The organism is Morganella sp. GD04133 (genome assembly GCF_029835375.1).
Lineage (GTDB): Bacteria > Pseudomonadota > Gammaproteobacteria > Enterobacterales > Enterobacteriaceae > Morganella > Morganella morganii_B.
Map to the genome: position 1 here is coordinate 1 of NZ_JAODZS010000008.1, position 57,671 is coordinate 57,671.

Sequence of the window (57,671 nt, forward strand, 5' to 3'; positions counted from 1 at the left end):
TTCAGCGGTTTTTTTATTTTGGGTGTTTTAATACAGCGGAGAGGGTTCAATTTCCAGTTGCCCGACAACACCTTTGTCGGCCTGTTCAAGGAACTGGCTGTAATAGAAGAACGGGAAATGAGAATACGACGGCTGCATCATCTGCACCAGTAATTCACTGCGTCCGTCAATCCAGACAGTGTCTTTCCAGCCGTAATCCTGCGGCTGCGGTGACTGACCGTTATGGCTGATCACCTTAAAACGCACACCGCTGATATGGAACGGCTGCGGGGTATCGGTTGTGACAGCCCAGCGCTCCCAGTTACCCTGCTGTGTGCGGATATCGGTACGGCTCATGTCCCACATCGCGCCGTTAATTGCCGGCGGTGATAAACTGAGTGACACATCGCGGTTACGGACACCGGTCGTGATTTGTGTCGGATCCTGAATCAGGGTGGCCGGTAAATTATCCGTTACCAGCGAAATCAGGCCGGTTGCGCGGATAGTCAGCACGTTGGTATTCACCAGCGTATTTGAAGTCTCAAACAGACTTTTAAAACGCTCTGTCAGCGTGGCGGATTCCCCCGCGGTGATAGTCAGTGTTTCCGTTTTTGACATATCGATCAGCACTTCGCGCCGTTCGCCCGGCGACAGGGACAGCACCTCAACCGCCACCGGTGATGGCAGCAGGCCCTGATCGGAAGCGATCATATAGAACGGACGACCGTCACTGAGTTTCAGTTCAAAGCGCCGGGCGTTTGCGGCATTGACCATGCGCAGCCGGATCCAGCCTTTTGACACTTCCAGATACGGATCTTCCGCACCGTTGACGATCAGCCGGTCACCGATAAACATACCGTTATCTTCCGTGCGGTACTCCGGCGACCCGAAGGAATCCAGACGCTTATCCTGAATGATCAGCGGGAAATCATTGACGCCGTACTCTTTCGGCAGCGGCAGATTACGGCTTTCCTCATCATCCACAATCCACATGCCGGCAAGCCCGTGATAAACGTGCGGTGCCATCCGGTTCGGAGTATTGGCATGATACCAGCAGGTTGCAGCCGGCTGGCGCACCGGGATCACCGGCGACCAGTCTGTATTTGGTGAAATCAGGCGTGCGGCCCCTCCGGCAACCGTTCCCGGTACCAGCAGCCCGCTGACATTGACGGCAACCGGCTCAGACAGACGGTTGCTGTAAATCATTTTGATATCATCGCCATTACGGACACGCACAGTCGGCCCGAGATAACGGCCGTTAAAACCCCAGACACTGGCCTGATTTTTACCGTTAAATGACCAGTGAGTGCGCTGCATCGTCAGAAATAACGGCTGTCCGTTGCGGCTTTCCAGCAATGGCGGAACCGGTAACGGCTGACTGCCGCCCTCATCTGCCGCGCGGACAGACAGAGGCAGTGAACCTAAACACACCGCTAAGCCGGATGCTTGAATAAACCGGCGCCGACTCAGTGTCATAGCATCTCCGAAAAAAACGTTTCCATGATTTTTATGATTTGTACCGAACACCCGTATGCCGGTGAGCAGACAGAGACATCCGTGTTATCTTTTCATGAAGGGCATACGCTTAACAACGGAGTGTTAAGCGTATGATATAGCGGATGAAGAGCAATTCCTAAACTTATCTATGATAAGTTGCAAAATAATAAGACTGCTATTGTGTAACGGGCGTGACAGTCACGGAAATTAAGCGTCTTTACGGCCCTTTTGTTTTTCCATTTCAATCACTTCCTTATCCAGCTCCGCGATACGTTTGATCATCATCTGACGGCAGTCTTCGGCCAGTTCACGCACCTGCTCACGGCTGTATTTTGAGGTATCAACCGGCGGCAGCATATCCACAATCACCACACCGTTATTCCAGCGGTTCAGTTTGATGCGTCCCTGAGTGGTGGATACACACACCGGCACTACCGGCACACCGGCTGCCATTGCTGCATGGAAAGCACCGGTTTTAAACGGCAGCATACCGCGACCGCGGCTGCGTGTGCCTTCCGGGAACATCCAGACAGAGATATTACGCTTTTTGATCTGCTCCGCCACCTGGGTAATGGTGTTATGGGCTTTGCTGCGGTTGCTCCGGTCGATCAGGATATTCCCCGAAATCCAGTACAGCTGCCCGAAAAACGGGATCCAAATCAGGCTGCGCTTTCCGACAGTCACCGTGCGCGGCTGCACCGCATTCGACATGGTGATCATGTCATAGTTGTTCTGATGGTTACCCACATACACACAGGAACCGTAGTGTTTGGCTTCTTCCGGAATGCGGTACACCATTTTGATGCCGAAAACATAAGAAAGCTTGCCGTACATGCGCCCGAAGGTCATCACATGCTTCGGGTTACGCGGGCTGGTCAGGCAGATCAGGATACCGGCCAGGCTGCCGACAATACAATAAATAATAACGATGATAATACGTAAAATGGCTAACATGCGTCCCCCGCAAAATGGCCTTTTAAGAAAAGCGGGGCAATCATTGCCCCGTGAATAGTATCGCTGTTAATACCGGATATTACGCCTTCGGCTCCGGTTCAGAAATATCAATCCGTTCGATCTTCTTCTGCATGCCGCGCGGCAGCGCCGTACCGCGGCGTCCGCGCTCAGCACGGAATTTTTGCAGCTCTTCCGGACGCAGCGTCAGTTTACGCTTGCCGAAATGCAGTGTCACACTGGCATCCGGGCGGATCACAAACAGATGTGCCAGGCCGTCTTCCCCGGCCGCCGCCGCCGCAGAGGTAATGGAGATAATCTTATTCCCCTTCCCTTTTGACAACTGCGGCAGGTCACCGACAGGGAACAGCAGCATCCGCCCTTCCTGCGATACTGCCAGCAGGAGATCGTTCTCCTCATCATTCACCTCAATCGGTGTCATGACTTTTGCGTTATCCGGCAGCGTGATCAGCACTTTCCCGGCTTTGTTTTTCGCGACCAGGTCACTGAAGGTACAGATAAAGCCGTAACCGGCATCCGAGGCCATCAGGTACTTCTGATTTTCATCATTCATCAGCACCTGTTCAAACACAGCTCCCGGCGGCGGTGTCAGCTTGCCGGTCAGCGGCTCGCCCTGACCACGCGCCCCCGGCAGTTCCAGCGGATCGAGCGAGTAACTGCGCCCGGTGGAATCAAGGAATACCACCGGCTGATTACTTTTACCCCGTGCCGCACCGAGGAACGCATCACCCGCTTTGTAGTTCATACCGGACGGGTCGATATCATGGCCTTTGGCGCTGCGCACCCAGCCCATCTGTGACAGCACAACGGTCAGCGGCTCGGACGGCAGAATGTCATGGTCGCTCATGGCTTTCGCCTCTTCGCGCTCATTGAGCGGGGAGCGGCGATCGTCACCGTACTGTCTGGCGTCTTCCTCAAGCTCTTTTTTCAGCAGCGTGTTCATACGACGCTCAGAGCCGAGGATTGCCTGTAATTTATCACGCTCTTTCGCCAGCTCATCCTGCTCGCCGCGGATTTTCATCTCTTCGAGTTTGGCTAAATGGCGTAATTTCAGTTCGAGGATGGCTTCCGCCTGAGTATCGCTCAGCCCGAAGCGATCCATCAGAACCGGTTTCGGCTCATCTTCCGAACGGATGATGTCAATCACTTCATCAATGTTGAGATACGCGAGCAGCAAACCATCGAGAATATGCAGACGGCGCAGCACTTTTTCCAGCCGGTGATTCAGGCGGCGGCGCACCGTTTCGCGGCGGTAAACCAGCCACTCATTAAGGATCTCAACCAGCCCTTTAACCGCAGGACGTCCGTCCAGGCCGATCATATTCAGGTTGATGCGGTAGCTTCTTTCCAGATCCGTGGTCGCAAACAGGTGAGTCATCACCTGATCAAGATCGATCCGGTTACTGCGCGGTACAACCACCAGACGGGTCGGGTTTTCGTGATCCGACTCATCGCGCAGATCTTCCACCATCGGCAGTTTTTTCGCCCGCATCTGTGCCGCTATCTGCTCCAGCACTTTCGCGCCGGAAACCTGGTGCGGCAATGCGGTGATCACCGCATTACCGTCCTCAATTGTCCACACGGCGCGCATACGCACAGAGCCGCGACCGGATTTGTAGATCTTACGGATATCTTCCGGCCCGGTGATGATTTCCGCTTCTGTCGGATAATCCGGGCCCGGGATAAACGCCATCACCTTTTCGAGGGACAGAGACGGCTTGTCGATCAGCGCCAGCAGGGCACCGGTTACTTCACGGGCGTTGTGCGGCGGAATATCCGTTGCCATACCGACTGCGATCCCGGTGGTACCGTTAAGCAGAATGTTCGGCAGGCGCGCCGGTAACATTTTCGGCTCCTGCATCGTGCCGTCAAAGTTCGGCACCCAGTCTGCGGTGCCGTGTCCCAGTTCACTGAGCAGCACTTCCGCATATTTTGACAGGCGCGATTCGGTATAACGCATGGCGGCGAAGGATTTCGGATCATCCGGTGCCCCCCAGTTCCCCTGTCCGTCCACCAGCGGGTAGCGGTAAGAGAACGGCTGCGCCATCAGTACCATCGCCTCATAACAGGCGCTGTCGCCGTGCGGATGGTATTTACCCAGCACGTCACCGACAGTACGGGCGGATTTTTTGTATTTGGCGGAGTTGCTTAACCCCAGTTCAGACATGGCATACACGATACGCCGCTGAACCGGTTTTAACCCGTCGCCGATAAAAGGGAGTGCCCTGTCCATGATGACGTACATGGAATAGTTGAGGTAGGCATTCTCTGTAAAATTATGCAGCGCCTGGCGCTCCACACCGTCATGAGTTATTTCACTCATTCACTCTGTTCCTCTGACCTTTTGTGCCGTCACGGGGTGACATCACACATCCAATTCCACCCGATCACCCTTTTCCTGCAACCAGTTACGGCGGTCTTCCGCTCGTTTCTTGCCGAGGAGCATATCCATCACCGACATCGTTTCCTGATAGTTTTCCTCACTGATAGTGAGCTGTACCAGACGCCGGGTATTCGGATCCAGGGTCGTTTCACGCAACTGACTGGGATTCATTTCCCCCAGCCCTTTAAAACGCTGCACATTCGGTTTGCCGCGCTTGCGGCTTAATTTATCCAGAATCGCATTTTTCTCGTTTTCATCGAGGGCGTAATGCACCTCTTTGCCGAGGTCGATACGATAGAGCGGCGGCATAGCCATATAGACATGACCGGCTTTCACCAGCGCCGGGAAGTGACGCACAAACAGCGCGCACAGCAGGGTGGCGATATGCAGCCCGTCCGAGTCTGCATCCGCGAGGATACAGATTTTGCCGTAACGGAGGGTGCTTAAATCGTCACTGTCCGGATCGATACCGATAGCCACGGAAATATCATGCACTTCCTGAGACGCCAGCACTTCATCAGACGACACTTCCCAGGTATTCAGTATCTTCCCGCGCAGCGGCATGATGGCCTGGAATTCGCGGTCACGTGCCTGTTTGGCCGAGCCGCCCGCCGAGTCCCCTTCCACCAGAAACAGTTCGGTCTGATTCAGATCCTGGGATGAACAGTCCGCCAGTTTTCCCGGCAGTGCCGGGCCTGACGTCAGTTTTTTGCGCACCACTTTTTTCGCGGCCCGCAGACGGCGCTGGGCGCTGGCAATCGCCATTTCCGCCAGCTGTTCCGCAGCCTGCACATTCTGGTTGAGCCACAGACTGAAGGCATCCTTCACCACGCCGCTGACAAATGCCGCGCACTGACGTGATGACAGACGTTCTTTGGTCTGACCGGCAAACTGCGGATCCTGCATCTTCACGGAAAGCACATACGTACAGCGCTCCCAGATGTCGTCAGCGGATAACTTCACGCCGCGCGGCAGAATATTACGGAATTCGCAGAACTCGCGGATGCCGTCAAGCAGCCCCTGACGCAGGCCATTGGCATGAGTACCGCCCAGCGGGGTCGGGATCAGGTTGACGTAGCTTTCGGTCAGCAGTTCGCCGCCTTCCGGCAGCCACAGCAGCGCCCAGTCCACCTCTTCATTGTCCCCGGCATGTTTGCCGGTAAACGCCGCTTCCGGCAGGGTCACCAGGCCGTTGACGTTTTCCATCAGGTAATCGGTCAGACCATCCTGATAGCACCAGCGCTGTTCAGTCTCGTTCACATTATCTTTGAAAAGGATCTCAACCCCCGGGCACAACACCGCTTTGGCTTTCAGCAGATGCACCAGCCGGGAAACAGAGAAGCGCGGACTGTCAAAAAACTGCTCATCCGGCCAGAAATGCACACTGGTACCGGTGTTGCGTTTGCCGCACTGCCCGATGACAGCCAGTTCACTGACTTTGTCACCATTTTCAAAGGCAATCTGATAAACCTGTCCGTCACGGCGGACAGTCACTTCGGTGCGTTTTGACAACGCATTGACCACGGAAATACCTACCCCGTGAAGGCCACCGGAAAACTGATAGTTTTTATTGGAGAACTTCCCTCCGGCATGCAGGCGGGTCATGATCAGTTCGACCGCAGAGACTTTTTCTTCCGGGTGCATATCCACCGGCATCCCGCGCCCGTTGTCAATCACTTCAACAGACTGATCTTTATGCAAAATGACTTCGACAGATTTAGCGTGACCGGCTAAAGCTTCATCGACGCTGTTGTCGATAACTTCCTGAGCAAGGTGATTCGGCCGCATCGTGTCCGTGTACATACCCGGACGGCGGCGGACAGGCTCCAAACCACTGAGGACTTCAATATCCTCTGCGTTATAAGATGATTGCGTCATGTTGGATTATCGGTTTTTCGCTAAAAAATAAACAAAATACGTGAATGATACTGGCGATAATACCAGTCCCGGATAAATTTAAATACGATTTTTCATTAATGGCCGAGGCCGAGGAACTCAATTATCTGCGGAAAATAGCGCTGAAATCCGGTAAATGCGTGGTTTCCGCCGGATTCAATCGTCTGTTTGCATGCCACCAGATGGGTGACCGCCTGACGGTAATCCAGCACTTCATCACCGGTCTGCTGCAATAACCAGATCAAATCCGGTGATTCAACGGGATCGGTAAAGATCGCCCGTAAATCCTGCATATGGTGCGGTTCGAGGGTATAACGCTCGCCGGTATAGGGGTTTTCATTCTCCCCGAGGTAGTCCTGAAGTAAATCAAACGGATACACCGCCGGATTGACCACCACCGCAGGGACATCAAACGCCTGTGACAGCCAGAGGGCAAAATACCCGCCCAGCGACGACCCGACAATGCCGGTATTCTCACCGGCCAGCGAGTTCATCAGATCTTCCAGAAACAGTGCGGCGTCATCCGGATAGCAGGGGATCTGCGGCTGTAACATCCGGATCGCCGGATGGTGCTCTGCCAGCCACGCTTTCAGCATCGTCCCTTTTTCTGACAGCGGGGAACTGTTGAAGCCGTGCAGATAAAGGAGCGTTGCCATCAGTAACCGTCCGAACCCAGGTCGGGGCTGAATTCATCCGTATCGAGCCGGAACAGCTGTGTCGTCAGCGACGGACTATCACCGGTGGTCAGTTCCAGATAACGCCAGCCCGGCGCGGCGGTATCCAGCGTAAAATTAGTACAGTGCGGTTTAAACTGGACACAGGTTGATGGCGTGGCCAGCATACGGATGCCATTCCACATCACATCCATATCCTGGTGAATATGTCCGCACAAAATGCCTTCAATATTCTGATAACGGGTCAGAACCTCCGCCAGCATATGGGAGTTGCGCAGACTGTGCTGATCAAGCCAGGTACAGCCGGATGCCAGCGGATGGTGATGCAGCATCACAACGGTATGGCGGTCAGGCTGCTGCGCCAGGCAGTTATCCAGCCAGATAAGCTGGTCATCACTCAGTTCGCCGTGCGGCACGCCCTGAACCTGGCTGTCGAGCAGCAGGATCTGCCACTGCTCCCCGATCAGCACCTGCTTGGAGGAGGAGATACCGGCGGCGGCCAGTTCCTGTGCCATCGACGGCTGATAATCGTGATTCCCCGGCAGCCAGACACACGGCGCCGGTAAACGGGCAATACCGTCCGTAAACCGCTGATAGGCCCGGGTGCTCTGGTCCTGAACCAGATCACCGGTGGCCACAATCAGGTCAGCCGGTAACTGCTGTTTTACGATAGCATCCAGCACGGCGTGGTAACTGTGCAGAGTATTAATGCCCAGCAGCGTGTCTGTTTCACCGGCAAAAAGATGCGTATCGGTAATCTGTAAAATTCGGACCGCAGCGCCGTCAGCCACGGGCAAGTGCAACGGGGTTTCCAATCGATGTCCTTGTTATTTTAATAACTAACATATAATGATAACGTGTTTCGGCGAAGAAGATCTGCAATCCCGCACACAATTCCCCGGTTGCGTATAAAAAAATCCGGATTATTTATCCCGCCATGTTGTGCGTATACGTTCATAGTGCAGTGTAAGCCACTGAATTGCAATGACAGTTGCTGCGTTGTCGATCACACCTTTTTCAACCCATTCATACGCCTGCTCACGGCTGACCACATGAACACGGATGTCTTCATTCTCCTGCGCCAGCCCGTGAACCCCGCCTGCCGCCGCGGTATCCGCCTCGCCGATATACACATACATCCGCTCGGATGTCCCGCCCGGGCTTGAAAGATAGCTCAGTGCGAAGGTGCAGCGGCCGATTTTCAGCCCCGCTTCCTCTTCCGCCTCACGCCGCACCACATCTTCAGCGGATTCCCCGCTTTTATCGATCATCCCGGCCACCGCTTCCAGCAGCCAGGGGGTCTGACTGCTTTCAATGGCGGGCAGACGAATCTGTTCAATCAGTACAACTTCATCACGAACCGGGTCATACGGCAAAATAACGCCGGCATTTCCCCGTTCGAATACTTCGCGGCGGATTTCCGGGCTCCAGCCGCCCTCAAATAACCGGTGACGGAAACGGTATTCATTAATCTTAAAAAATCCTGAAAACAGGGTTTTCTGACTGATTATCTCCACGTCATCGCTGCTGAACGCAAAAGGCAATCCGGATGTGCGTTTCATACTATTTTCTCCGCCAATATATCAATTATCAGTGATAATGACCTTTTTCCTCTGCTGAGATAAAGAAATTTTCATCCCGTTGAGGTAAAGTTAAGCTAATTTAACCCGGAAGGCACAAACGGCTACCTTTATTAGCGAGCGGACTCTGCTAGAATTAAAGCCATTTGGTGCTTCCCGTGAGGCAACTGACAGATTAGCGCTGTGCAAAAAGGAATCCTAATGAAGAAACTGCTTTCTCTTCTCATTGCTGTGAGTGTGGCAGGTTTCAGCTCTGTCACCCAGGCTGAAGACCTCCTGCAGGTTTATCAAAAAGCGAAAGAGACCAACCCGACCCTCCGTCAGACTCAGGCTGAACGTAACCAGGCGTTTGAAAAAATTAACGAAGCCCGCAGTCCGTTACTGCCGCAGTTAGGTTTAAGCGGGGGTTATAATTATAACAGTGGTTACCGTGATAACAGTAATCAACGTAATAATGCACTGAATGCACAGCTGGGACTGACTCAGACGATTTTTGATATGAGCAAATGGCGTCAGCTGAACCTGCAGGAACAAACTGCCGGGATCAGTGACATCACATTCCAGAGCGCACAACAGCAGCTGATTGTCGATACCGCCGTTGCTTACTTTAATGTTCTGCGCGCGCTGGATACCCTGTCCTTCGTACAGGCACAGAAAGAAGCCGTCTACCGTCAGCTGGATCAGACCACTCAGCGTTTCAATGTTGGCCTGGTCGCCATTACTGACGTACAGAACGCCCGTGCTAACTACGACAGTGTTCTGGCTCAGGAAGTGGCAGGCCGTAACGATGTCGAAAACGCCATTGAAGTGCTGCGTCAGGTGAGCGGTATTTATTACAGCGAATTAGCCTCTCTGGATGTTAACCGCTTTAAAACCAATGCCCCGGATGCCATCGAAGCCCTGCTGAAAGAAGCACAGGAACGTAACCTGAATCTGCTGAGCGCCACACTGAGCCGTAATCTGGCGAAAGAGCAAATCAGCCTGGCAGAATCCGGTCACTATCCGACGGTAGGTCTGACTGCCAGTACCGGGGTTACCAACACAGACTACAGCGGCAGCGGCTACCCTAATGGCCGTCCGGATAACAGCTACGCCGGCCAGAGCTCCATCGGTGTGAACGTCAGTATCCCGCTGTACACCGGCGGCAACGTCTCATCACAGGTTGATCAGGCTCAGTACGGCTATACCGCCGCCAGTGAAAAGCTGGAAGCGACACTCCGTCAGGTGGTGCAGACCACCCGCTCTTCTTACAACAATATCAACGCCTCAATCAGCAGCGTGAACGCCTACAAACAGGTTGTGACCTCGGCGGAAAGCTCACTCAATGCAACCGAAGCCGGTTATCAGGTGGGTACCCGTACGATTGTGGATGTGCTGAACGCCACCACTACCCTGTATGAAGCGAAGAAAAGCCTGTCCAATGCCCGTTATGACTATCTGATTAACCAGCTTTATATCGGTCAGGCACGCGGTACACTGAATGAAGACGATATCCTGCGTCTCAACCAGGTGCTGGGTAAAACCATTTCCACATCACCGGCTTCCGTGGCACCGACCACCCGCTGATTTTCGTATTGTGATGATAAAAAAACCCGCCTTCGGCGGTTTTTTTTATGTTTTTGCTATTTTTACGGATAATCCTTCTGCCGGGCAGTTAAATATCAGGTTATATACCGGAAACCGCAATATAATTACCCCCGTAATGTGTACTTTATCCGTAAAAATACCGCCATACCGGTATCTTTTTTTTCTGTTAATCTGATTTAATTGACGTCAGACGCAAAAATCCGATTATTACTTTAATTTAACACAATTTTCCCCTATCCTAGACAGATATTACCTCCCCATAAAACCGTTTCCGGATATAACGACGATGACAATGAAACGCACCAAAAATATTAACCGCGATGCTTTCCGCAAAACCTGGCGTCAGTATCGCCTGGCACCTGTTGCGGCTGCTGTCGGCGCTGTTCTGATGTTAACCGCCTGCGATGAAGCCGATGAAACCGTTGCGCTCTACACCACCGCAGAGCAGTGCTCCGCCGCGAACCCGTCACAGGCCGGTGAATGTACCACCGCTTATAACAACGCACTGGAAGAGGCGGCAAAAACCGCACCGAAATATGCCACCCGCGAAGATTGTGTGGCGGAATTCGGTGAAGCCCAGTGTACCCAGGCACCAACAGAACTGGCAAACAACAGCCAGCAGCAGCCTGCCCAGGCCTCCGGCAGCTTCTGGATGCCGCTGATGGCCGGTTATATGATGGGCCGTATGATGGGTGGCGGTGCCGCAAACTCTCAGCCGCTGTTCACGTCCCGTAACCCGGCAAGCCCGGCCAACGGTAAATTTGTTGATGCCACCGGCAAGAACTACGGCTCTGCCACCGGCGGGCGCTCCATGACGGTACCGAAAACCGCCATGGCACCAAAACCGGCCACCACAACCACCACTACACGCGGTGGCTTCGGTGACAGCGTGGCGAAACAGAACACCATGCAGCGCTCATCCGGCAGCAGCTCATCCTCCCGTTCAATGGGCGGCTGATTTACATGAAACGTACAGCGATTAACGAGCGCCCTGACTGGCGCGGGAAAGCCGAGGAATTCGGCTTTCATTTTCATACCATGTACGACGAGCCGTACTGGTCAGAAGATGCCTGTTATCAGTTCACTCTGGCACAAATCGATGAAATCGAGGAAGTGACCAACGAACTGCATCAGATGTGTCTTCAGGTGGTGGATAAGGTCACACAAAGTGACGAGCTGATGACCCGTTTCCAAATCCCGAAACACTGTTGGGATTTCGTGCGTGAGTCATGGGCAACCCGCCAGCCGTCACTTTATTCACGTCTGGATCTGGCCTATGACGGCGTTAACCCGCCGAAATTACTGGAAAACAATGCGGATACGCCGACATCACTGTATGAATCCGCTTTCTTCCAGTGGATCTGGCTGGAAGACCAGATTGCCGCCGGTAACCTGCCGGAAAATGCCGATCAGTTCAATGCCATCCAGGAAAAGCTGATTGAGCGTTTCGGGGTGCTGGCGGAAGAGTACGGGTTCCGTTATCTGCACATGGCCTGCTGTCAGGATTCCGTGGAAGATCGCGGCACTATCCAGTATTTACAGGACTGCGCACAGGAAGCCGGTATCACCACTGATTTTCTGTTTATTGAAGATATCGGGCTGGGCGATCGCGGTGAGTTTACTGATCTTCAGGATCAGGTTATCAGCAATATGTTTAAACTCTATCCGTGGGAATTTATGATGCGGGAGATTTTCTCCACCAAGCTGGCAGATGCCGGTGTACGCTGGCTGGAACCGGCCTGGAAGAGCATCATCTCCAACAAAGCCCTGCTGCCGGTGCTGTGGGAAATGTTCCCGGATCACCCGAACCTGCTGCCGGCCTATTTTGCGGATAAACCGTATCCGGAAATGGAGAGCTACGTCATCAAGCCGCTGTTTTCCCGCGAAGGTGCCAATATCCGTATTATCGAAAACGGCAAAGAAATTGCTGCCGCGGATGGCCCTTACGGTGAAGAAGGTATGATTGTCCAGCAGTTCCATCCCCTGCCGAAATTCGGCGACAGCTATACCCTCGTGGGCAGCTGGCTGGTGAATGATGAATCTGCCGGGATCTGCATCCGTGAAGATAAAGAGCTTATCACCCAGGATCTCTCCCGTTTCTATCCGCATGTCATTATTGACTGACGAATAGTCTCTGGCTGATACAAAAATCCCCGCGATATCCGGTATCGCGGGGATTTTTTATAACGAAAAGACATCGTCAGCCGACTTTCACCGTCAGCATACTCAGTGAACCGGATTCAATGCCATCCACCGGCACGGTGACAGGCTCACTGCCCTGCCGCATACCGAGAATATAGAGCAGCGGCAGATAGTGCTCCGGCGACGGATTCGACCGTTTGCCGTCTTCGCGCTCAAGTGCATTCACCAGCGGATGCGGCCGGGTGTCGCTCTCCAGATTATCACGCACAAAATTATTAAAACTCACAGCCCACGGATACGGCTCCGCCTGTGCATTTTGCCAGTCCATCTCACGCAAATTATGCACCACATTACCGCTGCCGAGCACCAGCACACCTTCATCACGCAGTGACGCCAGCTTACGGCCGGTATCATAATGCCACTGTGCCGGTTTGCTGCCGTCGAGGCTGAGCTGCACCACCGGGATATCCGCATCCGGGTACATTTTCACTAAGATCCCCCAGCTGCCGTGATCTAACCCCCACTCGCCGTGATCTTCACCGATATTATCATCACTGAGCAGATCTTTTACCCGTGCCACCAGCGCTGAGGATCCGGGAGCCGGATATTCAGTTTCATGCAGCGCAGGCGGAAAACCGCGAAAATCGTGGATGGTACGCGGGTGTGCGGCAGATGTCAGCCATGCACCCTGCGTATACCAGTGCGCGGAAATCACCAGAATAGCGGACGGACGCGGCATCTGCTCTCCCAGCTGCCGCCAGGTTTCGGTATAACGGTTGGTTTCCAGGACATTCATCGGGCTGCCGTGACCCGCAAACAGAGCCGGTAATCGTTTCATTGCTGACCTCACACAAAAATTGTTCACTGAGATCAGTGTATGCCATTCCGGGATTTATCACGCAGGGTAATCATGATGGAGTTATTCAAAAAATATGACGGGAGAGCGGAGACAAAAATGCCGCTGTGTCAGCAGCGGCATTCTCAGGATTTCAGTCTTGTTCAGTTACTGACCCTGTCAGTGATTTCAGCCCGCTTTCGCCATTAACTGTTCGCGGTACTGTACCAGATCATCAATCGTCACAACCGGCATATCATGGGCTTTTGCAAACACAATGACTTCCGGTGCGCGGGCCATTGAGCCGTCATCGTTGGTCAGTTCACACAGCACACCGTACGGCTTCAGACCGGCGAGTGTCGCCAGGTCAACAGAGGCTTCGGTATGACCGCGGCGGGTTAACACACCACCGTTCTGCGCACGCAGCGGGAATACATGACCGGGACGGTTCAGATCCGCCGGAACAGCGCCATCGGCCACCGCAGCGCGGATGGTGGTGACGCGGTCAGCCGCAGACACCCCGGTGGTCACACCGTGAGCGGCTTCAATCGTGACGGTAAAGCCGGTTTTGAACTGGCTGGAGTTGTTCTCCACCATCATCGGCAGCTCAAGCTGCTGACGGCGTTCGTCAGTCAGGCACAGGCACACAATACCGCTGCCGTGGCGGATGGTCAGTGCCATCTGCTCAACGGTGATGGTTTCGGCGGCGAACACCATGTCGCCTTCGTTTTCGCGGTTTTCATCATCGAGTACCATCACACCCCGTCCCTGACGGATAGCTTCAATGGCACGTTCTGCACGTTCAATCGGATTGCCGTAATCTGATAACAGCGTCTGATTCATGGTAAATAAACCTCATCGTAATTAAAAATGATTACCAGAACCAGGGCATCTTAGGAGTTGCATACATATCATAACATCATGCCGCAGCAGGCTGTCACCCGCACAGATAATTGATGATATGCGATCGGACGGGCAGATATTGCCCGGCTGATGCTGACTCTCTCCCATCCGGACTATAACCGTCGGCCCCGGAATTACACCGGATCTGCTGACCTTCACCTGGGTGAAGCGCTCGCGGGCTTCATTCGCAATGGAATGTTTACCGCCGGTGGGGACTTTCACCCCGCCCTGAGATAGCGTGATCACTATACCCCCGATAAATCATCTCAGCCAGTGGTTATTTTTACCGGGGGCTCAAAATGAGAACTCAGACTGGTTCAGAATCCCGTAACAGGTTACTATTTGCGGCATAACGATCCTCCGGCTCAGAAAGGAAAACTCATGATTGACCCGAAAAAAATTGAACAGATTGCCACACAGCTGCAAAGCGCGCTGCCGAAAGGTGTGCGGGAGATCGGAGCGGATATCGATAAAAAGATGCGTGCCATTTTACAGTCACAGCTCGGCAAACTGGATTTAGTCAACCGCGAAGAGTTTGATGTGCAGACTCAGGTGCTGCTGCGCACCCGCGAAAAACTGTCGCAGATGGAAAAACGTCTGACAGAGCTGGAAGCGCGCCTGGCGGAAAAAGGCGGCGAGTAATGACAACAGGAGATACGCCGTGCGTATCTCCTGCATAATCAGCCGGTTACTTTGATTTATTGATCGTATTGATGATATTGGTGGTGGAAATGCCATCCTCAAAATTGAGGACTTTCACTTCCCCGCCTGCTGCCCACACTTCCTCACTGCCGGCAATCTCCTCCGGACGATAATCCCCGCCCTTCACCAGCACATCAGGCAGAACAGAAGCAATCAGACGCTGCGGCGTATCTTCCTCAAACGGCACCACCCAGTCCACTGCACCCAGCGCGCCGAGCACAATCATCCGCTGATCCAGCGGGTTAACCGGACGGCTTTCGCCTTTCAGACGTTTGGTGGAAGCATCACTGTTCACTGCCACAATCAGGCGATCCCCCAGTTTGCGCGCATTGGCAAGGTAAGAGACGTGCCCGGCGTGCAGAATGTCGAAACAGCCGTTGGTCATCACCACTTTCTCGCCGCGCTGACGGGCATCCGCCACCGCCTGATGCAGTTCTGCTTCAGTCATCACACCAAAGCCGTTATCACTGCGGCCGCGCACAGCATTTTCCAGCTCAACCGGTGATACGGTGGATGTCCCCAGCTTACCGACCACAACGCCTGCAGCGGCATTGGCCAGCGCGCAGGATTCATCCAGGGTTTTCCCGGCAGCCAGCGAGGTTGCCAGCACACCGATTACCGTGTCCCCGGCACCGGTCACATCAAACACTTCCTGCGCCTGTGTCGGCAGATGCAGGGCAGGCTGTCCCGGACGCAGCAGGCTCATGCCCTGCTCGGAGCGGGTCACCAGCAGTGCCTGCAAATCGAAATCACGGATAACGTTCAGCCCTTTTTCTTCGATATCGGCATTATCAGTGCATTTCCCGGCTACGGCCTCAAACTCAGACATATTCGGCGTCAGCAGGGTGGCACCACGATAACGGGCGAAATCGGTGCCTTTCGGGTCGATCAGGATCGGCACGCCGGATTTACGGGCCAGTGCGATCATCTCTTCCACATGCGCCAGTGCGCCTTTGGCATAATCAGACAGCACCAGCGCACCGATATGCGGCAGTGCCTGTGCGATACGCTCAAGCATCGGCTGCGGATCGACATCCGAAAAACCTTCTTCAAAATCCAGGCGGATCAGCTGCTGACTGCGGGATAATACGCGCAGCTTGGTAATCGTCGGGTGTGTCGGCAGGCCGACAAAATCACAGCGGACTTTCACATCATTCAGGCGCTCGGTCAGTGCGCGGGCGGCGTCATCAATACCGGTCAGACCCACGAGGCGGGAATTTGCGCCCAGAGACGCAATATTCATGGCCACGTTTGCCGCGCCGCCGGGACGCTCTTCAATTTCAGTGACTTTCACCACCGGTACCGGGGCTTCCGGGGAGATCCGGCTGGTCGGCCCGTGCCAGTAACGGTCTAACATCACATCACCGACGACTAAAACTGCGGCATTCTGAAAATCCGGGAGTGTTACTTTCATTCCCTGCTCCACCTTATTGAATAACGAAATTATTGCCGATAATATCACAAACCGGCCGCCGGACAGAAAATCCGCGTGCAGCAGCCGGTGCTTATTCCCCGAGCCAGTGCTGCCAGCGTGCGCGGACAAATTCGCGCTCAGCGGCAAATTCCGTCAGCGGCACCACACCGGATTTATCCTGCAAAGAAAGATGATGCAACCTGTCGCGCATCATAATATAGGCCGCAGTCAGCCGCAGTGACTCCTCTTCCGGCATCACATCATAGTTTGCCATCAGTTCAAAAATCCGGACATTATCAGACCAGCGGATCAGCGCTTTATTTTCCGGCGCAAAACGCAGTACCAGATACTGGGCGATAAATTCAATATCCGTGATCCCGCCCGGATCGGTTTTGATGTTAAACACACTGTCGTCACGGCTGCCGAGATGCTGATACATTTTTTCACGCATCTCACGGACATCCTGTTTCAGCTGTGCGTTATCACGCTGACGACACAGAATATCACGGCGGATACCGTCAAAACGGGCGGCAATCGCCTCATCACCATACACCTGACGGGCGCGGATCAGCGCCTGATGTTCCCATGTCCAGGCACTGTTTTGCTGGTAATCTGCAAACGCCTCCAAAGTGCTGACCAGCATCCCGGCCTCCCCGGACGGACGCAGGCGGGCGTCCACCTCATACAGCACGCCGGATGAGGTACGGGTACTGAACAGATGCATAATGCGCTGCGCCAGCCGCAGATAGAACTGCCGCGCGTCAATTTCACGCGGGCCGGTGGTTTGTGTGCCTTCCGGGCAATCCAGCAGGAACACCAGGTCAAGATCAGAGCTGTAACCCAGTTCCCAGCCGCCCAGCTTGCCGTAACCGATCACCGCAAAACCTTTATCCCCGTCGCGGGTCAGATGCGCAGGTTCGCCGTAACGTCTGACCATCTGCCCCCACGCCTGCTGCACCACAGCGCCGATCATCGCTTCTGCCAGCCAGGTAAGGTGATCACTCACCTTCATCACCGGCAGCACACCGGTGATATCCTCTGCCGCAATCCGCAGCAACTGCGCCTGCTTAAACTGACGCAGTGCCTCAAGCTGTTGCTCCTCATCGTCCTCCGGAACCCGCATCAGATACTGGCGTAACTCATCACGGTACGCATTCAGCGGCAGCGGCTGATAAAGTGAAGCCGGATCCAGCAGTTCATCCAGCAGCAGCGGATGGCGCGCCAGCTGTACCGCAATCATCGGGGATGCCGCACACAGCCGCACCACATGGGTCAGTACCACATCGGATTCCAGCAGCAGCTCCAGATAGGTTGTCCGGCTGACAATACTGAGCAGCAGCGGCGTCAGACGTTGTAACACCCGTTGCACATCCGGCTGCGGCGCCAGTTTCGCCAGCAGTTTGGGCAACAGCTGATCGAGCACATCCCGCCCGCGCGGCCCGATGGTCCGCTTACCGAGATCCTGACGGAATCCCTGTAAACCGGTCAGAAACTGCGCGGCATCGTCCTCATTCAGGGAAAACAGAGAAGTGATATCGGTCAGTTCCGGCTCACTCTCCCACAGCGAGATAAACGGCTGTAACGCGGTTTCATCGTCACTTTCCTCATCATCCTCGCCGATAAGATCGGTAAAAATCTGGTGTACTGCTGCCATTTTACTGTTCAGCACCGTTTCCAGATCCGCCCACGAGGCTGCATCCATCCCCTGAGCCAGCCGTGCCTGATCCAGCGGTGAGTCCGGCAGCGTCTGTGTCTGGCTGTCATTAATCGCCTGCAGCAGATTTTCCAGCCGCCGCAGATACGCGTAAGCATCCAGCAACTGCGCAACCTGCTCCTCACCGAGCAGCCCCAGACGGGCAATTTCCGCCAGCGCCGCATGCAGGGATTGTGTCTGTAATCCCGGTTCACGCCCGCCGCGGATCAGCTGAAAGACCTGGGTGATAAACTCCACTTCCCGGATGCCCCCGGCACCGAGCTTGATATTGTTGGTCAGCCCGCGCCGCCGGACTTCGCGGCCAATCATGCCTTTCATATTGCGCAGGGACTGGATCACACTGAAATCGATATAACGGCGGTAGACAAACGGACGCAGCATCCGGCGCAGTGTTTCACTGTAAGCAGAATCATCACGACCGAGAATGCGCGCTTTGACCATCGCATAGCGCTCCCAGTCACGGCCCTGCTCCTGATAATAATCCTCCAGAGCGGAGAAACTGAACACCAGCGGTCCGCTGTCACCGAACGGCCGCAGGCGCATATCCACGCGGTAGACAAAACCGTCCGCCGTGGCGTGATCCAGCATTCTGATAATTTTTTGTCCCAGGCGGGTAAAGAACTGCGCATTTTCCAGCTCACGGCGTCCTCCCTGTGTGACACCGTTTTCCGGATAAGCAAAAATGAGATCAATATCGGAGGAAAAATTCAGTTCGCCGCCACCCAGTTTTCCCATACCGAGGATCAGCAGCGGCATCGCGCTGCCGTCTGCCGAACAGGGCGTGCCCCAATCTGCACAACAGCGCTGATAAAGCCAGTCACGGGCGGCGATAATCAGCACTTCCGCCAGTTCACTGAGCTGGCGCAGCGTCTCTTCTGTCGTGCTCCGGCGCAGGATTTGCATGACGGCAATGCGCATCAGCATCTGATAACGGAACAGGCGCAGCACCCGCATCACATCCTCTTCCTGTGCGGCATCCGCCATCATCTCTGTCAGCCGGGTGGCATAATCCTGCCATTCATCCGGCTGCGGTGGGGTATTGCGGAGGACGGAGAGCCAGTCCGGATGGCGGATACATTGCTCCGCCACAAAATCACTGCCGGCAAAAATCAGCGCTTCCTGTTCAGAATACGACACCAGTCCGGTATCAAGCCGGGCGGTTACCCGCTCAGCGGCTTGCCGGAGTATCGGGGTCAGCGGCAGCATCAATGTTCCTTTTGTTATCAGATTCACATAACAGCTCAACACCCGGTTACGGCATGGCAGGAGCCGCCATCCACAGTGCGAAAACCCATTGCGTGAAAGCCAGTTTACACTGCAACCATACCGGACTGAAACAGACATCCGCAGATTTTGCATCCGCTTCCGCCAGTGCCGCCGTCACCTCCGGCAGCGGGCAGTCGCGGACAAAATCAGGCACTGCACCGGGATAGTTGTCCGCCAGTGTCAGCAGCAGAGAAAGGGTTTGCCGCAATGCCGGTAATGCACCGTCCGCATCCAGCAACCAGGCTTCTTCCAGGCTCTGCCACTGTTTGATCAGACGGACAACCACATCCGTCAGCGGAGTCTGCGGATCCCACTCTGTGAACAGCTCAGGCAGTGCCGGTACCGGTGCTCCCTGAGCCAGCCAGTAACCGCGCGCCGCTTTGCTGCGCCCGGCCAGGCGCAGCCCCGGTAATTCCGCCAGGGCTTTGGCTGCTGTCAGCAAATCAGCGGCGGTGCCCTCTTTCAGCTCCATCTCAAATTCACAGATAGGGCTTTCTGCCTCTCCGGCAACCACACTGCCCTGATCCAGCACCGCTTCCACCACACTGTGATTGACTGTCAGCAGCCACTTTTCACGGGCGAAATCGGTGGTAAAACGGGCGCGCAGTGATGATTGCAGCGCCGCGACATCCGTTTCCGGCGGCCAGACGTCAGCAGGCAGTGCTGATAAATCCAGTTCCGGACGGGAGAGCGGGATATTATATTCAGGTCGCTGATGCAATCCGCCGATATCGTTTCCGGCAGTTTTCAGGGTCATTTCATATTCGGTATCACACCCCCGGATCCGCAGTCCCATGTCCCACTGCCGCAGTGTGTCGTCAGCTGTTTCAAAATAGCTGTTGGTCAGGCGGACAGCACGGAAATGCTGATGAGGGAAGGTGGTCAGCGCAGTGATCACCGCCGTGATGGCTTCCGGTTTTACCGCAAATTTCAGTTCTGTTTCGTAATCGCTCATAGACATTCCCGTAATCTTATCCCGTTATTTATCGTCAGTCTGACCCTGCATTCGTGATAAAGATGACACTCATTTGTTATAAACAGCCGGATTTTTCGCTGTTTATCCACTTTATCCCGTCATTTATTCCGTTGTTAAGAGTAATCTCATGGCTGTTTACCGTTTGCACCCGCACACTTAACTCATTAGTATGCTATTCATAACCAACGATTGATAAAGCTTATGACGATGAAAAAACTCGCCTTACTCCCTTTGCTGTTTGCAGCAACCGTCAGCATTACCGCCCATGCTGAAGAAATCCGTTATGTCTCTGATGACCTCTCCACCTATGTTCACAGCGGCCCGAGCAACCGTTACCGCATTGCCGGTTCACTCAATTCCGGTGAAAAAGTCACCGTTCTTGATGTGAATAATGAGAGCGGTTTTGTCCGTGTCCGTGACAGTAAAAACCGCGATGTCTGGTTACCGAAAGAGCTGCTGAGCACAACGCCGAGCCTGAAAGAGCGCGTTCCGGCGATGGAAGAAGAAATTAAAACCCTGCGCGGCAAACTCGCCAATATCGACGGCACCTGGAACGAAAAAACGGCTGACATGCAAAACCGTGTGGCTGCCAGTGATGATATCATTAATAACCTGAAAAAAGAGAATGACAGCCTGCGTAATCAGGTTGTGGTCGCAAAGAAAAAACTGGATGCCATCAGTGTTCAGCTGGATGACAAACAGCGCGATATTATCCTGCAATGGTTTATGTACGGCGGCGGTGTAGCCGGTGCCGGTCTGCTGCTGGGTCTGCTGCTGCCGCACATGATCCCGCGCCGCAAGAAAAAAGATCGCTGGATGAACTGAGCCTCACTGTAACCGCAGTACGGAGAAACGTGTGGATATTTATCTGGTCGGCGGCGCAGTCCGCGATGCCCTGCTGGGTCTGCCTGTCTCGGACAGAGACTGGGTGGTCGTCGGTGCCACCCCTGAGATGATGCTGGCGCGCGGCTTTCAGCAGGTCGGGCGCGATTTTCCTGTTTTTCTCCATCCGGATACCCGGGAGGAGTATGCCCTGGCGCGGACAGAGCGGAAAACCGGGGCCGGATACACCGGATTTGCCTGTTACAGTGCGCCGGATGTCACGCTGGAAGATGATCTACAGCGCCGGGATCTGACCATCAATGCCATGGCGCAATCGGCTGACGGCACGCTGTATGACCCGTATCACGGGGCGGATGATCTGAAAAACCGGGTACTCCGTCATGTTTCTGCCGCGTTTACAGAAGATCCGCTGCGTGTGCTGCGGGTGGCACGTTTTGCTGCCCGTTTTTCACCACAAGGATTTGTGATTGCGCCGGAAACCCTCGGGCTGATGTCTGCCATCACACAGCAGGGAGAGCTTACTCATCTGACGGCGGAACGGGTCTGGAAAGAGACAGAAAAAGCCCTGAACAGTCCGCGTCCGGATATCTACTTTACTGTACTGCGGCGTTGCGGCACGCTGGCGGTACTGTTTCCGGAGCTGGAAGCCCTGTTCTGTACCTCTGACGGGCAGACCGGTTATGACATCCTGACAGCCTCGCTCCTGCGCCGGACAGTACTTCTGACAGACAGCACCGACATCCGCTTTGCCGCATTGTGTCTTTATCTGAGCTGTCACAGTACCGCCGAAGGAACAGCCGCAATTCAGAAGATGTCTGAACGCCTGCGGGTGCCAAACCCGGCACGGGATCTGGCTCTGCTTGCCACCCGTCATTACCGGACTGTTCATAACATCAGTCATCTGACCGCTGACGATATCATTACCCTGTTTGATTCACTGGATGCCTGGCGTAAACCGGAACGCATCACACAACTGGCTGTCCTTTGTGAAGCGGATTACCGCAGCCGGATAGCACCGGACACAGCAGATTATCCGCAGGGACAATTACTGACTGAAACTTTCACGCTGGCACAACAGGTTGCCGTCAAACCGGTAATTGAGGCCGGTTTTAAAGGCGCGGATATCAAAGCCGAGCTCTCCCGCCGCCGCGCTGAGGCTATCCGGGAGTGGCAACAAAAAAGCCGTTCATCATGAACGGCTTTTTTTATTTCAGGCTGCGGATGATTATTTCTCCGCAGACTCCATACCCACTAACCCGACTTTCAGATATCCCGCTTTGCGCAGGGCATCCATAATGCCCATCAGCGTTTCATAATCGACTGTTTTATCTGCCTGGAAGAAGATCGTGGTTTCCTTATTGGATTCCGTGGTCTGATCCAGGATCTGAGCCAGTGTTTCTTTCGTGACTTCCTGCTCGCCCACCAGCAGCTGGTTATCCGCTTTCACCGTCAGGAAGACCGGTTTTTCCGGACGCGGCTGTGGTTTTGCCGTTGAGGCAGGCAGATTCACTTTAATATCAACGGTCGCCAGCGGCGCAGCCACCATAAAGATGATCAGCAGAACCAACATCACATCAATAAACGGTGTGACGTTAATTTCATGCAATTCGCCGCTGTCATCCGACTCTTCATTAAGACGCATTGCCATCAGATATTACCCTGCTTTGCTGTCTGCCAGGTCGAGATCACGGCCCAGCCATAAAATAGTGTGTGCTGCGGTATCCCCCAGGTCACCACGGTAAGCGGAGATCATACGGGCAAAGATGTTGTAGATAACGACCGCAGGAATTGCCGCGACCAGACCCAGTGCCGTTGCCAGCAATGCTTCTGCAATCCCGGGCGCGACCACCGCGAGGTTGGTGGTCTGTGAGTGGGCGATACCGATAAAGCTGTTCATGATACCCCATACGGTACCAAACAGACCGACAAACGGTGAGATAGCCCCGATAGTCGCCAGATAGCCGTTACCGCGCCCCATATGACGGGCAACACCGGCAACAATACGCTCCTGGCGGAATGCCACGCGGTCTTTAATACCACTCAGATCACGGCTTTTTTCTGATGCCGTCCGTTCAGTCACGGCGTCAAGTACCAGCATCCGGGTGACGCTCTTTTTCCCGAATGTATCGGCAATCGCGGCCGCTTCATCCAGCGAGCGGGCATCTTTGATAGCAGCCGCTTCACGGCGGATACGGCGGCGGGAAGCGATAAGATCAGCGCCCTTGGCAAAGAAAATGGACCAGGTAATCACTGAGGCGATAATAAGGCCGATCATAACCGTTTTAACGATAACATCCGCGCCCTGATACATGGAAATCACGGACAATTCCGCCGCAAAGCCACGGTTACCGTCTGCCGGTGCAGCACTGATTTCCTGAACAGGAACATCGGTTGCAGATACCGGGGCTGCCGGTTGTTCCGGTGTCTGAGCAGGCTGACCGGCTGTTGCTGCCGGCGCGGTGACAGGTGTTGTTGTCGCTGGTGTGACAGCAGCAGTGTTGTCTGCGAATGCACTGCCGGTTAAACATAATGCCAATAGCACAGAAACGGTCAAATTACGCATCAGTTGGCCTTCAACTCTCTTTTGTTATGAACTCTTTCTCAGCAAAAAATAAATCGTGTTATTCATCGCTACCCAAAAACGAAACCCGCTGATCATACCAAACCCTGAGCAATTTGATAGTAATTATCATTACCGTTTACCAAAAAAATGCGATTCCGGCGGAAAATACCACACAGAATGCTAAGGGTTTTCAGCAGTCCGCCCGGCGTCCCCACAAATAAAACGCACAGGAACTGTACACAGGATATGATTCACCAACCTCCCTTTATACCGTCAGTGAATCGGAAGAAAAACCCGATCAAATCAAACGAGTGAGCAATTTTTGCGATACACTGTCTGTACCGTTGTTCCGGATCTCGTTTTACAGGAAATCTAATGTCTAGTTTATCAGAGATTGTGAGTGCGCTCTGGTCTCACGATTTTGCCACACTCTCTAATCCCGAAGTCCTCTGGCTGGTTTACGCTATCCTCTTCACCGTTATTGTGCTGGAAAACGGCATTCTGCCCACCGCGTTTCTGCCCGGGGATACCCTGCTTATTTTGTCAGGCGCACTGATTGCGAAAGGCGTAATGGATTTCCTGCCGACACTGGCGATTCTGACCGCCGCCGCCGGGTTCGGCAGCTGGCTGGGTTTTGTTCAGGGGCGCTGGCTGAGTGATACCAAAACCGTCAGGCGCTGGATGACGCAGATCCCGAAAAATTATCATCAGAAAGCCGAAGTGCTGTTTAACCGCCACGGTCTGTATGCCCTGCTGATTGGCCGCTTTCTCGGTTTTGTCCGTACTCTGCTGCCGATGCTGGCAGGTCTTTCCTCGCTGCCGGCCCGCCGTTTCCAGTTCTTTAACTGGCTGAGCGGATTCCTCTGGGTGGCGATTATTACCACCTTCGGGTATGTGCTCAATCAGATCCCGTTTGTCAAAGCACATGAAAAAACTGTAATGACCGCACTGCTGCTGATCCCGGTCTTTTTCCTGATTGTCGGTATCGTGGCATCCCTGTATTTGTTAATCCGCCACTACCGCAGACGCCGTGCCCTGCTTAACCGCAGACGTCACCGCGTTCATAAGAAATAAGCTAAGGGCACCTGCGGGTGCCTTTTTGCTGCCTGCCTGCCGGAAAGCACAATCCGATTCGCCACCACACCCGCCCTGATTTACACTACACTTAATGGTTATCCGCTTCATTTTTCCTAATCTTACCCGGAGAAATAATGAACAACTTCACGCTTTTCACCCCGACAAAAATCCGTTTCGGCAAAGGACAAATCGCCAAACTCAGCAGTGAAATCCCGAAAGATGCCAACGTTTTGATGCTGTACGGCGGCGGCAGTATTAAGCGTAACGGTGTTTACGAACAGGTACTGACTGCTCTGGATGGCTATAAGGTTCATGAGTTTTCAGGTATCGAGCCGAACCCGGCCTATGAAACGCTGGTAAAAGCGATCGCGTATATCCGTGAGCACGATATCAGTTATCTGCTGGCAGTCGGCGGCGGCTCCGTGATCGACGGCACCAAGTTTATTGCCGCTGCAGTGGATTATCCGGGCGATCCGTGGGATATCATCACTACCGGAGGCCGCAATATCCGCAGTGCGCTGCCGATTGCCTGTGTGCTGACACTGCCCGCCACCGGCTCTGAAACCAACTGTTTTTCTGTGGTCAGCCGCCGTGAAACCGGGGATAAACAGTCATTCGGTCACCCGCTGGTGCATCCGAAATGCGCGATTCTTGATCCGCAGACCACGTACACTCTGCCACCGCGCCAGACAGCCAACGGTGTGGTCGATGCCTTTATTCACACTCTCGAGCAGTATCTGACGTATCCGGTGAATGCCAAAATTCAGGACCGGTTTGCAGAGGGTATTTTGCTGACGCTGATTGAGGAAGGCCCGAAAGTACTCGCTAATCCGGAAGATTATGACAGCCGTGCCAATGTGATGTGGGCTGCCACCCAGGCACTGAGCGGGCTGATTGGTGCCGGTGTGCCGCAGGATTGGGCAACACACGCACTGGGCCATGAAATTACCGCGCTGTACGGGTTGGATCACGCGCAAACCCTGGCGATTGTCTTACCGGCACTGCTGCGGGAAAAACGCAAAACCAAACGCGAAAAATTATTACAGTACGCTGAGCGTGTCTGGCATCTGACGGATGGTTCGGAAGAGAGCCGGATTGAGTGCGCCATTGAAGCAACCCGCGTTTTCTTTGAAGAGCTGGGTGTGAAAACCCGTTTTTCTGATTATCAGATTGATGACAGCGGCATTCCCAAACTGGTTGCCAAGCTCACTGAACACGGTCAGACTGCTCTCGGTGAACACCAGGACATCACGCCGGAAGTCAGTGAACGGATCTACCGGGCTGCCGTCTGATACACCATAAACACTGATTGGAGGCCACATGAACAAACCTGCATTAGTTACCTTATCTGACGGACACTTCATGCCGCAACTGGGGCTGGGTGTCTGGAAAGCCGGGAATGATGTGGTTGGTGCTGCGGTGCAGACCGCACTGGAAACCGGCTACCGGCTGATTGATACTGCCGCGATTTATCAGAACGAGGAAGGTGTCGGTGACGCACTGAAAGCAACCACCGTTCCCCGCGACGAGTTGTTTATTACCACCAAACTGTGGAACAGCGACCAGCAGCACGCCGGTAAAGCGCTGGAAGAGAGCCTGAAAAAGTTACAGCTCGATTATGTGGATCTGTATCTTATCCACTGGCCTGCACCGGCAGAAGATCATTATGTTTCCGCCTGGGAGCAGCTGATTGAATTACAGAAATCCGGACTGACCCGCAGTATCGGCGTCTGTAATTTTGATATCGGTCATTTGCAGCGCATTATCCACAAAACCGGCGTGGCACCGGTACTCAATCAGATTGAACTTCACCCGCTGCTGCAACAGCGCGAGCTTCAGGCCTGGAATGCGACCCATTCTATTCACACTGAATCCTGGAGCCCGCTGGCACAGGGGGGTGAAGGTGTTTTTGATACTGATGTCATTCAGGCATTAGCGGCAAAATATCAGAAAACCCCGGCACAGATAGTGATTCGCTGGCATCTGGATCGTGGATTGATTGTGATACCAAAATCAGTCACCCCTTCGCGGATTCAGGAAAACTTTGATGTCTTTGATTTCCGTCTGGAGAAAGAAGAACTCTCACAGATTCAGTCTCTCGATTCAGGTACCCGCTTAGGGCCGGATCCAAAAGAATTTAATTAAGTTAGTGACTGTCTGAAAGCCATCTGTATAAATTATACAGGTGGTTTTTATTTATCTGATAATCATTCAGAAAATAACCATGCTATGAATTACCATTCCGAAAACAACTATTCTTTAATAATCACATGGGAAACAAACACACGGAAAAAATAAAAAAGGGGAAATACACGAACGCAATATGTATTTCCCAAAGCATGGCAAATATAGCAGGATTAATTATCTGAATTTCAGTCTTACTGTCATTAATATAATTAATTCACTATTTATTAAAAATAAATTCAAACGTCAATATGAAAGGAGGAGTATATGAAACATGACCTTTCAGTCACAATAACACAGCGTTACCATTCAAGGTTAACCGCCATGTTGTACATCACATCGTTCGAACCGGTGTATGCCATACCGGTCTTCACGGCGATGTTCTCGTTGAACCGGTAACCGGTTCCCACTGCGACTGCCTGAGTGGATTGATATCCGCCCACAGCCGCAGTGATATTCAGTTTGCCGACACCGTACGGCTGGAATAAACCATTCAGTGCCGCGCTGGCCGCCAGGCCGTTATCAAGACGCTCATTGGTCTCACGCAGATCATTTTCTAACGCACGAAGATCCTGGCGGTTTTTCAGGATATCCAGCGTGTTTTTCTCAACTTTCACTTTCTGCTCAGCAATATGCCGTGTGTTTTGATTAGCAATATTTGTGGCCGTACCGGCTTTTTTTGATGCGTTGCTGATACGGGTATCCATCTTCGCCACATCCGCTTCCAGCGCTAACGTGGCATCGGTGATAGCGGAGGTCACCACTTTAGCGGATTCGAGTAATTTTTTGTTTTTTGCGATATCCCGGGACTGTACGCCAAGTTGATTCTTGTTTTCGCGAATATCTTTCTCACTGGTATACGCCGAATGTTTTGCAAAACTGGCCTGCAGTTCCACTGCCCGGACTTTATTTTTCAGCTTATCAACGTCAGTTTCCAGGTCTTCTGTTGCACCGAGTAGTGCCTGAGTGACGACTTTTGTTGACGCTGCATTTCTTTTTTCTTCATGAATATTTATATCATTAAAATGAGATATATTTCTAAGCTGTTCAATCTGCGTATCAACATCACTCTGATGAGTCTCAAATTCCTGTTTTATCAGAACAGGAATTTCGTTGAATAACATAGTCATGCTATTTGTTTTTGTATTTATCTCTTCTGTTTTATTCTCTAAAACTTCAGTCCGTGCTTCCAGCGGTGACAGTTCGCTTTTAATCGCGTCCGGTAAGATACGATTAATCTGCTCAGGAAGGGTACCGATAAGTGTATTGTTATGCTCCGCTTTTCTGGCTGTGATATCCAACTGAGCATCCATCGCCTGCGTTTTATTTTCTAAAAACTCAGTCCGTTCTTCCAGCGGTGACAATTCGCTTTTAATTGCATCCGGTAACATACGGTTAATATGTTCAGGGACTATTTTTTTTCCTGCGTCATCGATAAATGTATCAACCAATTTTTGAGTACTTGTTGCCACCTGATGGGTATGCGTTATTTTTTTCTCTAAAACAATATCTCTCGTTTCACTGTCTTTTATGACATCATCAATATATTCATAGGCTTCAGAGAGGTGCGTTCCGATACCCTTAGTTACCTGCTCTAATTCAGAGATCCCGACCTCACGATCACCCTCCGCTTTATCAGCCGAGAAATGGAACAGCGGTGCACCAATTTCCTTTGCAAGCGGAAGAGGTACAACATCCGTACGCGCTGCATTAGCGGTATGAATAAATAAAGGTGAGATAATTAAAGCTAATATACTTTTTTTCATAAGGTTATCCTGATATCCGTTAAAAATTTAATCTGCCGAAAATATACTGATAACCACCAGAAAAAAGAATAAACAAAAAGTAAACACAAAAAAAAGCAAAAAACATAATTAAGATATCATTCTTATTGAATTTATTATCAATATTCACTTATACGTATAATAAAAAAATCCGCTGCAGCGGATTTTTTATATTAATTAATCACCTTATTTATCAGTAATCAGGCTGTGCATTTCCTGTACTGAAATCACTCTCTCTGTCGGATCCATATTCAGAGACAGTGTAGTGGCAAAGCCGCCGTTCATGGTGGTGTCGTAATGCACTTTATATTGCAGGGCACTGCGGCGGATCACTTTGGAATCCTCAATCGCCTGACGTCCGGCGGTGGTATTCACAATGTAATCGTATTCGCCGTTTTTAATTCTGTCCTGAATATGCGGACGGCCTTCATGTACCTTATTCACCAGACGCGGGTTAATACCGGCCTCACCCAGCACAATCGCAGTACCGTGTGTCGCATCCAGCTCAAAACCCTGTTTCAGCAGTTTTGCCGCCAGATCCACCACCCGCCCTTTATCCCCTTCACGGACAGAGAGCAGCGCACGGCCTTTTTTCTTCAGTGAGGAAGAACTGCCGAGCATCGCTTTGGCAAAGGCTTCCGCAAAGGTGCGTCCCACGCCCATCACTTCCCCGGTTGAACGCATTTCCGGCCCTAAAATCGGGTCAACGCCCGGGAATTTGTTGAACGGCAGCACCACTTCTTTCACCGAGTAGTACGGCGGGATAACTTCTTTTGTCACACCCTGCTGCGCCAGGGTCTGTCCGGCCATCACACGCGCTGCCACTTTCGCCAGCGGCACCCCGGTGGCTTTGGAGACAAACGGCACGGTACGCGCCGCACGCGGGTTGACTTCAATCAGATACACTTCGTTGTCTTTAACCGCAAACTGGGTGTTCATCAGGCCGCGTACGCGCAGTTCCATCGCCAGTTTTCTCACCTGGTCGCGCATCACATCCTGGATTTCCTGACTCAGCGTGTAAGCCGGTAACGAGCAGGCTGAATCGCCGGAGTGAACCCCTGCCTGTTCGATGTGCTCCATAATGCCGCCAATCAGCACCTGTTCGCCGTCGCAGATAGCATCAACATCCACCTCAATCGCATCATCGAGGAAGCGGTCGAGCAGCACCGGTGCGTCATTGGAGACACTGACCGCATTCTGGAAGTAACGGCGCAGGTCGGTTTCGTCGTAGACGATTTCCATCGCGCGCCCGCCCAGTACATAAGAAGGACGCACCACCAGCGGATAACCAATCTCTTTTGCCCGTTCAACCGCCTGCTCAATATTGGATACTGTGGCGTTTGCCGGTTGTTTCAGGCCGAGGCGGACAACTGCCTGCTGGAAACGTTCGCGGTCTTCCGCGCGGTCAATCGCATCGGGGCTGGTTCCGATAACCGGCACACCAGCCGCTTCCAGGCTGCGCGCCAGTTTCAGCGGCGTCTGCCCGCCGTACTGGACAATCACCCCCGCCGGTTTTTCGACACGCACGATTTCCAGCACATCTTCCAGCGTCACCGGTTCGAAATAGAGGCGGTCAGAGGTATCGTAGTCCGTGGAAACGGTTTCCGGGTTGCAGTTAACCATGATGGTTTCGTAGCCGTCTTCACGCAGCGCCATCGCCGCATGCACACAGCAGTAGTCAAATTCAATGCCCTGGCCGATACGGTTCGGCCCGCCGCCGAGCACCATAATTTTCGGTTTATCGTTGTTCGGCTGCGCCTCACACTCTTCTTCATAGGTGGAGTAGAGATAGGCGGTGTCGGTGGCAAATTCTGCCGCACAGGTATCCACGCGCTTGTATACCGGCCACAACTGGTAGCTGTCGCGCAGTTTGCGGATTTCAGCTTCCGCCACGCCGACCAGTTTTGCCAGCCGTGCATCTGCGAAACCTTTGCGTTTCAGGTGACGCAGGAATTCCGGGGTCAGGCCGTTAATCCCGACATCTGCCACCTGCTCTTCCAGACGCACCAGTTCTTCAATCTGCACCAGGAACCAGCGGTCAATGTTGGTCAGGTTAAATACGCCATCGACAGACAGTCCGGCGCGGAACGCATCCGCGATATACCAGATCCGCTCACCGCCCGCTTCTTTCAGTTCACGGCGGATACGGGTCAGTGCATCCGGATCATCTAAATTGACTTTCGGGTCAAAACCGGTTGCGCCCACTTCGAGGCCGCGCAGCGCTTTTTGCAGGGATTCCTGCTGAGTGCGTCCGATAGCCATCACTTCACCGACAGATTTCATCTGTGTGGTCAGACGATCATTGGTACCGGCGAATTTTTCAAAGTTAAAGCGCGGGATTTTTGTCACAACATAGTCGATGGACGGCTCAAAAGAGGCCGGTGTCAGGCCGCCGGTGATGTCGTTTGACAGTTCATCGAGGGTATAACCCACCGCCAGTTTGGCGGCGATTTTGGCAATCGGGAACCCTGTCGCTTTCGAGGCCAGCGCGGAAGAGCGTGATACACGCGGGTTCATCTCGATAACAATCAGGCGGCCGGTTTTCGGGTTGACCGAGAACTGTACGTTGGAGCCGCCGGTTTCCACGCCGATTTCACGCAGTACCGCCATCGAAGCGTTCCGCATGATTTGGTATTCTTTGTCTGTCAGAGTCTGCGCCGGGGCAACGGTGATAGAGTCACCGGTGTGAATACCCATGGCATCGAAGTTTTCGATGGAACAGACAATGATGCAGTTATCCTTTTTGTCGCGCACCACTTCCATTTCGTACTCTTTCCAGCCAATCAGCGATTCATCAATCAGCAGTTCGTTGGTCGGGGAGAGATCCAGGCCGCGGGTACAGATTTCCTCAAATTCTTCACGGTTATACGCGATACCGCCGCCGGTGCCGCCCATGGTGAATGACGGGCGGATAATGCACGGGAAACCGACATCATCAGCGACCGCAAACGCCTCTTCCATGGTATGTGCGATACCGGAACGCGCTGTATCCAGACCGATTTTTTTCATGGCGATATCGAAACGGCGGCGATCTTCGGCTTTATCAATCGCATCCGCTGTCGCACCAATCATTTCGACACCGAACTCTGCCAGCACACCGTGACGTTCCAGATCCAGCGCACAGTTCAGCGCGGTTTGTCCGCCCATGGTCGGCAGAACGGCATCAGGACGCTCTTTTTCGATGATTTTGCGCACCACTTCCCAGTGAATCGGCTCGATGTAAGTCGCATCCGCCATTTCCGGGTCGGTCATAATGGTTGCCGGGTTGGAGTTAACGAGGATAACGCGGTAACCCTCTTCGCGCAGGGCTTTACACGCCTGGGCGCCGGAGTAGTCAAATTCACAGGCCTGGCCGATAACAATCGGACCGGCGCCTAAAATCAGGATGCTGCTGATATCTGTACGTTTTGCCATTTTTCTGCTCCTGATCAGTGACGGACGTTTTTCATCAGTTCAATAAAGTGGTCGAACAGCGGGGCGGCATCGTGCGGACCCGGGCTGGCTTCAGGGTGACCCTGGAAACTGAATGCGGGTTTATCATTGCGGTGAATACCCTGCAATGTGCCGTCAAACAGTGACTTATGCGTGACGCGCAGTGTCGCGGGCAGCGTCGCCTCATCCACCGCAAAACCGTGGTTCTGCGCGGTGATCATCACCACATTATTTTCAATGTCTTTAACCGGATGGTTGCCGCCATGGTGACCGAATTTCATTTTGATGGTCTTTGCACCGCTGGCAAGCGCCAGTAACTGGTGCCCCAGGCAGATACCGAACAGCGGGATATCGGTTTCCAGGAAGCGGGTGATAGCCTCAATCGCATAATCACACGGTGCCGGGTCACCCGGGCCATTAGAGAGGAAAATGCCGTCCGGGGCCATTTTCAGCACCTCTTCCGCCGGGGTCTGTGCCGGTACGACGGTCAGACGGCAGCCGCGATCAACCAGCATGCGCAAAATATTGCGCTTGGCACCGAAGTCATACGCCACTACATGGAATGGCAGTTCTTCCGCGGTTTTATCCGCCGATAAGCCGCCGTCCAGTGTCCATGAGCCCTGCGTCCAGCTGTATGGCTGTGCGGTGGTGACTTCTTTCGCCAGATCCAGTCCGTTCAGCCCGCTGAAGCTCTGCGCATTTTTCAGCGCCAGTGCCGCATCCGGATGTTCACCGGCAATGATACAGCCGTTCTGAGCGCCTTTCTCGCGCAGTAAACGGGTCAGTTTGCGGGTATCAATATCGGCGATAGCCACAACGTTGCGGCGTTTCAGGTATTCGGAGAGGCTTTCTTCACTGCGGAAATTACTGGTGGTCAGCGGCAGGTCGCGGATAACGAGGCCTTGTGCATAGACATCCGGGGATTCTTCATCAGCACTGTTCGTGCCGGTATTACCAATATGGGGATAAGTGAGAGTGACTATCTGGCGGGAATAAGAGGGGTCGGTGAGAATTTCCTGATACCCCGTCATCGAGGTATTAAAAACGACTTCGCCGGTAACGGCACCCTCTGCGCCGATGGCGCGTCCGTGAAATGTGGTTCCGTCTTGCAGAACCAGGATTGCTGACTTAAACACAACACCCTCCGGAGGAATAATAAATCACAATTAGTGCATATTAATTCAGATTTGGGGCTATAAAGCAATGCCAAAATAGAAATTTAACCAAATTTTGACAAATTGCGGCGCATTCTAAAGATCGAACGGGCAGTTGTCCAGAGAAAATCGACTTTTTTATATTTTTTTACCCATCATGATCAAAACAGGCGGACTGAGAGGGATAAAACCGTGTCATTGTCAGCTTTATACTGAATTTTTGATGAGATGACTGAAAAAAAGGCTTACAACCGGAAAAAATGATAAGAAAGGCAAAAACAGCGATAAAAAGGAGATCGATTACGATGATAATGACAACAAACAGAGGTCAGATGCGAAATTTTAAAAAAATAAAGGTTAAGGTAGTAATAATGAGAAATATTACCACCTTATCAACCCGTTGTGATTTACATTTTATTATAAATTTTCCAGATCAAGCACATCCTTCATGGTAAATAAACCGTTATTTTTATCACTCAGCCAGGCTGCAGCCTTGACTGCGCCATTTGCAAATGTCATCCGGCTTGAAGCCTTGTGGCTGATTTCAACACGCTCACCGATATCCGCAAACATCGCGGTGTGCTCGCCCACAATATCCCCGGCACGCACAGTGGCAAAACCGATAGTGTTCCGCTCCCGCTCGCCGGTATAGCCTTCACGGCAGTACACCGCGCAATCCTTCAGGTCACGCCCCAGCGCCCCGGCAATCGATTCTCCCATCGCCAGCGCTGTTCCGGACGGCGCATCCACTTTGTGGCGGTGATGCGCTTCAATAATTTCGATATCGGTATAGTCGCCCATCACTTTGGCGGCCTTTTCCAGCAGTTTCAGCACCAGATTGACACCAACACTGAAATTCGCCGCAAAAACCACAGGAATTTGCTGCGCAGCCTGTGCAATAGCGGCTTTTCCTGCGTCATCAAACCCGGTGGTGCCGATAATCATTCCCTTGCTGTTAGCGGTACAGAACGCCAGGTGTGTCAGGGTGCCTTCCGGACGGGTGAAATCAATCAGGATATCAAAATTGTCTTTCTCACTGTTCAGATCTGCCGTCAGGATCACGCCATTGCGCCCGGTACCCGCCAGTTCACCGGCATCGGTCCCGGTGAGTGAGGAACCTTCGCGCTCAAATGCCGCCCCCAGTACCACATCATCATTCTGTGCAATCGCCTGAATCAGCTGGCGTCCCATGCGGCCACCGGCACCCGCAACCGCGAGCCGTAACTTACCCATATTTGTTATCCTCAGTTTTCTGTCTGTATGCCAGCAGATTAACGGCAGTCCGGCCGGATTACCAGTTACCCGCCGCTATCATCAGAAAATCACAATACAGCCCGCCGATTATCAGTAAAACTGTATTCGCCGGGCAGCGGACAAAAAAAAGCAGAACCGGTGTTCTGCTTTGCTGTATCAGACTTCTTTGATATCCACCCGTAACTCTTTCGGGACTTCAAAGATAATATTTTCCTCACGCCCCTCGAGCTGACTGATTTCGTCGGCCCCCAGTTCCTGAAGGCGGCTGATCACCTGCTGTACCAGCACATCCGGCGCAGATGCCCCGGCCGTCAGGCCGATAGTCTCGACATCATGAAGCCAGACAGGATTAATGTCATCGGCGGAATCAATCAGATAAGACGGTTTTCCGACCCGCTGCGCCAGTTCCGCCAGCCGGTTGGAGTTGGATGAGTTTTTGGAGCCGACCACCAGCACCAGATCTGCCTGACCCGCCAGATCCCGTACCGCTTCCTGACGGTTGGTGGTGGCATAGCAGATATCATCTTTGCGCGGCCCGATAATTTTCGGGAAACGGGCATTCAACGCATCAATAACTTCGGAGGTATCATCAACAGACAGTGTGGTCTGCGTCATAAAGCTGAGGTTTTCCTCATCTTTGACTTTCAGCTTCCACACATCTTCCGGGGATTCCACCAGATACATGCCGCCTTCCGGGTTGTTGTACTGCCCCATCGTCCCTTCCACTTCCGGATGTCCGGCGTGGCCGATCAGAATCGCTTCTTTACCTTTGCGGCTGGCGCGGGCGACTTCCATATGCACTTTGGTGACCAGCGGACAGGTGGCATCAAACAGCATGGTGAGATTGCGGGAACGCGCTTCCTGACGGATCGCCTGTGAGACACCGTGGGCGGAGAAGATCAGAATGGCGTTATCCGGCACTTCAGCGATTTCCTCAATAAAAATCGCGCCGCGCTCACGCAGATCATTGACCACATAGCGGTTGTGCACGACTTCATGACGGACGTAGATAGGCGCGCCGTATAACGCCAGCGCCCGCTCCACAATACTGATTGCCCGGTCAACACCTGCACAGAACCCCCGCGGGTTAGCCAGTAAAATACGCACGTTCAGCCTCCAAACCATCGCCCGGACGGGCAGTAAAACAAACATTCAACATTTGCGCGCTACTATACCAGAGCCGTCCCCCGGACCGTAATGCTAATTATTGCTCTGTTTATTATGCGGTGACGTCACGGACACTGATATCAAACGTCACATCCTGTCCGCACAGCGGATGATTGAAATCCACCTCGACAGAATCTTCGGTAACGGATTTGATAATTCCCGGCATTTCACTGCCGTTCATGGCGGTAAACAGCATGATCGTACCGGTTTCCGGCAGGCCGGCTTCCAGGAAATCAGCGGCGGAGAAAAACTGAATCAGATCCGGGCTCGGCTTGCCGAATACCGCTTCACCGGGCAGTGTGAAGGTTTTTTTATCCCCGGCGGATAAGCCCAGTAATTGCTGCTCCAGTGCGTCAGACAAACTGCCGTCACCGAGACGGAACAGTGCCGGTTTGCCCTGCGCCTCTGTGGAATCTGCTACCGAGCCGTCAGACAGTGTTAAGGTGTAATCCAGTAATACGCTGTGATGTTCTGCAACCTGCATATGATTATTACTCTCTGTATCAGATAAAAAATATCCGCCTCGCGGCGGATATTCGGGTCATCAGTCTGATGATGTCTTATTCTCTGGTTTGTCGCTTTTCTTACCGTCAGGGATAAAGCTTTCTATAATGATAAGCCCCGCCCCGATGATGATCCAGCTGTCCGCCAGGTTGAACGTCGGCCAGTGCCAGTCACCGACATAAAAGTCGATGTAATCCACCACAAAGCCGTGCATCAGGCGATCAAGCAGGTTGCCGAGCGCCCCGCCGATAATCAGTGCATAGGCAATATTACTGAGTTTATTACGCGCACTGGTGCGGTACATCATCACTAATAATGTCACGGAGATACCGATAGCCACCGCTGTGAAGAACCAGCGCTGCCAGCCGCCCTGAGATGCGAGGAAGCTGAATGCGGCACCGTAATTCCGCACATAGGTCAGATTAAAGTACGGTATCAGTGATGTGGATTCATGCAGCCCGTAATTGGCTAAAATCAGCTGCTTTGAAATCGCATCCAGTACCAGTACCAGGACCGCCAGCCACAGCCAGCGCAATCCGGTCGAACACAGTGGTTTTTTCATTTATCAGGCAAACTTACGTTCTTCACCGTTTCCGGCTACGTTTGTCACACAGCGGCCGCACAGTTCAGGATATTCACTGTCCTGACCGATATCGGTCGCATAATGCCAGCAACGCGGACACTTACTGCCTTCCGCTTTGCCGAAGCCGATGCGCAGGCCGTCCAGCTCACTGTTTACCGCACTTTCCGGTGCCGCAGACAGCGGTTTCACATCTGCCTGAGAGGTCAGCAGCACGAAACGCAGTTCATTACCCAGGCTGTTCAGCTGTGCCGCCAGGGCATCATCCGCATACAGGGTCACCGCTGCTTCCAGCGAGCCGCCAATCTGTTTATCAGCACGTGCCTGCTCCAGCACTTTGTTGACTTCACCACGCACCGCCAGCAGCGTTGCCCAGTAATCATCGTTCATGCTGTCCTGTGCATTCAGCCCGAACAGGCCGTCATACCACTCTTCAGTGAAGACGTACTGCGGACGTTTGCCCGGCATCACATTCCAGATTTCATCGGCGGTGAAGGACATGATCGGTGCCATCCAGCGAACCAGTGCTTCCGCGATATGGAACAGTGCGGTCTGACAGCTGCGGCGCGCCAGGCCATCGCTTTTCGCGGTGTACTGACGATCTTTGATGATATCCAGGTAGAAAGAGCCCATTTCCACCGAGCAGAACTGCATCAGACGCTGCACCACTTCATGGAAATCATAGGCTTCATACGATTTCAGAATATCAGTCTGTGCCGCCAGCGCACGACCGACAGCCCAGCGGTCTGCCACAATCATCTCTTCCGGTTTCACCATATCAGTTTCCGGATTGAAACCATTGAGGTTTGCCAGCAGGAAGCGCGCGGTGTTACGGATACGGCGGTAAGAATCCGCAGAGCGTTTCAGGATTTCATCCGAAACGGCGATTTCACCGGAGTAGTCAGTAGAAGCAACCCACAGACGCAGGATATCCGCGCCGAGTTTGTTCATCACATCCTGCGGGCTGATGGTGTTGCCCAGCGATTTGGACATTTTGCGTCCCTGACCATCGACGGTGAAGCCGTGAGTCAGTACTTCGCGGTAAGGCGCTTTGCCTTTCATCGCGGTAGACAGCATCAGTGAGGACATAAACCAGCCGCGGTGCTGGTCAGAACCTTCCAGATACATGTCCGCAGAATTGCCATGGAACTCAGGGCGGGCATCGACAACAGCAAAATGGGTGGATCCGGAGTCAAACCAGACATCCAGGGTATCCGGCACTTTTTCATAGATATCGGCATCATCACCCAGCAGGTCACGCGGGTCGAGATCCCACCATGCCTGAATACCGTGCTCTTCCACACGTTTGGCAACCGCTTCCATCAGTTCCAGCGTGCGCGGGTGCAGTTCCTGGGTCTCTTTATGGACAAACAGAGACATCGGCGTGCCCCAGGTACGCTGACGGGAGATACACCAGTCCGGACGGTTTTCCACCATCGCGGTGATACGCGCTTCGCCCCAGCCAGGGATCCACTTCACGCCTTTGATTTCATTCAGAGACTGCGGACGCAGACCGTTCACGTCCATGCCGATAAACCACTGCGGCGTGGCACGGAAGATGACCGGCGTTTTGTGACGCCAGCAACACGGATAGCTGTGCGAGATATTTTCGCTGTGCAGCAGCGCGCCTTTCTCTTTCAGCAGTTCCAGAATGATGTCATTGGCTTTCAGCACAAACACGCCGTCCAGTGACGGATAGGTGCCGCTGACATAACAGCCGTTCGGGCCGACCGGGTTGGCGGTTTCCAGACCGTATTTCTGACCGATTACATAGTCGTCCGGACCGTGGCCCGGGGCGGTATGCACAGCACCGGTACCTGCATCCAGGGTGACGTGATCGCCGAGGATAGCCGGAACATCAAAGCCCATAAACGGATGATTAAAACGCAGCAATTCCAGGTCGCTGCCTTTGCAGTCTGCTTCAACAGTCCAACTGGTGATACCGGCGCGTTTCATCACGCTTTCCACCAGATCAGCGGCCAGAATCAGGCGCTCGTCGTTTACACGGACTAACTGATAATCAAATTCCGGATTCAGGGAAATTGCGCGGTTTGCCGGTAAGGTCCACGGCGTGGTGGTCCAGATAACCAGAGAAACCGGCAGCCCGTCATTTTCCACGCCGAATTTGCTGTAAACGGTATCCGCATCAACAGCAGTGAAGCGCACGTCAATAGACGGAGAGGTTTTGTCGTAATATTCCACTTCCGCTTCCGCCAGGGAAGAGGCACAGGAGGTACACCAGTGAACCGGTTTCGCCCCTTTGACCAGATGGCCGTTGGCAATCACTTTTGCCAGTGCGCGGATAATGTGCGCTTCGGTTTTGAAGTCCATGGTCAGGTACGGATGATCCCACTCACCCAGCACGCCCAGACGGATAAAGTCTTCCTTCTGGCCTTCAATCTGCTCTTTTGCGTATTCGCGGCAGGCGGCACGGAACTCAGCCGGCGTGACTTTGTCACCCGGCTTGCCAATCACCTGTTCAACTTTGTGTTCAATCGGTAAGCCGTGGCAGTCCCAGCCCGGAATATACGGGGAGTCGAAACCGGCCATGCCTTTGGATTTAATAATAATATCTTTGAGAATTTTATTGACTGAGTGACCAATGTGAATGCTGCCGTTTGCATACGGAGGACCGTCATGCAGGATAAAGGTTTTTTTACCGGTTTTGGCTTTACGGATCGCCTGGTACAGACCTTCTTTGTACCAGCGTTTCAGCATATCAGGTTCGCGCTTTGCTAAGTCCCCGCGCATAGGGAACCCTGTCTCCGGGAGATTCAGGGTATTTTTATAGTCACTCATTCGATTCTCAGTTCCAATATTATTCCGTTAAACACATAACGAGGGGTTGGATTGTAAAAATTCCCTTGCCGCAATCTCATCCCGCGCGATTTGCGCTTTCAGCTCATCGAGCGAGGCAAACCGCTGTTCATTTCGCAATTTCTTGCGCAGTACCACATCCGGATGCTGCCCGTATAAATCCATAGACACATCAATCAGATGAACTTCCAGTTGCTGGCTCTTACCCTGTACCGTCGGGCGGGAGCCGATATTAGCCACACCCGGCAGCGGATGCGGCCCGAGGCCGTAAACGTCCACAGCGTACACACCGTGTACCGGTGCCGCCAGACGTTTCAGGGGGATATTGGCAGTCGGGAAACCGATGGTGCGCCCGAGTTCGTTGCCGTGCACCACGCGCCCGCTGATGCGGTAAGGGTGCCCGAGCAGCGCCTCAGCCTGCGCCAGATCGTCGTTTTCCAGCGCGCGGCGGATGACCGTGCTGCTGATCCGTTTGCCGTTATCACAAAAACTTTCCGTGCTGCGAACCGTGAAACCATACTGTTTCCCCGCTTCACACAGCCCGTGAAAATCGCCCTGACGATTTTTTCCGAAACGAAAATCATCCCCGACCACCAGAAACTTCACCCCCAGCTGTTCAACCAGCAGGTGTGAGATAAAGGCATCCGGTGTCAGCGATGCAAATTGTTTACTGAATTTAACACACAATAAGTAGTCCGCACCGTACTGCGCAAGATATTTTACCTTATCGCGCAGCCGGGTCAGGCGTGCCGGCGCTTTATCCGGGGCAAAAAATTCCAGCGGCTGCGGCTCGAAGATCATGACGACCGACGGCAGCCCCAGACGTTTTCCTTCCTGCGCCAGATGTGACAGTAATGCCTGATGTCCGCGATGAACGCCATCAAAATTACCGATAGTCAGCACGCAACCATGGTGACGCGCACGAATATTGTGAGTACCGCGAATTAGCTCCATAGCCGGCTCAATACAGTCAAAATTAGTCCGATTATACCTTGTCCGCCGCGTCAGGTTAACCCACTAATGCGGCTGAATCGCGAATTCTCTGTACAAAAAACGGAGCATCCCCTTCTGCGGAAAGTGAAAAATCATTTTTTTCGTCAGAATCTTACCATTCCGGTGACTTTTTTCCGTGTAAGGGCTGTATTCCCGCTGCGTAAACTGATAAAATCCCCGCCCATCACAACGTACATTTGCGTCGCTGTACAACGACGCATATTTGCACAAATCCATTGACAAAATAAAGCGGAGCAGGCATATTCCTCCACCTTTGTATTGTCCTCGAAGAATATATTTGGGAGTTGGACCTTGGCTAATATCAAATCAGCTAAGAAACGCGCCATTCAGTCTGAAAAACGTCGCCAGCACAATGCTAGCCGTCGTTCTATGGTGCGCACCTTTATCAAGAAGGTTTACGCTGCTATCGCTGCCGGCGACAAAGAAGCTGCTCAGAACGCATTTAATGACATGCAACCACTTGTGGATCGTCACGCTGCTAAAGGCCTGATCCATAAGAACAAGGCTGCCCGTCATAAGGCGAACCTGGCTGCTCAGATCAAAGCAATGTAATCTGATTGTGCAGACATAAAAAAACCGGCTGATGCCGGTTTTTTTATGTCCTTTTTTCGCCTCAGTCCGGCAAACCGATATCCGCAGACGACTGCGAACCGCTGAACAATGCAGAGAAATCCTTGTTACACACCCGCTGAACCGCCGGATGCTGGATCATACGCTCGGCAAAAATCACATAATACTCTTCTTTGATGGTATCCACTGTTCCCAGTTCGACAACATCACTGTCCGCAAAGATACCTTTGCTGTAGAGTGACGGCGCCACAAAAATCGCATTGTGATACATCCCGAATGCTTTCATCAGTGCCGCATCATCAAACTCACCCAGAATTTCCACTTCCAGGTTTTTATTGCGGATCCAGGTCAGTAACTGACGACCGAGCATTGAACGGCGGCCGGGAACCAGCAGACGGCGCTCTTCCAGACATTCCGGAAACGGCTTCTGCGGCGCGGGCTGACGACAGTAGAAACTCATACTGCACTCCCCGAGTTTCACGGAGAACAGCCCTTCCTGCTGGGTCGAATCCACCGGGCAGTCCGAAAGGATCATATCCAGTTTATGCTGACTGAGCTGCTCCAGCAGCATTTCGTGCGTGGATTCAAAACAGCGCAGGTGAATTTGCTCATGCTCCATCACCGCCGTTTCCAGCACTTTACTGACCAGGCGTTTTGACAGTGCGTCCGCGACCCCGACATCAAACAACAGATTGGATTCGCGGCTGTAAGTGACAATATCCAGCATCTCCTGGCTCAGCATAAACATTTTGTCCGCATAGCGGAACACCAGCTGACCCAGCTCTGATGGCACCAGGCCGCGTCCCTGACGTTTGAACAGCTTACCGTCCAGACGCTCTTCCAGCGCCTTGATTTGACCGGTAATGGTTTGCGGGGTCAGGTAGAGTGCTTCTGCCGCCCCCACCACCGACCCTTCTTTGCAGACGTGCCAGAAATAATAGAGGTGATTGTAGTTTAAATGGGAGACTCGCATAGTTTTTCCCGGTACATGCCTTATCTTTTTTTGATGGTTAACTCGGAAATTCTGTTGTATTCACCGGCCGGGGAGGCCGGTGAACAGCGGATTACTGCCGGACTGTTTTCTTCGGTAACACGGAATGGAGCAGGAACAACCCGGTGACTGCCGCCATGGTGGAACCAATCAGAATTCCCAGCTTAGAGTAGGTGTTAAATGCTTCCGGAAGCCCGGTAAATGCCAGTCCCGCGATAAAGATAGACATTGTAAAACCGATCCCGCATAACACCGATACAGCAAATATCTGATTAAGAGTAATCCTCTCCGGCAATTTTGCAAAGCCCAGTTTTACCGAAATCAGACATGCGGTGAAAATCCCCAGCGGTTTCCCGATAAACAGGCCGAGCAGGATCCCCAGCGGCAGTGTGCCCATCAGTGCATCAAAAGAAATACCCTGAACACTGACACCCGCATTGGCAAAGGCAAACAGCGGCAGGATCAGAAACGCCACCCACGGATGCAATACGTGTTCCAGCTCCTCTGACGGTGAGTGCTCACCATCTTTGCTGCGCAGCGGGATCAGGAACCCGACGATCACCCCGGCCAGGGTTGCGTGTACACCGGATTTCAGAATACACACCCACAATATCAGCCCGGCAATCATATACGCGGCGGTATTGCTGACGTTACGCAGGTTCATCACACACAGTACCACCACCATCAGTGCCGCCAGCAGCAGTGCGGTCAGTGAAACGGTTTTGGTGTAAAACAGCGCGATAATGACGATAACCCCGAGGTCATCAATAATCGCCAGCGCCAGCAGAAAGACTTTCAGCTCTGTCGGCACGCGTTTGCCCAGTAATGCCATCACGCCGAGCGCAAACGCAATATCGGTTGCAGCCGGAATCGCCCAGCCCTGTGCAGCGGCGGCATCCCCGCCGTTAAACAGCAGATAGACCAATGCCGGGGCTATCATACCGCCGAGTGCGGCAATCGCCGGAAACATCGCTTTGTCGCGCCCGGCCAGAGAACCGGTCATCAGCTCTCTTTTTACTTCCAGCCCGACGACCAGGAAAAATATCGCCATCAGGGCGTCATTAATCCATAATAACAAGGGCTTATCAATTTCCAGTGCCGCAAATTTTACAGCAACAGGAATATCAAGAAACGACTGATACAGCGCAGACAGCGGCGTATTTGCCATTACCAGCGCAATCAATGCGGCGATAATGAGCAGTATGCCGCCTGCGGCTTCGAGTTTTAAGAACTGTCGGATAATTGCGGTCATGGGTTAACTCCTTTAAGACTGTCGGCGTTAATAATATGCAAACAATTAACTCGAAAAAAGCAGATTATTCGACAACAATAACTCGGTAATTTCTGATCAATAGGGGTTTACATCACAAAATTTACTGATAAACACCCCTAAACTAACTTTATATTAACATTTTAGTTTTTATGACGTGTATCGTATGATCCCTCATACCGGCGGATATTCTGCTGTCGTTACTACCGCTCACTGAATAAAACAGGTTATCCCATGTCCGCCACGCTGTTTATTGCTGTACTGTTTGCTGCCTTTTTTCATGCATCCTGGAATGCGGTGATTAAATTTGGTCAGGATCGCTTTCTGGGTATCGCGGTGATGACCATCTGGTCCGGCGTGGTCTCTGTTCCCGCCCTGTTCTGGCTGGGCCTGCCGGATGCCGCCGCGGTAAAATGGCTGCTGCTGTCTGCCCTGTTTCACATCGGTTATGTCATCTGCCTGAGCAAAGCGTATTCAAGGGGCGATCTCAGCCAGATTTACCCGGTTTCCCGGGGTTGTGCTCCGCTGCTGACTACCCTTTTTGCGGTACTTCTGTTTGGTGAGCATCTGCCGTGGCTCTCTTTAGCCGGTATTCTGCTGATTATCACCGGGGTTATCCTTCCCGCACTGAAACACCGGACGTCCGGACATGCCCGCAGCGGGCTGATCTATGCGGTGATCACCGCCTTTTTTACCGCCTGTTACACACTCTCCGACGGCTTCGGTGCCCGCAGCAGTACAGACTCACTGACTTATATTTTCTGGTTGTTCGCCCTGAACGGGCTGGTGATGGTCGTGATGGGTTTTGCCCGTTACCGCCACCATTTCACCCATGATTTTCTGCGCTACAGCAAGCCCGGGCTGACCGGCGGCATCCTGCAAATCTTCAGCTACGGCATTGTGATATGGGCGATGGGACAGGCACCGATTATGATTGTCGCAGCGTTACGGGAGACCAGCGTGCTGTTCGCACTGCTGCTCTCCGCGTATTTCCTGAAAGAAAAGCTGACCCCCACCCGGATTCTGGCCGCCTGTATTATTGTGACTGGGGTGATTGTAACGAAACTGGGCGGTTAGTCCGGTTTTTTATTATACAACCGCCTCAGGTGCCGGCAGCTCAACCGGGCCGCTGGTCTTAATATTAACCGGTATTGATAGTTTCAGGTCGGCAATATTTTCCGGCTCACCATACTTTACGGCGCGCAGGCTTTTCTCAAGCACAAAAAGTCCCAGATCCTGATGTTTCCCCATAATCTCTTTGGTCGTATAAACTGCGGAATCCGGCAGTGTTGCGTCACGGAGCGATACAGGGGAACGGCTGCAATCCTTATTGATTTCAATAATTTTGGTGCATTGTTTCTGAATTTTATCCAGAACACGGCCTTTGCAGAAACGTGAGAGAATTGACTGATTCTCCCGGTATCCCTTGATTTCATCTGCGATATTTTTAAACGGGGTCATATCCAGTCCCGCAACAAGATGTCCGAACACATCCTTCAGAGCCGTAAAGTTCCTGGTTCCCAGTAGTTCAGCCTGCTCTTTTGTGCAGCAGAATTGCTGCTCCGATGAATTCTGCACACCCGAGATAAAACGACTGAGCCCGCCGTTTCCGAACTTTTCTGATGTATCTTTAATGAGTTCTGTAACAGATACTGCCTGACCGGTGATTTTCATATTGTTTGCCTTAACGAATAAATGGTTAAAGCAGAATAGAAAAACCGGCGCTAAATGCTTGTATAAAGCGCACAAAAAAACCGGCCGGAAAAATTTTCCGGCCGGTTTTGATATCACTTATCTGACAGTGACTTATTTGGTCAGGTCATCAAAGAATTTTTTCACGCCGTCAAAGAAGCGTTTTGCTTTCGGGGTGTTGTTGTGACCGCTCTGACCATCTACGGATTCACCGAACTCACGTAACAGTGCTTTCTGTTTTTCGCTCAGTTTCACCGGGGTTTCCACCACCACACGGCACATCAGGTCGCCCTGCATTCCGCCGCGCGCCGGTCTGACACCTTTGCCTTTCATGCGGAACAGTTTGCCGGTCTGGGTTTCTGCCGGGATTTTCAGCTTAACGCGCCCATCCAGTGTCGGAACTTCAATCTCACCGCCCAGCGCCGCAACGGTAAAGCCAATCGGCACTTCACAGTAGAGATTGCTGCCGTCACGCTCGAAGATATTGTGCTGGCGGACGTGAACCTCGACATACAGATCGCCTGCCGGAGCCCCCATTTCGCCTGCTTCACCTTCACCGGTCAGACGGATACGGTCACCGCTGTCCATCCCCGCCGGGATTTTGACTGACAGGGTTTTATAGCGTTCAACACGCCCGTGACCATGACATTTGCTGCACGGATCTTTGATGATTTTGCCGCGGCCGTGACAGGTCGGACACGCCTGCTGCACCGCAAAGAAGCCCTGGCGCATCTGCACCTGGCCCATACCGTGACAGGTCGGACATTCCTGCGGCTCAGTACCTTCTTTCGCCCCGCTGCCGTGACATTTATCACAGGTCTCCAGGGTCGGAATACGGATCTCTTTGGTCACACCACGAACCGCTTCTTCAAGGGTCAGTTCGATGTTGTAACGCAGGTCTGCTCCGCGTGCCGCGCGTTGCTGACGGCGACCACCACCAAAAATATCACCGAAGACGTCACCAAAGATATCACCGAAGTCAGCACCGCCGAAACCGCCGCCGCCAAATCCGCCGCCACCGCCCATACCGCCCTGCTCAAATGCTGCGTGGCCGTACTGGTCATAAGCCGCACGTTTCTGTGCGTCGGTGAGGATCTCGTATGCTTCTTTTACTTCTTTGAATTTATCTTCCGCGTCTTTATCGCCCTGATTACGGTCAGGGTGATATTTCATCGCAAGGCGTTTGTAGGCTTTTTTAATCTCTTTGTCATCCGCAGATTTCGAGACGCCCAACACCTCGTAGTAATCTTTTTTTGCCATCCGTTTTGTCCCTTAACACAAGCACACGGGCGCAGAGTTTCCTCAACGCCCGTGCCGGTTTTCAGTGATTAATAACAGTCATCACCGCGCCCGCTAAGGGCCTTATTTTTTGTCTTTGCTGTCGTCAACTTCTTCGAATTCAGCATCAACAACATCATCATTTTTACCTGCATCCTGCGCGGCATCAGCACCTGCTGCACCTGCCTGCGCCTGCTGCTGGGCAATTTCCATCAGTTTGGCAGAGGCATCGATCAGGGCTTTCGTTTTCTCTTCGATAGCCGCTTTATCTTCGCCTTTCACTGCGATTTCCAGCTCACTCACCGCCTGCTCGATTTTCACTTTATCGTCGCCCGGCAGTTTGTCGCCCGCTTCTTCGATCTGTTTACGGGTAGCGTGAACCAGCTGATCGGCCTGGTTACGAACCTGTACCAGCTCTTCGAACTTACGGTCAGCTTCGGCGTTCGCTTCCGCATCACGTACCATTTTCTGGATCTCTTCCTCGTTCAGACCGGAAGAGGCCTTGATGGTGATGTTCTGCTCACGGCCGCTGTTTTTGTCTTTCGCGGACACATGCAGGATACCGTCGGCATCGATGTCAAAAGTAACTTCGATCTGCGGCATACCGCGCGGAGCAGCCTGAATACCATCCAGGTTAAACTGACCCAGCGATTTGTTGTCACCGGAACGTTTACGCTCACCCTGCAGAACATGGATAGTTACCGCAGACTGGTTGTCTTCCGCTGTGGAGAACACCTGGCTGTGTTTGGTCGGGATAGTGGTGTTCTTCGCAATCAGCGGAGTCATCACGCCGCCCATGGTTTCGATACCCAGAGACAGCGGGGTAACGTCCAGCAGCAGCACGTCTTTAACATCACCACCTAACACACCGCCCTGTACCGCAGCACCAACAGCCACAGCTTCGTCCGGGTTCACGTCTTTACGCGGTTCTTTACCGAAGAAATCAGCAACGGTTTTCTGAACCAGCGGCATACGGGTCTGACCACCGACCAGGATAACATCATTGATGTCATTCACTGACAGGCCGGCATCCTGTAATGCAACCTTGACCGGGTCCATAGAGCGTTTAACCAGATCTTCAACCAGTGATTCCAGTTTCGCACGGGTCACTTTAATGTTCATGTGTTTAGGACCGGTCGCGTCCGCCGTGATGTACGGCAGGTTAACGTCAGTCTGCTGTGCGGAAGAAAGCTCGATTTTTGCTTTCTCGGCAGCTTCTTTCAGACGCTGCATTGCCAGCGGGTCGTTACGCAGATCGATACCCTGTTCTTTCTTAAACTCTTCAACCAGATAGTTGATCATGCGGCTGTCGAAGTCTTCACCCCCTAAGTGGGTGTCGCCGTTCGTTGCCAGCACTTCATAGGTTTTTTCGCCGTCAACTTCATCGATTTCGATGATGGAGATATCGAAAGTACCACCACCGAGGTCGAAGACCGCGATAGTACGGTTACCCACTTCACGGTCAAGGCCGTAAGCCAGTGCCGCTGCAGTCGGTTCGTTGATAATACGTTTTACATCCAGACCTGCGATACGGCCGGCATCTTTGGTTGCCTGACGCTGAGCATCGTTAAAGTAAGCAGGTACGGTGATAACCGCTTCGGTTACCGGCTCGCCGAGATAATCTTCAGCGGTTTTCTTCATTTTTTTCAGGACTTCAGCAGAAACCTGTGGTGGTGCCATTTTCTGGCCTTTTGCTTCCACCCATGCGTCGCCGTTATCAGAACCGACAATTTTGTACGGCATGATGTTCATATCGCGGCGCACTTCTTCATCGTCAAAACGACGACCAATCAGACGTTTGATTGCAAACAGTGTGTTCTGCGGGTTGGTAACAGCCTGACGTTTTGCCGGCTGACCGACCAGGATTTCACCATCCTGTGTATACGCAATAATTGACGGCGTTGTGCGGTCGCCTTCTGCGTTCTCCAGGACACGTGCCTGATTACCATCCATTACAGCAACACAAGAGTTGGTTGTACCTAAGTCGATACCAATAATTTTACCCATCTAAAGGCCTCCGAATAATTCTGTTCGTCTTACGCTACCGATGTATATGAGGTTCAATTTTCACTTTTCAAGAAAAAATTTTTCACTCACCCGTTACCCGGAACCTTTCCGGCGGTACCGGACACCCGCAGCGTTAAAGGGGATTCAACTGAGTTTCAGTTTCCGATGACAAGTAGATGGGGCCATAAATACATTCATCAAGGGGAAAATGAAAAAAAAAACAGATTATTTAAAAGAAAATGATGAAACACTGAAAAATGCCGCGCTCACAGTCATATCAGCACGGCATTCACACAGCACAATGCAGGAGATATCAGGAGCTGAACACCATCATCCGCTGACGTACCGCTGCTTTCCCCATATACAACCCCAGCAACAGGCCGATCAGCGAAAGTCCCAGCATATAATATGCCGGTGCCAGCGGTGTCCATTTCAGGAACAGTGTGACCACCACCGGCGTCAGTCCGCCGAAAATGGCATAAGAAAGATTGTAGGAAAACGAAATACCACTGAAGCGGATCTCCGCCGGGTAGCTGTTTACCATCACAAACGGGATCGCCCCCACCACGCCGACACTGAATCCGGCCAGTCCGTAGGTCAGCGATAGCGGCGTCCCCGGCTCACCGGCGGTCAGATAGAAATAGCCGGTGCAGACCGCCAGCAGCAGACTGCCGACGGTAAAGACCACGGAAGCACCCAGTTTGTCACACAGATAACCCGCCACCAGACACCCGGCGCACAGCGCCAGAATCGCGGTCATATTAGCAACAGACACCACCGCTTTTGCCAGGCCGAACTCTGTCTGCAAATACGCCGGTGTCAGCAGGATCACCACCACGACCCCGGCGGAGAGCAACCAGGTCAGCAGCATGGAGATCACAATCGCTTCTTTGTGATTCACCACCACGGTTTTCAGCGGCAACTCTTTAGCCAGTGCTTTTTGCTGTTTCATCTCCTGAAAGATCGGCGTTTCCGCCAGCCAGCGGCGCAGATACAGTGCCACAAAGCCGAAAATCCCCCCGAGGAAGAACGGTACACGCCAGCCCCAGGCCAGCTGCTGCGCTTCAGTAAAGCGTGTCGCCATCATCATGGCCACCAGCGAGCCGAGCAGGATACCGACTGTCAGCCCCGCCGTCAGCGTGCCGCAGGCAATACCGATACGGTGCTTCGGCACATGCTCGGAGACAAATACCCAGGCGCCCGGCACTTCCCCGCCGATCGCAGCCCCCTGCATCACCCGCATTAATAAAAGCAGTAACGGCGCGGCAATGCCGATAGATTCATAGGTCGGCAGCAGGCCGATACAGAGTGTCGGCACCGCCATCAGCAGAATACTGAGGGAGAACATTTTTTTACGCCCGACCAGGTCACCGAAATGTGCCATTACAATACCGCCCAGCGGGCGCACCAGATAACCGGCAGCAAAGATCCCGAAGGTCTGCATCTGCACCAGCCACGCAGGGATGTCCGGCGGAAAGAACAGTTTGCCGATAGTGACGGCAAAAAAGATGAAAATAATAAAATCGTAAAATTCGAGTGCGCCGCCCAGGGCCGCGAGAGAGAGTGTTTTATAATCCTGCCGGTTGAGTGTCCGGGGAAGGGTCTGTGCCATGGGTTCACCTTTCCTGTCTTTACATTGCTGTTATCTTTACTTTACATAAACGGATAACCGCATCATAGGACAAGAAAGGTGTCCGGGGGAATGTTTTTTATTTTATGCTGAAAACGCAGTATTACTGCGGCTTTATTGCTGATTTCGGACGAAACGCCGCGACAATTTCAGGGTCAGTTTCAATGTAAGGCCCGTCGAGCAATTGTATACAATACGGTACACTTGCAAAAATACCGGAAACCATCACGTTGCCGTTTTCATCTTTCAGCCCTTCCAGGGTCTCAGCGATAGCTTTCGGCTGACCCGGCAGATTGAGGATCAGCGACTGATTGCGGATCACCCCCACCTGGCGGGATAAGATTGCCGTCGGCACAAATTTCAGGCTGATCTGACGCATCTGCTCGCCGAAACCCGGCATTTCACGATCCGCCACCGCCAGTGTTGCATCCGGAGTCACATCACGCCGCGCCGGGCCGGTTCCGCCGGTTGTCAGCACCAGATGGCAGCCGAATTCATCCACCAGCTCGCACAGCGTCTGGCTGATCATCGCTTCTTCATCCGGGATCAGGCGGGTTTCTGTCTGAAAAGGCGTGGTGATGGTTTTTTCCAGCCATGCCTGTAAGGCCGGAATGCCTTTATCTTCATAAATACCACCGGATGCGCGGTCAGAAACCGAGACAAGACCGATGCGCAACACATTGTTCATAGTCACCTCAACGTCATTTTGACTCCGGGGCACAGCATAGCATTGCCGCCGGAAACAAAAAAGGCAGCCTCCCGGCTGCCTCCTGAATCTGACTGTATTATAACGATTACAGCAGATCGGCGATCATTTTTTCCAGTTTGCCCTGGTCTACCGCAAACTTACGGATACCGTCAGCCAGTTTCTCGGTCGCCATAGCGTCACTGTGGTGACCCCAGTAGAACTCAGCTTCTGTCAGCGGTGCCGGACGCGCTTTCACTTCGCCTTTGTATTCCAGTTTGCGTTCAACCGCGCCGGTCGCTTCTGACAGCTCTTTCAGCAGTGCAGGGGCGATGGTCAGGCGGTCACAGCCGGCCAGTTCCAGGATTTCACCTGAGTTACGGAAGCTTGCGCCCATAACCACGGTTTTGTAGCCGTGCTCTTTGTAGTAGTTGTAGATTTCAGTCACTGAAATCACGCCCGGATCTTCTGCCGGTGCGAACTCTTTCTTGTCACTGTTTGCTTTGTACCAGTCGAGGATACGGCCGACAAACGGCGAAATCAGGTATACACCTGCTTCCGCGCAGGCACGCGCCTGAGCAAAGGAGAACAGCAGTGTCAGGTTACAGTTGATGCCTTCTTTTTCCAGCTGCTCCGCCGCGCGGATACCCTGCCAGGTGGAAGCCAGTTTGATCAGGATACGATCATTGCTGATACCGGCATCGTTATACAGTTTGATGAGACGTTTTGCTTTGGCGATACTTGCCTGCGTGTCATAAGAGAGACGGGCATCCACTTCTGTGGAGATGCGACCAGGGATCAGTTTCAGGATCTCCAGACCGATATTCACCGCCAGTTTGTCACCGGCATCGATAATCTGCTGTTCACGTGAATCGCTCTGCGCACGCGCCCAGGTCACCGCATCATCAATTAACTTACGGTACTCCGGAATCTGCGCCGCATTGAGGATCAGAGAAGGGTTGGTGGTGGCATCCTGTGGTTTATACAGTTTCATCGCTTCGATGTCACCGGTATCGGCCACGACCGTGGTCAGATTACGCAGGGAAGTTAATTTATCGGTCATTTTCGTCTCTCATCTTATGTCAGAAGATACCCGGAATAATTCGGGATGCCTGCCGGTGAACTTTGCGTAGTCAACACCCGGTAACCCTGAAGTATAACGAGTACAGATGGCAATATGCCGCAACTGCACCTGATAATATCACGGACAGCCCGCCGCGCAAGCAGGGAAAATCCGGTGCCGCACCGGTGGTCCGCCGTTATTCTGCGGTAATCCGGAGTGTCTCCTGTTTTGAGCCTGTCACCGATTACAGTGATTTGCCCGCTCTGTGCTTTTTTTTGGTAGAGTACCGTTAATAATGACAATATCAGACCGGAGCCGACCATGCTGCTGACTATTTCCCCTGCCAAAACCCTCGACTATGACAGCCCGTTAGCCACTGAACGCCATACACAGCCAGCGCTGCTGGCGCAGTCAGAAGCGCTGATGGAAACCTGCCGCAAACTGACCCCGGCGGATATCGGCTCGCTGATGCATATCAGTGACAAACTGGCGGGTCTGAATGCTGCCCGTTTCGGGGAGTGGCAGCCGGATTTCACGCCGGACAATGCCCGCCAGGCCATTCTGGCATTTAAAGGGGATGTGTATACCGGGATGCAGGCGGAAACCTTCAGTGAAGACGATTTTGATTTCGCCCAGCAGCATCTGCGTATGCTCTCCGGCCTGTACGGCGTGCTGCGCCCGCTGGATCTGATGCAACCCTACCGTCTGGAAATGGGGACGAAACTCGCCAATCCGCGCGGCAACGATCTGTATGCGTTCTGGGGGGATATTATTACGGACAATCTGAATCAGGCGCTGGCTGCACAGGGTGATAATGTGCTGGTCAATCTGGCCTCTGATGAATACTTTAAAGCGGTGAAGCCGGCGAAACTGAATGCGGTGATTATCAAACCGGTTTTCCTCGATGAGAAAAACGGCAAGTACAAAGTGATCAGCTTCTATGCGAAGAAAGCGCGCGGCCTGATGAGCCGGTTTATTATTCAGAACCGCCTGACTCAGCCGTCTCAGCTGACAGAATTTAATCTCGACGGTTACCGTTTTGACGAAAGCCAGTCCGGTGAACGGGAACTGGTGTTTACACGACCGGAACACCACGCAGCATAACCGCAGGATAATTCAACTGCGCCATCCGTGGCGCAGTCTTCTCACATAACTGACAGGAAGTTACGGCTCCACCGTCTTCAGCAGATAGTCCCGCAGCGCGGCAAAATCCGCCGGTAATACCGCTGACAGCAGCGGCAAATCAGCGCGTTCCGCCAGTTCTGCCGGTAACGGCAGTTTACTGCCCAGAATCGCTTCCACACTCTCCAGGAATTTGGCCGGATGCGCTGTGCCGAGGAAAATACCGTACTCACCCGGCTGCAAATCACTTCGCAGCAAACGATAGGCAATCGCGGCATGCGGCTCGGAAATATAGCCTTTCGCAGCCAGATCGCGCAGGGTTTCCCGGGTTTCATCATCACTTACCGCACCGGAACGCAGCTCTTTCAGAGACCAGCCTTCACGCGCAAACAGCGCCTCAATACGCGGCCAGTTATTCGGCTGGCTGACGTCCATGGCGTTGGATAACGTTGCCACGGTCGCCGCCGGTTTCCACTGCCCGTCCGCCAGATAGCGCGGCACCGTGTCGTTGGCATTGGTCGCGGCGATAAAGCGTTTCACCGGCAGCCCCATCGCTTTCGCCAGCACCCCGGCGGTCAGGTCACCGAAGTTGCCACTCGGCACCGAAAACACCAGTTCACCGCGTTTTTCCGCCGGAACCTGTGCCACCGCTTCAAAGTAATAACAGATTTGTGCCAGCAGGCGGCTGATATTAATGGAGTTTGCCGAGTTCAGATGCAGCGTCTGTTTCAGTTCATCATCATCAAATGCCTGTTTCACCAGTGCCTGACAGGCATCGAAATCATCCTGCACCGCCACGGTGTGAATATTGCCGCCGAGAGTACAGAACAGTTTTTCCTGTAACGGACTGATTTTCCCCTGCGGATAAAGGATCACCACCTGCACGTTTTTCAGGCCGTAAAAGGCGTGTGCAACTGCCGCACCGGTATCCCCGGAAGTCGCGGTCAGAATAGTGACCGGTTTGTCACCGGCAACCGCTGCCAGCGCCTGGGCCATAAAACGCCCGCCGAAATCTTTGAATGCCAGTGTCGGGCCGTGAAACAGCTCCAGACAGGCCACATCCGGCTCCACCGGATTGAGCGGTGCCGGGAAGGCAAAGGCGGCACGGACACGCGCTGCCAGCTCAGCTTCCGGAATTTCATCACCAATCAGGGCATGCAGAATGGCGGTGCTGCGGCTGACAAAATCCATCGCCAGCAGCTTATCCATTTCCGCCGGTTCAAAAAACGGGATCTCACGCGGGAAGAACAGTCCCTGTCCGCGCCCCAGCCCCTGTTTTACCGCCTGTGCAAAACTGACTTTTTCACTCTCATCTTTTAAATTGTACAGTTCCATTTTTTACCTTTATGCACTTATCTGACGTGCGCCTTTGAGATCGAGACGGCACAGATGGACAAACCCTTCGCTGTTCTGCAAATACTGTGTGTTAAAGACATCCGCCACCTGCTCTGCCGCTGATTTGCTGTCACAGACCGCAAACAGGGTCGGCCCCGAGCCGGAGATGCCGCATGCCTTCGCGCCGCGTGCAAGCACCTGCTCACGGACCGCATCAAAATTCGGTAATAATTCACGGCGGTACGGCTCTGCCACCACATCACGGATCATCTCTGCTGCCAGATCCGCCTGTCCGGTATGACAGGCGTGGATAAACCCGGCCAGGTTGCGCCCGTGGCTGACAATATCCGCCCGTGAATAGGTCGCCGGTAAAATCGCCCGTGCCTGTGCCGTGGAGACTTTGATGCCGGGATACGCCATCACCCAGTACCAGTGTTCAAACCCCGGCACCGTCTGACTGACGCTGTCACCGGTTTCAATATTGAGCTGTAATCCGCCCAGGAAACAAGGTGCGACATTGTCATAATGCACACTGCCGGAGATACGCCCTTCCATCTCGCCCATCAGGCGCAGCAGCGTCATTTCATCCAGCGGTCTGCCGGTATATTCGTTCAGTGCCACCAGCGCGGCTACCACCGAGCAGGCGCTGGAGCCCAGCCCCGAGCCTACCGGCATATTTTTTTCCAGCACCATGGCGACCGGCAGATCATCATGAATGATCTCACTGAACCGTTCACGGCACTGATACACAATATTGTGCTTCGGGTTCACCGGCAGCTTCCCGGCAAAACGCCCGCGGTTTCTGAGTGAAAACGTCTCTGCCTTCGCGATGGACACACAGTCGCCGAGCAGTGCCCCGCTGACCGGAGACACTGCCGCACCCAGCACATCGAACCCCACACTCACATTCCCGATTGACGCCGGTGCATAAATTTTTATCACGTTTTACACTCCCAGTTTCCATGACATTGTCCGCAGCACATCCGCAAACACCCCTGCCGCTGTCACATCATTCCCCGCGCCGTAACCGCGCAGTACCAGCGGGATAGGCTGATAGTAGCGGGTATAAAACGCCAGGGCGTTCTCGCCGTTTTTCACTTTATACAGCGGATCGTTACCGTCTGCCTCAGTGATTTTCACCTGACAGCGGCCGTGATCGATAATGCCAACATAACGCAAAACGCGGCCTGCTTCTGCGGCTTTCGCCACACGCGCGGCAAAGGCCGCATCCAGTGACGGCAGATTCGCCATAAAGGTATTCACATCACCGGAAGCATCGAAGTCCGGCGGCAGCACGGAATCCACCTCAATATCCGCTAATTCAAGGGAGAGCCCGGCTTCACGGGCCAGGATCAGCAGCTTACGCGCCACATCCATCCCGGAGAGATCATCACGCGGATCCGGCTCGGTAAAGCCCTTGGCTTTCGCTGCAGCCGTTGCCTCAGACAACGACATCCCTTCATCCAGCATACCGAAAATAAAGGAGAGCGAACCGGACAGAATACCGCTGAACTGAACCAGCTCATCCCCCGCATTGAGCAGGTTTTGCAGGTTTTCGATCACCGGCAGCCCGGCACCGACGTTGGTGTCATAACGGAACTGACGTTTTGATGCCGCCGCCGCACTGCGCAATTCATGGTAGTAATCCATCGACAGAGTGTTGGCTTTTTTATTCGGCGTTACCACGTTGAAACCGTCTTTCAGAAAATCCGCATATTGCAGGGCGATTTCCTCATTCGATGTACAGTCCACAATCACCGGGTTGAGGAAGTGATATTCTTTTTCCAGGCGGATCAGACGGCTGAGGCTGAACGGCTCTTTGGCCTGCGCCAGCGACTGACGCCAGTCCTGTAAATCAATGCCGCGCATATTGGTCAGCATCGCTTTTGAGTTGGCGATACCGCACACACGCAGGTCGATACTCCGGGCTTTCAGCCACGCCTGCTGGCGGCGGATCTGCTCCAGCAGCGCACTGCCGACCCCGCCGGTACCCACCACAAACACCTCCACAATGCGGTCAGTGTTAAACAGCATCTGGTGACACAGGCGCACACCGGCCGCCGCGAGGTCATTATCCACCACCGCAGAAATGGAACGCTCGGATGAGCCCTGCGCGATCGCAATGATATTGATGTTGGCGCGGGTCAGAGCCGAGAAGAACCGTGCGGAAATCCCTTTGAGTGTCCGCATGCCGTCCCCGACCACGGAGACAATCGCCAGATTATCCAGCACATCCAGCGGGTCGAGCACACCCTCTTTCAGCTCCAGATAGAACTCCTCTTCCAGCGCCTGCTGAGTACGCGCTTTGTCTTTCTGCGCCACACAAAAACTGATGCTGTATTCGGAAGAAGACTGAGTAATCAGCACGATAGAAATATTACGGCGGGACATCACCGTAAACACCCGCGCCGCCATCCCGACCATCCCTTTCATGCCCGGGCCGGAGACGTTGAACATCGCCATGTTATTCAGATTGGTGATCCCTTTCACCGGCAGGCTGTCATCACGCTGGCCATCGCCGATCAGTGTGCCCGGCGCGTCCGGATTGAGAGTATTTTTAATCAGGCACGGGATCTGGAACTGGGCAATCGGCGCAATAGTACGCGGATGCAGGACTTTTGCCCCGAAATAGGAAAGCTCCATCGCCTCCTGATACGACATGCCTTTCAGCAGACGGGCATCCGGGACAAAACGCGGGTCACAGGTATACACGCCGTCCACATCAGTCCAGATTTCACAGCAGGAGGCTCGCAGACACGCCGCCAGTACCGCCGCGGAATAATCAGAGCCGTTACGTCCCAGCACCACCAGCTCGCCGTTTTCATTACCGGCGGTAAATCCCGCCATCAGAATGATGTGGTCAGACGGAATATTCAGCGCCGCAATGCGTTTTGTTGATTCATTAATATCAACAGTGGATTCGAGATAACCACCGACCGCCAGCAGATTGGCCACCGGGTCAATCACCGTCACTTTATGGCCGCGGGCTTTCAGCAGTGATGCCATCACGGCGATAGAAAAACGCTCACCGCAGCTGATCATATTGGCATTGATGCCGTCCGGACACTGTCCCAGCAGTGACACGCCGTGCAGTACCCGACGGATCCGGCTGATTTCCTGCTCTGTTTCATGCTT

46 protein-coding genes and 1 riboswitch (1 of these 47 running past the window's edge) are annotated in these 57,671 nt (G+C 53.2%); of the genes, 12 read left to right on the plus strand and 34 right to left on the minus strand.

Annotated elements, in window-relative coordinates; genetic code table 11:
• Positions 1-27: 27 nt before the first annotated feature.
• The 7 genes from ftsP to nudF all read right to left on the minus strand — a co-directional run bounded on the left by ftsP (position 28) and on the right by nudF (position 8,963).
• Positions 28-1,455, minus strand: a complete 1,428-nt coding sequence (gene ftsP, locus N7387_RS04900; protein WP_262882955.1) for a cell division protein FtsP — start codon at positions 1,453-1,455, stop codon at positions 28-30.
• A 228-nt stretch (positions 1,456-1,683) separates the two neighbouring features.
• Positions 1,684-2,430, minus strand: a complete 747-nt coding sequence (locus N7387_RS04905; RefSeq protein WP_279797351.1) for a 1-acylglycerol-3-phosphate O-acyltransferase — start codon at positions 2,428-2,430, stop codon at positions 1,684-1,686.
• Between the two features lie 79 nt (positions 2,431-2,509).
• On the minus strand, positions 2,510-4,771 hold the full coding sequence (gene parC, locus N7387_RS04910; protein ID WP_279797352.1) for a DNA topoisomerase IV subunit A: 2,262 nt from the start codon (positions 4,769-4,771) through the stop codon (positions 2,510-2,512).
• Positions 4,772-4,813: 42 nt separating this feature from the next.
• Positions 4,814-6,709: a DNA topoisomerase IV subunit B gene (gene parE / locus N7387_RS04915; RefSeq protein ID WP_279797354.1), complete on the minus strand. Its 1,896-nt coding sequence runs from the start codon at positions 6,707-6,709 to the stop codon at positions 4,814-4,816.
• Between the two features lie 95 nt (positions 6,710-6,804).
• Entirely contained in the window at positions 6,805-7,383 is a 579-nt protein-coding gene (yqiA, locus tag N7387_RS04920; protein ID WP_262862664.1) for an esterase YqiA, read from the minus strand.
• On the minus strand, positions 7,383-8,216 hold the full coding sequence (gene cpdA / locus N7387_RS04925) for a 3',5'-cyclic-AMP phosphodiesterase (protein ID WP_279797357.1): 834 nt from the start codon (positions 8,214-8,216) through the stop codon (positions 7,383-7,385). Before cpdA ends, yqiA begins: the two co-directional genes overlap by 1 nt.
• 108 nt (positions 8,217-8,324) lie before the next feature.
• Positions 8,325-8,963 (minus strand): ADP-ribose diphosphatase, encoded by a 639-nt coding sequence (gene nudF, locus N7387_RS04930; RefSeq protein WP_025153801.1) that lies wholly within the window; start codon positions 8,961-8,963, stop codon positions 8,325-8,327.
• A 219-nt stretch (positions 8,964-9,182) separates the two neighbouring features.
• On the opposite strand from nudF, the gene tolC reads away from it, so the two are divergent.
• The 3 genes from tolC to N7387_RS04945 all read left to right on the plus strand — a co-directional run bounded on the left by tolC (position 9,183) and on the right by N7387_RS04945 (position 12,692).
• Positions 9,183-10,547 carry an outer membrane channel protein TolC gene (tolC, locus tag N7387_RS04935; RefSeq protein ID WP_262882960.1) on the plus strand — a complete coding sequence of 455 codons (1,365 nt, stop codon included), beginning with the start codon at positions 9,183-9,185 and terminating at the stop codon, positions 10,545-10,547.
• Positions 10,548-10,860: 313 nt separating this feature from the next.
• Positions 10,861-11,526: a DUF1190 family protein gene (locus tag N7387_RS04940; RefSeq protein WP_262859039.1), complete on the plus strand. Its 666-nt coding sequence runs from the start codon at positions 10,861-10,863 to the stop codon at positions 11,524-11,526.
• A gap of 5 nt (positions 11,527-11,531) precedes the next feature.
• Positions 11,532-12,692, plus strand: a complete 1,161-nt coding sequence (locus tag N7387_RS04945) for a glutathionylspermidine synthase family protein (protein ID WP_279797363.1) — start codon at positions 11,532-11,534, stop codon at positions 12,690-12,692.
• Positions 12,693-12,768: 76 nt separating this feature from the next.
• Here the strand turns inward: N7387_RS04945 and ygiD are convergent, their stop codons facing one another.
• Together ygiD and ribB are read right to left on the minus strand one after the other, a co-directional pair.
• On the minus strand, positions 12,769-13,548 hold the full coding sequence (gene ygiD / locus N7387_RS04950; RefSeq protein ID WP_274370539.1) for a 4,5-DOPA dioxygenase extradiol: 780 nt from the start codon (positions 13,546-13,548) through the stop codon (positions 12,769-12,771).
• 186 nt (positions 13,549-13,734) lie between these two features.
• On the minus strand, positions 13,735-14,388 hold the full coding sequence (gene ribB / locus N7387_RS04955; RefSeq protein WP_004237153.1) for a 3,4-dihydroxy-2-butanone-4-phosphate synthase: 654 nt from the start codon (positions 14,386-14,388) through the stop codon (positions 13,735-13,737).
• Positions 14,389-14,542: 154 nt separating this feature from the next.
• A riboswitch (FMN riboswitch) is annotated at positions 14,543-14,688 on the minus strand.
• Between the two features lie 141 nt (positions 14,689-14,829).
• On the opposite strand from ribB, the gene N7387_RS04960 reads away from it, so the two are divergent.
• On the plus strand, positions 14,830-15,090 hold the full coding sequence (locus N7387_RS04960) for an accessory factor UbiK family protein (RefSeq protein WP_262858986.1): 261 nt from the start codon (positions 14,830-14,832) through the stop codon (positions 15,088-15,090).
• Positions 15,091-15,136: 46 nt separating this feature from the next.
• On the opposite strand, the gene hldE is transcribed toward N7387_RS04960, so the two are convergent.
• The 3 genes from hldE to N7387_RS04975 form a co-directional block, all read right to left on the minus strand.
• The gene (gene hldE / locus N7387_RS04965) at positions 15,137-16,564 is read right to left on the minus strand and encodes a bifunctional D-glycero-beta-D-manno-heptose-7-phosphate kinase/D-glycero-beta-D-manno-heptose 1-phosphate adenylyltransferase HldE (protein ID WP_262862660.1); all 1,428 of its coding nucleotides are present in this window, start codon (positions 16,562-16,564) and stop codon (positions 15,137-15,139) included.
• Between the two features lie 91 nt (positions 16,565-16,655).
• Entirely contained in the window at positions 16,656-19,484 is a 2,829-nt protein-coding gene (gene glnE, locus N7387_RS04970) for a bifunctional [glutamate--ammonia ligase]-adenylyl-L-tyrosine phosphorylase/[glutamate--ammonia-ligase] adenylyltransferase (protein ID WP_279797374.1), read from the minus strand.
• A 46-nt stretch (positions 19,485-19,530) separates the two neighbouring features.
• Positions 19,531-20,499 (minus strand): CYTH domain-containing protein, encoded by a 969-nt coding sequence (locus N7387_RS04975; RefSeq protein WP_279797376.1) that lies wholly within the window; start codon positions 20,497-20,499, stop codon positions 19,531-19,533.
• 228 nt (positions 20,500-20,727) lie between these two features.
• On the opposite strand from N7387_RS04975, the gene N7387_RS04980 reads away from it, so the two are divergent.
• Positions 20,728-21,345, plus strand: a complete 618-nt coding sequence (locus N7387_RS04980; protein ID WP_025153810.1) for a TIGR04211 family SH3 domain-containing protein — start codon at positions 20,728-20,730, stop codon at positions 21,343-21,345.
• 31 nt (positions 21,346-21,376) lie between these two features.
• On the plus strand, positions 21,377-22,558 hold the full coding sequence (locus N7387_RS04985; RefSeq protein ID WP_279797379.1) for a multifunctional CCA addition/repair protein: 1,182 nt from the start codon (positions 21,377-21,379) through the stop codon (positions 22,556-22,558).
• A gap of 30 nt (positions 22,559-22,588) precedes the next feature.
• On the opposite strand, the gene exbD is transcribed toward N7387_RS04985, so the two are convergent.
• Together exbD and exbB are read right to left on the minus strand one after the other, a co-directional pair.
• Positions 22,589-23,011 (minus strand): TonB system transport protein ExbD, encoded by a 423-nt coding sequence (gene exbD, locus N7387_RS04990; protein ID WP_004237145.1) that lies wholly within the window; start codon positions 23,009-23,011, stop codon positions 22,589-22,591.
• Between the two features lie 6 nt (positions 23,012-23,017).
• Positions 23,018-23,926 carry a tonB-system energizer ExbB gene (exbB, locus tag N7387_RS04995; protein ID WP_262858991.1) on the minus strand — a complete coding sequence of 303 codons (909 nt, stop codon included), beginning with the start codon at positions 23,924-23,926 and terminating at the stop codon, positions 23,018-23,020.
• Positions 23,927-24,301: 375 nt separating this feature from the next.
• Between exbB and N7387_RS05000 the strand changes: the two genes are divergently transcribed.
• From N7387_RS05000 to dkgA, 3 genes are all read left to right on the plus strand, one after another.
• The gene (locus tag N7387_RS05000) at positions 24,302-25,000 is read left to right on the plus strand and encodes a DedA family protein (RefSeq protein WP_262867841.1); all 699 of its coding nucleotides are present in this window, start codon (positions 24,302-24,304) and stop codon (positions 24,998-25,000) included.
• Between the two features lie 137 nt (positions 25,001-25,137).
• Positions 25,138-26,295, plus strand: a complete 1,158-nt coding sequence (gene yqhD / locus N7387_RS05005; RefSeq protein ID WP_262858993.1) for an alcohol dehydrogenase — start codon at positions 25,138-25,140, stop codon at positions 26,293-26,295.
• A 28-nt stretch (positions 26,296-26,323) separates the two neighbouring features.
• On the plus strand, positions 26,324-27,148 hold the full coding sequence (dkgA, locus tag N7387_RS05010; RefSeq protein WP_274370533.1) for a 2,5-didehydrogluconate reductase DkgA: 825 nt from the start codon (positions 26,324-26,326) through the stop codon (positions 27,146-27,148).
• 341 nt (positions 27,149-27,489) lie between these two features.
• On the opposite strand, the gene N7387_RS05015 is transcribed toward dkgA, so the two are convergent.
• From N7387_RS05015 to ribF, 9 genes are all read right to left on the minus strand, one after another.
• Entirely contained in the window at positions 27,490-28,953 is a 1,464-nt protein-coding gene (locus tag N7387_RS05015) for a YadA-like family protein (RefSeq protein ID WP_279797386.1), read from the minus strand.
• Between the two features lie 204 nt (positions 28,954-29,157).
• Positions 29,158-32,385 carry a carbamoyl-phosphate synthase large subunit gene (gene carB, locus N7387_RS05020; protein ID WP_262858997.1) on the minus strand — a complete coding sequence of 1,076 codons (3,228 nt, stop codon included), beginning with the start codon at positions 32,383-32,385 and terminating at the stop codon, positions 29,158-29,160.
• Between the two features lie 14 nt (positions 32,386-32,399).
• Positions 32,400-33,539: a glutamine-hydrolyzing carbamoyl-phosphate synthase small subunit gene (carA, locus tag N7387_RS05025; RefSeq protein ID WP_279797389.1), complete on the minus strand. Its 1,140-nt coding sequence runs from the start codon at positions 33,537-33,539 to the stop codon at positions 32,400-32,402.
• A 435-nt stretch (positions 33,540-33,974) separates the two neighbouring features.
• Positions 33,975-34,790 (minus strand): 4-hydroxy-tetrahydrodipicolinate reductase, encoded by an 816-nt coding sequence (dapB, locus tag N7387_RS05030; RefSeq protein WP_279797391.1) that lies wholly within the window; start codon positions 34,788-34,790, stop codon positions 33,975-33,977.
• A 177-nt stretch (positions 34,791-34,967) separates the two neighbouring features.
• Positions 34,968-35,918 carry a 4-hydroxy-3-methylbut-2-enyl diphosphate reductase gene (ispH, locus tag N7387_RS05035; RefSeq protein ID WP_279797393.1) on the minus strand — a complete coding sequence of 317 codons (951 nt, stop codon included), beginning with the start codon at positions 35,916-35,918 and terminating at the stop codon, positions 34,968-34,970.
• A gap of 112 nt (positions 35,919-36,030) precedes the next feature.
• Positions 36,031-36,462: an FKBP-type peptidyl-prolyl cis-trans isomerase gene (gene fkpB / locus N7387_RS05040; RefSeq protein ID WP_262882617.1), complete on the minus strand. Its 432-nt coding sequence runs from the start codon at positions 36,460-36,462 to the stop codon at positions 36,031-36,033.
• Positions 36,463-36,522: 60 nt separating this feature from the next.
• Complete coding sequence (gene lspA / locus N7387_RS05045; protein WP_262859001.1) at positions 36,523-37,044, minus strand: signal peptidase II; 522 nt, start codon at positions 37,042-37,044, stop codon at positions 36,523-36,525.
• A gap of 3 nt (positions 37,045-37,047) precedes the next feature.
• Positions 37,048-39,861: an isoleucine--tRNA ligase gene (ileS, locus tag N7387_RS05050; RefSeq protein ID WP_279797397.1), complete on the minus strand. Its 2,814-nt coding sequence runs from the start codon at positions 39,859-39,861 to the stop codon at positions 37,048-37,050.
• A gap of 27 nt (positions 39,862-39,888) precedes the next feature.
• A complete protein-coding gene (gene ribF / locus N7387_RS05055; RefSeq protein WP_279797398.1) occupies positions 39,889-40,833 on the minus strand; it encodes a bifunctional riboflavin kinase/FAD synthetase in 945 nt (314 codons plus the stop codon).
• A gap of 351 nt (positions 40,834-41,184) precedes the next feature.
• Here ribF and rpsT point away from each other — a divergent pair, with 351 nt between their 5' ends.
• Positions 41,185-41,445: a 30S ribosomal protein S20 gene (gene rpsT, locus N7387_RS05060; protein WP_015422441.1), complete on the plus strand. Its 261-nt coding sequence runs from the start codon at positions 41,185-41,187 to the stop codon at positions 41,443-41,445.
• 61 nt (positions 41,446-41,506) lie between these two features.
• Here the strand turns inward: rpsT and nhaR are convergent, their stop codons facing one another.
• Positions 41,507-42,436 (minus strand): transcriptional activator NhaR, encoded by a 930-nt coding sequence (nhaR, locus tag N7387_RS05065; RefSeq protein WP_262859004.1) that lies wholly within the window; start codon positions 42,434-42,436, stop codon positions 41,507-41,509.
• Positions 42,437-42,527: 91 nt separating this feature from the next.
• On the minus strand, positions 42,528-43,706 hold the full coding sequence (nhaA, locus tag N7387_RS05070; protein WP_262882620.1) for a Na+/H+ antiporter NhaA: 1,179 nt from the start codon (positions 43,704-43,706) through the stop codon (positions 42,528-42,530).
• Between the two features lie 252 nt (positions 43,707-43,958).
• Here nhaA and N7387_RS05075 point away from each other — a divergent pair, with 252 nt between their 5' ends.
• Positions 43,959-44,801, plus strand: coding sequence for a DMT family transporter (locus N7387_RS05075; protein WP_279797403.1), 843 nt, complete (start codon positions 43,959-43,961; stop codon positions 44,799-44,801).
• A gap of 12 nt (positions 44,802-44,813) precedes the next feature.
• Here the strand turns inward: N7387_RS05075 and N7387_RS05080 are convergent, their stop codons facing one another.
• From N7387_RS05080 to tal, 6 genes are all read right to left on the minus strand, one after another.
• Positions 44,814-45,398, minus strand: coding sequence for a hypothetical protein (locus tag N7387_RS05080; protein ID WP_279797405.1), 585 nt, complete (start codon positions 45,396-45,398; stop codon positions 44,814-44,816).
• A 132-nt stretch (positions 45,399-45,530) separates the two neighbouring features.
• Positions 45,531-46,676 (minus strand): molecular chaperone DnaJ, encoded by a 1,146-nt coding sequence (dnaJ, locus tag N7387_RS05085; protein WP_072872036.1) that lies wholly within the window; start codon positions 46,674-46,676, stop codon positions 45,531-45,533.
• Between the two features lie 102 nt (positions 46,677-46,778).
• On the minus strand, positions 46,779-48,701 hold the full coding sequence (gene dnaK / locus N7387_RS05090) for a molecular chaperone DnaK (RefSeq protein WP_046894109.1): 1,923 nt from the start codon (positions 48,699-48,701) through the stop codon (positions 46,779-46,781).
• Positions 48,702-49,014: 313 nt separating this feature from the next.
• Entirely contained in the window at positions 49,015-50,313 is a 1,299-nt protein-coding gene (locus tag N7387_RS05095; RefSeq protein ID WP_279797410.1) for an MFS transporter, read from the minus strand.
• Between the two features lie 121 nt (positions 50,314-50,434).
• Positions 50,435-51,019, minus strand: coding sequence for a molybdopterin adenylyltransferase (gene mog / locus N7387_RS05100; protein ID WP_025153833.1), 585 nt, complete (start codon positions 51,017-51,019; stop codon positions 50,435-50,437).
• 106 nt (positions 51,020-51,125) lie between these two features.
• On the minus strand, positions 51,126-52,079 hold the full coding sequence (tal, locus tag N7387_RS05105; RefSeq protein ID WP_004237118.1) for a transaldolase: 954 nt from the start codon (positions 52,077-52,079) through the stop codon (positions 51,126-51,128).
• Positions 52,080-52,400: 321 nt separating this feature from the next.
• Here tal and yaaA point away from each other — a divergent pair, with 321 nt between their 5' ends.
• Positions 52,401-53,183 carry a peroxide stress protein YaaA gene (gene yaaA / locus N7387_RS05110; protein ID WP_279797413.1) on the plus strand — a complete coding sequence of 261 codons (783 nt, stop codon included), beginning with the start codon at positions 52,401-52,403 and terminating at the stop codon, positions 53,181-53,183.
• Between the two features lie 60 nt (positions 53,184-53,243).
• On the opposite strand, the gene thrC is transcribed toward yaaA, so the two are convergent.
• The 3 genes in view from thrC to thrA are tightly spaced (at most 9 nt apart) and all read right to left on the minus strand, a layout consistent with a single transcriptional unit that may run on beyond the window.
• On the minus strand, positions 53,244-54,536 hold the full coding sequence (thrC, locus tag N7387_RS05115) for a threonine synthase (protein ID WP_279797416.1): 1,293 nt from the start codon (positions 54,534-54,536) through the stop codon (positions 53,244-53,246).
• Between the two features lie 9 nt (positions 54,537-54,545).
• Positions 54,546-55,478 carry a homoserine kinase gene (gene thrB, locus N7387_RS05120; RefSeq protein ID WP_274370522.1) on the minus strand — a complete coding sequence of 311 codons (933 nt, stop codon included), beginning with the start codon at positions 55,476-55,478 and terminating at the stop codon, positions 54,546-54,548.
• A 3-nt stretch (positions 55,479-55,481) separates the two neighbouring features.
• Positions 55,482-57,671, minus strand: the 3' portion of a protein-coding gene (thrA, locus tag N7387_RS05125) for a bifunctional aspartate kinase/homoserine dehydrogenase I (protein ID WP_072872029.1). 270 nt of this gene lie beyond the right edge of the window; the window shows 2,190 of its 2,460 coding nt (coding positions 271-2,460); its start codon lies off the right edge, out of view; its stop codon occupies positions 55,482-55,484.

Coding starts and splice junctions, on each gene's coding strand:
- ftsP (WP_262882955.1), bottom strand. CDS start 1,455: ATGACACTGAGTCGGCGCCGGTTTATTCAAGCATCCGGCTTAGCGGTG.
- N7387_RS04905 (WP_279797351.1), bottom strand. CDS start 2,430: ATGTTAGCCATTTTACGTATTATCATCGTTATTATTTATTGTATTGTC.
- parC (WP_279797352.1), bottom strand. CDS start 4,771: ATGAGTGAAATAACTCATGACGGTGTGGAGCGCCAGGCGCTGCATAAT.
- parE (WP_279797354.1), bottom strand. CDS start 6,709: ATGACGCAATCATCTTATAACGCAGAGGATATTGAAGTCCTCAGTGGT.
- yqiA (WP_262862664.1), bottom strand. CDS start 7,383: ATGGCAACGCTCCTTTATCTGCACGGCTTCAACAGTTCCCCGCTGTCA.
- nudF (WP_025153801.1), bottom strand. CDS start 8,963: ATGAAACGCACATCCGGATTGCCTTTTGCGTTCAGCAGCGATGACGTG.
- tolC (WP_262882960.1), top strand. CDS start 9,183: ATGAAGAAACTGCTTTCTCTTCTCATTGCTGTGAGTGTGGCAGGTTTC.
- N7387_RS04940 (WP_262859039.1), top strand. CDS start 10,861: ATGAAACGCACCAAAAATATTAACCGCGATGCTTTCCGCAAAACCTGG.
- N7387_RS04945 (WP_279797363.1), top strand. CDS start 11,532: ATGAAACGTACAGCGATTAACGAGCGCCCTGACTGGCGCGGGAAAGCC.
- ygiD (WP_274370539.1), bottom strand. CDS start 13,548: ATGAAACGATTACCGGCTCTGTTTGCGGGTCACGGCAGCCCGATGAAT.
- ribB (WP_004237153.1), bottom strand. CDS start 14,388: ATGAATCAGACGCTGTTATCAGATTACGGCAATCCGATTGAACGTGCA.
- N7387_RS04960 (WP_262858986.1), top strand. CDS start 14,830: ATGATTGACCCGAAAAAAATTGAACAGATTGCCACACAGCTGCAAAGC.
- hldE (WP_262862660.1), bottom strand. CDS start 16,564: ATGAAAGTAACACTCCCGGATTTTCAGAATGCCGCAGTTTTAGTCGTC.
- glnE (WP_279797374.1), bottom strand. CDS start 19,484: ATGCTGCCGCTGACCCCGATACTCCGGCAAGCCGCTGAGCGGGTAACC.
- N7387_RS04975 (WP_279797376.1), bottom strand. CDS start 20,499: ATGAGCGATTACGAAACAGAACTGAAATTTGCGGTAAAACCGGAAGCC.
- N7387_RS04980 (WP_025153810.1), top strand. CDS start 20,728: ATGAAAAAACTCGCCTTACTCCCTTTGCTGTTTGCAGCAACCGTCAGC.
- exbD (WP_004237145.1), bottom strand. CDS start 23,011: ATGGCAATGCGTCTTAATGAAGAGTCGGATGACAGCGGCGAATTGCAT.
- exbB (WP_262858991.1), bottom strand. CDS start 23,926: ATGCGTAATTTGACCGTTTCTGTGCTATTGGCATTATGTTTAACCGGC.
- N7387_RS05000 (WP_262867841.1), top strand. CDS start 24,302: ATGTCTAGTTTATCAGAGATTGTGAGTGCGCTCTGGTCTCACGATTTT.
- yqhD (WP_262858993.1), top strand. CDS start 25,138: ATGAACAACTTCACGCTTTTCACCCCGACAAAAATCCGTTTCGGCAAA.
- dkgA (WP_274370533.1), top strand. CDS start 26,324: ATGAACAAACCTGCATTAGTTACCTTATCTGACGGACACTTCATGCCG.
- N7387_RS05015 (WP_279797386.1), bottom strand. CDS start 28,953: ATGAAAAAAAGTATATTAGCTTTAATTATCTCACCTTTATTTATTCAT.
- carB (WP_262858997.1), bottom strand. CDS start 32,385: ATGGCAAAACGTACAGATATCAGCAGCATCCTGATTTTAGGCGCCGGT.
- dapB (WP_279797391.1), bottom strand. CDS start 34,790: ATGGGTAAGTTACGGCTCGCGGTTGCGGGTGCCGGTGGCCGCATGGGA.
- fkpB (WP_262882617.1), bottom strand. CDS start 36,462: ATGCAGGTTGCAGAACATCACAGCGTATTACTGGATTACACCTTAACA.
- lspA (WP_262859001.1), bottom strand. CDS start 37,044: ATGAAAAAACCACTGTGTTCGACCGGATTGCGCTGGCTGTGGCTGGCG.
- ileS (WP_279797397.1), bottom strand. CDS start 39,861: ATGAGTGACTATAAAAATACCCTGAATCTCCCGGAGACAGGGTTCCCT.
- ribF (WP_279797398.1), bottom strand. CDS start 40,833: ATGGAGCTAATTCGCGGTACTCACAATATTCGTGCGCGTCACCATGGT.
- nhaR (WP_262859004.1), bottom strand. CDS start 42,436: ATGCGAGTCTCCCATTTAAACTACAATCACCTCTATTATTTCTGGCAC.
- nhaA (WP_262882620.1), bottom strand. CDS start 43,706: ATGACCGCAATTATCCGACAGTTCTTAAAACTCGAAGCCGCAGGCGGC.
- N7387_RS05075 (WP_279797403.1), top strand. CDS start 43,959: ATGTCCGCCACGCTGTTTATTGCTGTACTGTTTGCTGCCTTTTTTCAT.
- N7387_RS05080 (WP_279797405.1), bottom strand. CDS start 45,398: ATGAAAATCACCGGTCAGGCAGTATCTGTTACAGAACTCATTAAAGAT.
- dnaJ (WP_072872036.1), bottom strand. CDS start 46,676: ATGGCAAAAAAAGATTACTACGAGGTGTTGGGCGTCTCGAAATCTGCG.
- dnaK (WP_046894109.1), bottom strand. CDS start 48,701: ATGGGTAAAATTATTGGTATCGACTTAGGTACAACCAACTCTTGTGTT.
- N7387_RS05095 (WP_279797410.1), bottom strand. CDS start 50,313: ATGGCACAGACCCTTCCCCGGACACTCAACCGGCAGGATTATAAAACA.
- mog (WP_025153833.1), bottom strand. CDS start 51,019: ATGAACAATGTGTTGCGCATCGGTCTTGTCTCGGTTTCTGACCGCGCA.
- tal (WP_004237118.1), bottom strand. CDS start 52,079: ATGACCGATAAATTAACTTCCCTGCGTAATCTGACCACGGTCGTGGCC.
- yaaA (WP_279797413.1), top strand. CDS start 52,401: ATGCTGCTGACTATTTCCCCTGCCAAAACCCTCGACTATGACAGCCCG.
- thrC (WP_279797416.1), bottom strand. CDS start 54,536: ATGGAACTGTACAATTTAAAAGATGAGAGTGAAAAAGTCAGTTTTGCA.